Here is a 53,858-nt window from a genome sequence, read left to right as displayed (position 1 = left end):
CGCGATCCTCATTAAGTCGATCGCCTAGTCGAGCTGGACGACTTCACCGTCTTCCTTGGTGAAGCTGGCTGGTTTGTTATCGAGAAGGTCGAGAACGGCCTCCGAGGGACGCGCGAGCTTCACGCCCTTTGGTGTGATCACGATCGGCCGGTTCACAAGAATCGGATTGGCGACCATGGCGTCGAGGATGGCGTCGTCTTCGATGCCGGGGGCCAACAGGCCGAGGTCCGCGGCGGGAGTTCCTTTCTCGCGGAGGATATCCCTCGCGTTTTGGCCCATCTTGGCCAGCAGGTCCTGTAACTGCGTCTTGGTCCAGCCCGCCTGGAGATATTCGACGATCTTCGGCGCGTAACCGGCGGCCTCGACCATGGCGACGGTGTTGCGCGAGGTGCCACAGGCCGGGTTGTGGAAGATGGTGATGGGGAAGTCGTCGCTCATGGGGCGCGTTCCTTGAGAAGCCAGGTGAAGGTCGCCCAGCCCAGCAGGGCGCCGACGAATTGGGCGGCAATGAAGGCTGGGGCGGAGGAAGGGGCGATTCCGGCGAAGGTGTTGCTGAGCGCTCTCGCCAGTGTCACCGCCGGATTGGCGAAGGACGTTGAGGCGGTAAACCAGTAGGCGGCGGTGATGTAGAGGCCCACGGCCGCCGGCGTCGCCTCCGGCCGAAACCGGATCGAGCCCAGGATGGTGGCGACGAGGCCGAAGGTGGCGACCACTTCCGACCAGGCTTGCGCCGGACCGTCGCGTAACTTGGTCGAAATCTGCACGATTGGTTCGGCGAACATGGCGTGTGCGGCCCACACGCCAAGCACGCCGCCGATGACCTGCGCCAGGAAATAGGCTGCGGCCGTTGGCCAATTCAGGTCCCGGCGTAGGGCGAAGACAAGGGTGACGGCCGGATTGAAGTGCGCTCCGGAGATCGGGCCAAAGATCGTGATGAGGACGATCAGGCCGGCGCCGGTGGAAAGCGTATTGCCCAAAAGGGCTATGGCGTCGTTACCACCCGCCAGGCGGTCGCCCATGATCCCTGAGCCGATCACGATCATGAGCAGCAGCGCCGTGCCGAGCACTTCGGCGAACAGACGGCGGCTCGTTGAAAACGGGTGCAGAGGCGGCTCCAGGCTGGCGTTGGGCGAAGCCGTCATAGAGCCTGCGCCGCGTCGTCCGCCGTTTCATGGATTTCGCGCAGTCTCGCCTTCAGCGTCGGCCCTTCGATCGTTTCGATCGGCAGGCTCAGGAACAGCCTGATGCGATTGCCGAGCAGGCGGGCCGCCTCAGCGAACGCAGCGTCGATCTCGACGTCCGAACCCTGGACGGCTGCAGGGTCAGGAATGCCCCAGTGGCCACTGGTCGGGTGGCCAGGCCAGATCGGGCAGACCTCGCCAGCCGCGTTGTCGCAAACCGTGATGATGACATCGAAAGCCGGCGCGTCGGGCCGGGCGAACTCATCCCAGGATTTCGAGCGGAAATCCGAGAGCTGAAAGCCGCAGTTCTCCACCACAGTGCGGACGTGCGGGTTCACGCGGCCGGTCGGCGTCGAGCCGGCGGAATAGGCGCGGAAACGGCCTCGCCCTTCCTTGTTCAGGATCGCCTCGGCCAGGACGGAGCGCGCCGAGTTGCCCGTGCAAAGAAAGAGGACGTTGTAGATCTTGTCTGTCACGAGGTCCTCAGGTGCAGGCGCCTTCGGCCACGCAGCATTGGCTGGCGATGGCGGCGAGCGGGGCGCAGATTTCGGGGGATCCGCTGCAGCAATCCTCCATCAGGTAAGCGAGGAGGTCGCGCATGACGGCGTAGCAGGCGGTGTAGATGATGGACCGGCCGTCGCGGCGGGATGTCACCAAGCCGGCTTGCGCCAGAATGTGAAGGTTCGCCGTGGTGGTGCTTGGGGGGCTGGCGACATGGCGTGCAATGTCGCCCGCCGCGATCCCTTCCGGCCCGGCTGTGACGAGCAGTCGAAAAATGGACAGACGCCCCTCGTGGGCGAGCGCCGATAAGTTGACGACAGCGGTTTGAATTTCCATATTTCTAGAATAAACAAAATATATGACCGTTCAACGACGATCTTTGAGTGCCTGACGATGACTGAGTTTCCCGCACTGCAGCCGGCCTATCTGCCGGGGCCAGATATGTCCCAGCTTCCGCCACGTGAGCGCGCGAGCCACCCGCCACGCATCCTCATGCTCTATGGCTCGCTTCGGGAAAGGTCCTACAGCCGCCTGCTGACGGAGGAGGCGGGGAGGATTCTCGAGAGGTTGGGCTGCGAGGTGCGCATATTCGACCCGCGCGATCTTCCGCTGCCCGACGCGACGGCTGCTGAGCACCTGAAAGTGCAGGAATTGCGAGAGCTGTCGGCCTGGTCCGAAGGGCAGGTCTGGTGCAGTCCTGAGCGCCACGGTGCGATTTCGGGGGTCATGAAGGCTCAGATCGATTGGATTCCGCTAGAGGTGGGGAGCGTGCGCCCGACCCAAGGCCGCACCCTGGCTGTCATGCAGGTCAGCGGCGGCTCGCAATCGTTCAACGCCGTCAACACCTTGCGCTTGCTCGGCCGATGGATGCGGATGATCACAATCCCCAACCAGTCGTCGGTGGCGAAGGCTTTCCAAGAGTTCGAGCCTGACGGCCGCATGAAGCCGTCGAGCTACTACGACCGGGTCGTCGATGTGATGGAGGAACTGGTCAAGTTCACGGTCCTGACCCGCGATTGCGCAGACTACCTCGTTGATCGCTACAGCGAACGGAAAGCCAGCGGACGCATAACCGAGCATGTGGAGCTGGCCCGCTTAGCGATGTCGCACGAGGCGTTTTAGGCCTCCGCACCTCTGGCCAATTGTCGTGGAGATGCCGCGGGCAACGCCCACATCTCCAGGACGTTTCGTCAGCACGCTAGAGGACCGTGCTGATGGACCACGCCAAAAAAGACCCTGACATGGCTCGAAAGCACTATGGCCGCCTGGCCCTGATGATCGTGCTGTCGTTCATCTCGATGTACGTGCTGATGTACGCGATGGTGGACAAGTTCGCGGACGTCCATCCCAGCTTGAACCAAGCCTACATGGCCGGCCTGATGACCGCGCCGATGGTGGTGATCGAGCTCATCCTGATGAGCATGATGTATCCGCTGCGGGGCCTGAACGCTGCGATCCTCGCCACCAGTGTTGTCGTCGGTGTGCTGTGTTTCGCTGGCATCCGCCAGCAATGGCTGATTGGCGACGGTGAGTTCCTCCGCTCGATGATCCCGCACCACTCGGGCGCGATCCTCATGTGCGGAAAGGCGCCGATCCAGGACCCCGAACTGAAGCGGCTGTGCGCGACGATCATCCAGGGGCAGCAGGATGAGATCGACCAGATGAACGCCATGCTGAAGGCGTCACGCTAATCGGCTCAGGCCGCGCCCGGCCTCAAGTCCGGGTCCAGTTGATCGATCAGCAGCTTTCGGGCGCGATAGACACGGGTCTCGATCGTCTTGACCGACACCGCCAGCATATCGGCCGCCTCTTGCTGGCTGTATCCCTCGAAGGCCGTGAGGATCAGCGCCTCTTTCAAAGCGCCCGGCAGCCGGCTGACAGCATAGTCCAGCCGGCGGGCCTGTTCGTCCTGCAGAACAAGGTGCTCGGCGCCGGGCGCGGGGTCGGCCTTTTCCAGCGCCTCCGTCTCCTCGTCTAGCGGCTTCGAGCCGAAGATCGCCCGGCGGACCAGCATGCGGCGACCGCGGTCGCGGGCCTTGTTGATGGCGATGGTGCGAAGCCAGGCCCCGAAGGAACGGCTCGGGTCGTAGCGCTTCAGCGCGGACCAGGCCGCGATGAACGCCTCATGGGCGGCCTCATAGGCTTCGTCGCCGTCGCCGCTGTAGCGCCGCAGCAGCCGGTAGAGGGATTCCTTATGGCGACGGACGAGCACGGCGAAGGCCCGGTCGTCACCTTCGGCGGCCCGGCGAGCGAGAACGGCATCGGACGCCTCGGCGTCCGACATCACCGGGCGTCTTGGGTCAGCGACTGGACGACGGTTTCGTCGAACTTGGCCGTCTGTTGAGGCGTCAGGACCGATCGCATGGCCAAGGTGTGGACCATGGTCTCCTTCTGCAATTCGCCCATGGCATGGTGGAAGCGGTCAATCGCCGCCTGGACCTCGGGCGTGTAGGCGTGCTGCTGCTGGAAGGCGCGAGCCAGTTCGGCGTTGGCCGCTTTCATTTCGGCTTCAAGCGCCCGGCGCTTGACCTCATGGTCCCGCTCGATGCCTTCGAGCCTCGCCTTCTGGTCTGCCGTCAGGTTCAGCTTCTCGTGCACGAGTTCATGTAACGGCGTGGGCCGCTGCATCTGACGCTTCACATAGGCCGCGCCGCCCCAAACGCCGAGTGCGCCGAGTACCAGCGACAAAACCAGCGTCAGCGCCATGCCGCGCATCACGCTCATCGGCCGCCCTCAAGGAGGGTCGACGGCGCGAGGCTGGCCACCGATGAGAAGGTCGCATAGGGGTGCGGCGCCGCGATCTCGGAGGTGGCGATTGCGCCGCCGGCTGTCAGGCCCATCGCAAGCGCCAGACCCAAGGACGCCAACCGCACAGGGGTGAGTGCAGCCGAGGCGCGGGCTTCGCGACGACGCAGAGCGATGCTGTGACCAATCATGTCGTCCAGCCCGTCCAGCGAACGATCCGTCGGAACGGCGTTCAGCCGCGCGACGAGTTCATCCAAGCGTTCAGTCATATCCACATCCTCACGCCGTCCCCTGACCGGTATACGCCGCAGCCACGTTTGACCCCTGACAGGGATTGATCGCCAGGAGCTTGACCTTCCCATGATGGGAAGTCTTAGCAAAGCGGATCACTTGAGGGATCGGCATGAACATCGGGCAGGCGTCGGACGCCTCAGGCGTCTCCGCCAAGATGATCCGCTACTACGAACAGATCGGACTTATCCGGCCGGCGGGCCGCACCGACACGAACTATCGGAGCTTCAGCGAGCGGGACCTGAACGACCTGCGCTTCATCAAGCGGGGCCGCGCGCTGGGTTTCTCTATCGAAGAAATCACCAACCTGCTGTCGCTTTGGCGAGACCGCACCCGGCCTAGCCGCGAGGTCAAGGCTATCGCCGATGGCCATGTCGCGGACCTGAGGACCCGGATCGCCGAGATGCAGGCCATGGCCGACACCCTGAGCGCGCTTTCCGAGTGCTGTGCGGGGGATGAACGTCCCGACTGCCCGATCCTCAGCGACTTGGCGGCGGGTCCGCGACCGGTCGCGCCTACTTCGGCTGAATCGCGACGGCTTCGGGCGCCGCGCCGCCCGTCTTGACCGTGAACGCCACCTGCTGGCCGACCTTTACGGTTTTGAGCAGAGCAGGGTCGGCCTTGAACGCCATCGTCATCGCCGGCCAGTTCAGCGCGGCGATGGGCCCGTGTTGCAGGGTCACCGAGCCCGCCTTGGCGTCGATTTTCTTCACCACCCCGGCGCCTTGGACGCCGGCGGGAGCCGCCATGGCCATGCCGGGCATGCTGCTCATGTCGTGAGGGGCCTGGGCAAAGGCCGGAGCGCTAAGGGCCAGGGCGCCGAGGGCCGCGAGGACCAGCTTCATCGTCAATCTCCAGATTTGATCGGCCGGGCGCGGCAAAGCACGCGGCGTTTGTTTGGGTTACGCATCAGCCTTCCCTCGACCCTCAAAGGCGCACGGCGCGGAGGCGCAGGGCGTTGGCGATCACGCTGACGCTGGACAGAGCCATAGCTGCGGCCGCCAGGGCAGGGGACAGGAGCCAGCCGAAAGTCGGGTAGAGGACTCCCGCCGCGATCGGGACGCCGGCGACATTGTAAGCGAAGGCGAACACCAGGTTCTGGCGGATGTTCCGCATCACGGCGGCGGACAGCCGGCGCGCCCGGACCAAGCCCTGCAGGTCCCCATGAAGCAGGGTGACCCCGGCGCTCTCGATGGCGACGTCGGCGCCGGCGCCCATGGCGACGCCGACGTCCGCGGCCGCCAGGGCCGGCGCGTCGTTGACGCCATCACCGGCCATGCCGACCACGCGGCCTTCTCGGCGCAGGCGTTCGACAACGGCGGCCTTGTCCTGCGGCAGCACTTCCGCTTCCACCTCGTCGAGCCCAAGCTGATCGGCGACCGCCTTGGCCGTGACGTGATTGTCGCCGGTCATCATCACCAGCCTCACCCCCGCGGCTTTCAGCGCCCGGATCGCCTCAGCCGTGGTCGCCTTGATTGGGTCCGCGATCGCCAGGACCGCCGCCAGTTGGCCGTCCACCGCCATCAGCACCGTCGTGGCGCCGCCGCTCCGCAGGCGGGCGATGTCGGCATCCAGCGCCGCCGTCTCGACCCCGTGCTCCTGCAGCAGCCGCGAGCCGCCCAGCATGATCGCCCGGTTCTCGACGCGGCCGAGCACGCCCTTGCCGACCGGCGAGTCGAAGTCGGCCGCTTCCGAAAGGGGCAGGTTCTTGTCTTTCGCCGCGCGTAGGATGGCGTCGGCCAGGGGATGTTCGCTGCCGCGCTCCAGGCTGGCCGCCAGCCGCAGAACCTCGTCCTCGGTGAAGCCGGGCGCCGGCCGGACCTCGGTCACCGCGGGGCGGCCTTCCGTCAGGGTGCCGGTCTTGTCGACGACGAGGGTGTCGACTTTTTCAAAGCGCTCCAGCGCCTCGGCGTTCTTGATCAGCACGCCGGCTTGGGCGCCGCGTCCGACGCCGACCATGATCGAGATCGGCGTCGCCAGGCCGAGGGCGCATGGACAGGCGACGATCAACACCGACACCGCGGCGATCAGCGCGTATCCGAAGCGTGGTTCCGGACCGACCAGCGCCCAGACGGCCGCAGCGGCGAGGGCGACCGCGATGACGGTCGGCACAAACCAGCCCGACACACGGTCGGCGAGGCGCTGGATCGGCGCACGGCTACGCTGAGCCTGAGCGACCATCTGCACGATCTGGGAAAGCAGCGTGTCGGCGCCGACTTTTTCCGCGCGCAGGATGAAGGAGCCGGTCTTGTTAAGCGCGCCGGCAACCACCTTGGCGCCGGCTTCCTTTGTGACGGGCATGGACTCGCCGGTGACCATCGACTCGTCAACCGAGACCCGTCCCTCGACCACTTCGCCGTCGACCGGGATCTTTTCACCCGGCCGCACCCGTAGGCGGTCGCCAACCAGGATCGCCTCGACCGCGACTTCCTCATCATCGCCGGCGGCTGTGATGCGCCGCGCTGTCTTCGGCGCGAGGTTGAGCAGGGCCTTCAGCGCGCCGGAGGTTCTCTCGCGGGCGCGCAGTTCCAGAACCTGACCGAGCAGGACCAGGACCGTGATCACCGCGGCAGCTTCGAAATAGACCGGCACCGATCCGTCAGATCGACGGAATGCCGAGGGGAAAAGGCCTGGCGCCGCCACCGCGGCGACGCTGTAGAGCCAGGCGACGCCGACGCCCATGGCGATCAGCGTGAACATGTTGAGGCTGCGCGCCCGCAACGAAGCCCAGCCGCGGGCGAAGAACGGCGCGCCGGCCCACAGCACGACGGGACTGGCCAGGGCGAACTGAATCCAGTTCGACGTCGCGGGCGAGACCATGAGTCCGTGCCCGAGCAGGTGGGCGCCCATCTCCAGCCCGAAGACCGGAATCGTCAGCGCCAGGCCGATCCAGAACCGGCGGCTCATATCGGCGAGTTCGGGGTTCGGGCCGCTGTCGGCCGAAACCACTTCGGGCTCAAGCGCCATGCCGCAGATCGGACAAGAGCCTGGCCCGATCTGCCGGATCTGCGGGTGCATCGGGCAGGTGTAGATGGCGCCGCTGTCGTGGACGGCGTCTGGCTGGGGCTTCTTTTGCGTCAGGTAGCGCGCCGGATCGGCCTGGAACTTCGTCTCGCAGCCGGTCGAGCAGAAATAGAAGGTTTCGCCGCCATGTTCGGCCACGCCACGGGCCGTCTTCGGATCGACGGACATCCCGCACACCGGATCCTTGACCCGGCCCCCATCGGCGCCCGCATGGGCGTGTCCATGGTCATGGTGATGATGGTGTTCGGACATCGGTCCCTCCGAAGGGCGGCGCGAAGCCGTCTCTAGGTTTACGCCGCAGCGGCGACCTATCCCCTGCCGGGGAGCGACCACTGAAAGCGAACCCGCCAGGCTTCGTTGGCGCGCCTCTGGCCGCCCGAACCGCTCGCTTCGCCCGGACAGATAGGGCTTCCCATGATGGGAAGGTCAAGGGCTGGAGCCGCGAGTTCGACGTGACGTTGTGCAAGGGGCCGATCGAGCCTGGCGCGTATCCCGAAGAGAGCGCGGCCCGGTCGCGCCGGTTCGCGTTGGGAAGTCTGTTTCATGAAAGCTCTCAATCGGCGCCAGCTCTTGCGCGGCGCCTCGGCGGTCGGAAGCGGGTTTGCTCTGGCGAGCCTGTTGCCGGCTTGGGCGCAGAGCGCCACGGTCGGCGCCGACCCCAGTCTGCCGACCTTGAGCGGACCGAACATCGACCTTCGGATCGGCCATTCGAGTCTGTCGATTGACGGCCGCGCCGGTCACGCGGTGACGATCAACGGTACGGTGCCGGGCCCGTTGCTGCGCCTCAAGGAGGGCCAGAAGGTCCGTCTGTCGGTGACCAACGACCTGGACGAGGAAACCTCGATCCATTGGCACGGTATCCTCGTGCCCTTCCAGATGGACGGGGTCCCCGGCGTGAGCTTCCCGGGCATCAAGCCGGGCCAGACCTTCGTCTATGAGTTCCCGATCATCCAGTCGGGGACGTACTGGTATCACAGCCATTCCGGCCTGCAGGAGGCCGAGGGACACTATGGGCCGATCATCATCGACCCGGCCGAGTCCGACCCGGTCGCTTACGACCGCGAGCACGTGATCGTCCTATCCGACTTCAGCTTCATGCACCCGCACCTGATCTTTAAGCGGCTGAAGCAGCAGGGCGGGCTATTCAATTTCCAGAAGCAGACCGTAGGTGGTCTGCTGGCCGGCAAGGACCAGACGCTCGCAGAGCGGATGGAGTGGGCCAAGATGCGGATGGACCCCACCGACATCTCGGACGTCACGGGTTCTGTCCTGAAGTTCCTCGTCAACGGCCACGGCCCTGCGGACAACTGGACGGGCCTGTTCATCCCCGGCGAACGTGTCCGGCTGCGCGTGATCAACACGGCCGCGCAGATGGTGTTCAACGTCCGTATTCCCGGCCTCAAGATGACCGTCGTCGCCGCGGATGGTCAGGCCGTGCGGCCGATCGAAGTCGATGAGTTCCAGATCGGCAACGCCGAAACCTACGACGTCATCGTTCAGCCTACGGAAGACGAGGCCTACACCCTGGTCTCCGAGGCGGTGGACCGCTCGGGCATGGGCCGCGCGACCCTCGCCCCGCGCCCGGGCATGTCGGCTCCGGTTCCGCCGCTGCGCGAGCGCCCGCTCACGACCATGCGCGACATGGGGATGGACATGAGCGCCATGCAGGGCATGGGCGGGATGGCCGGCATGGACCACAGCGCCATGGGCCACGAGATGGGGGCCATGCCCGGAATGGCAGCGATGCCGGGCATGACGCCCCCGCCGGGGATGGCGCCGCCGAAGCCGCGTGGATCGGACGCCATGGGCCACAGCATGGCCGGCATGAAGATGTCTATGCGCGATCCGCAGAACGCGCCTGGGGTGAAGCTGGGGCCGGGGGTGCAGACCATCACGCCGATCCCCATCGACCGCACCGGCGAACCGGGACAGGGGTTGGCCAGCGTTGGCCACCGCGTCCTCGTCTACAAGGATCTCGTGGCCCTAAAGCCCAATCCGGACCGGCGCACGCCGACCCGAGCGCTCGACATCCACCTGACCGGCAACATGGAACGGTTCATGTGGGGGTTCGACGGACAAAAGTTCAGCGAGACCAGCCAGCCCTACAGCTTCGAGAAGGGCGAACGGGTGCGGGTGACGCTGATCAACGACACCATGATGGCCCACCCGATCCACCTGCATGGCCACTTCTTTGAATTGATCCACGCGCCGCCAGGCTTCGGCCCACGCAAACATACGGTGATCGTGGCTCCGGGGGGCAAGGTCGCCTGGGACTTCACGGCCGACCCGGGCGACTGGGCCTTCCACTGCCACATGCTCTACCACATGCACGCCGGGATGTTTCAGGTGTTCAGCGTGCGCCCGCTCGCGGGAGGCGCCGCATGAACCGTCTCCTGCTCGTGGGTTTCGCTCCCCTGTTGCTGGCCCAGCCCGCCGCCGCCCAGACCATGGACCACTCGGCGATGGACCACTCGGCGATGCCGGGGATGGCGATGCCGTCCGCTCCAGCGTCTCCAGCTCAACCGGCCGCGCCCCAGGCGGCGCCGGCAGCCGCCGATGCGCATGCAGGCCATGCCATGCCGGGAATGGCGCCGGGCGCTCCGTCGTCAGCCCAGACACCGTCGATGCCCGGCATGGCCATGCCTACGGGCGACATGGCCGGCCACGATATGACGGCGATGGCCCAGCCGGAGATTCCGAAATCACCGCCGCCGCCGGCGCCGGCCGATCACTTGGCAGACCGGTTTTACGACCCTTCCGCCATGGCCGCAGCGCGCAGCCTGCTGAGGCAGGAACACGGCGCTCAGCCGCTCTCGATGGTCATGGCCAATCTGCTCGAATACCAAACCCCACGGAGCGGCCAGGCCGGATACCGTTGGGAGGGCGAGGCCTGGTTCGGAAGCGACGTGAACCGGCTCGTGCTGAAGAGCGAAGGCCAAGGCAAGGAAGGCGAAGGCCTGGAGGACGCCGAACTGCAGGCGCTGTATTCCCGCGCCATCGGTCCCTATTTCGACCTGCAGGCGGGGGTTCGCCAGGATTTTGAGCCTCGGGGACGGACTTACGCCACGGTCGGCCTTGAAGGGCTCGCGCCCTACTGGTTCGACGTCCAGGGCGCGCTGTTCCTGTCGACCAAGGGTGAATTGCTGGCTCGCGCCGAGACCACTTACGATCTGAGGCTGACCCAGCGGCTCATCCTGCAGCCTCGCGCCGAACTGAACCTGTCCGCCCAGGACACGCCGGAGACCCGAACGGGGTCGGGCCTGGCGGACGCCGAACTCGGCTTGCGGCTTCGCTACGAGGTTCGTCGGGAGTTTGCGCCCTATGTCGGGGTGTCGTGGGACCGCAAATTCGGCAAGACCGCCGACTATGCCCGCGCCGCCGGCGAGGACCGTTCCGACGTGCGGTTCGTCGTCGGCATCCGCTCCTTCTTCTGATCGGATCGGCTGGGGCCGCTTGGCGGCGGCCCCAGCCCAGGCCGACTAGACGCGGGCTCGCGCGCCGCGTCGGCGCAGCAGCAGGTATCCGGCCGGGATCACCAGCATCGACAACAGCGGCGCCGTCAGCATGCCGCCGATCATCGGCGCGGCGATGCGGCTCATAACCTCCGACCCGGCCCCATGCCCGAAGAGGATCGGGGCCAGGCCGGCCAGGATCACGGCGACCGTCATCGCCTTTGGCCGCACGCGCAGCAGGGCGCCTTCCCGTACAGCGGCGTCGAGATCCTCGCCGGAGGGATGCGGCCCGCGCTCGGCCAGCGCCTGCTTCAGGTAGATCAGCATCACCACACCGAACTCGGCGGACACCCCGGCCAGGGCGATGAAGCCGACGCCCGTGGCCACCGATTGGTGGAAGCCCAGCAGGTAGAGCGCCCAGATTCCGCCGGTCAAGGCGAAGGGCAGGGTGGCCATGATCAGCGCTGCCTCATCAAAGCGGCCGAAGGTCAGGTAGAGCAGTACGAAGATGATCAGCAGCGTCGCCGGCACGACAACCTTGAGCCGGGCTGCGGCCCGCTGGAGATATTCGAACTGCCCCGAGTAGGCGATCGATACGCCCGGCGGCAATCGGACCTCGTGACCGACCGCCCGTTGCAGGTCGCCGACCACAGCGCTGAGGTCGCGGTCTCTGACATCGACATAGACCCAGGTCGAGGGACGGGCATTCTCGGTCTTCAGCATGGGCGGGCCATCGACGATGGAAATCCGCGCCAGGGTTCCCAGCGTGATCTGTTGCCCGGACGGTGTGAGGATCGGCAGCGCCCGCAGACCTTCCAGGCTGTCGCGCAATTCGCGCGGATAGCGCAGGTTGATCGGGTAGCGGGCGACGCCCTCGACGGTCTCGCCGATGTTCTCGCCGCCGACCGCGCCGGAGACGATCGACTGCACGTCGGCGATGTTGAGGCCAAAGCGGCCTGCGGCGACGCGGTCGATATCGACGTCGACGTAACGCCCGCCCGTGAGCCGTTCCGCCAGGGCCGAGCTGACGCCTGGGATGCGCTTGGCGACAGCCTCAACCTGACCGGCGACACGATCGAGATCCTGCAGGTTGGCGCCGGAGACCTTCACCCCGATGGGGCTCTTGATGCCGGTGGCCAGCATGTCGATGCGGTTGCGGATTGGCGGCACCCAGACGTTAGCCAGACCAGGGACTTTCACCGCCTGATCAAGCGCTTCGACCAGGCGGTCCGGGGTCATCCCCGGTCGCCACTGGTCGCGCGGTTTGAACTGGATGGTCGTCTCGAACATCTCGAGCGGCGCGGGATCGGTGGCGGTCTCGGCCCGGCCAGCCTTGCCGAACACGGTCTTGACCTCCGGCACCGTCATGATCAGCCGGTCGGTCTGCTGCAGCAATTCAGACGCTTTGGCCGCCGAAAGGCCGGGCAGGGCCGACGGCATGTAGAGCAGGTCGCCTTCATCCATCGGCGGGATGAATTCACCCCCCAGCCGGCTGAGCGGCCAAGCCGTCGTCGCGAACGCCAGCAGCGCCACGAGCAACGTCAACCGCGGGCGTCGCATCACCACCTCCAAGGCCGGCTCGTAGAGACGGGTCAGCAGGCGATTGAGCGAATTGGCGGACTCCGGAGGAATGCGACCGCGGATGAGATAACCCATCAGCACCGGCACCAGGGTCACCGACAGCACCGCCGCACCCGCCATGGCGTAGCTCTTGGTGAAGGCGAGCGGCGCGAACAGCCGTCCTTCCTGCGCCTGGAGCGCGAATACCGGCACGAAGGACAGGGTGATGATGACGAGGCTGAGAAACAGGGCTGGCCCGACCTCGGCGGCGGCTGTGGTGACCAACGTCCAGCGCCGTGGACCGTCCAAGGTTTCACCCGGATGATCATGGCTCCAGCGTTCCAGATGCTTGTGCGCGTTCTCGATCATCACCACCGCCGCATCGACCATGGCGCCGATCGCGATGGCGATGCCGCCTAGCGACATGATGTTGGCGTTCACCCCCTGCAGCCGCATCACGAGGAAGGCGATCAATACGCCCAGCGGCAGGGTGACGATCGCCACCAAGGCAGAGCGGACATGCCAGAGGAAGAGGGCGCAGACGATGGCGACCACCACAAATTCCTCGCCAAGCTTTCCGGTGAGGTTCTCAACCGCCCGGTCGATCAGTTGCGACCGGTCGTAGGTCGTCACCACCTCGACGCCGGGCGGCAGGCTGCGCTTCAGGTCCTCTAGCTTGCTCTTCACCGCCGCGATCGTTTCGCGGGCGTTCTTGCCGGACCGCAGGATCACGACACCGCCGGCGACTTCGCCCTGGCCGTTGAGTTCGGCCACGCCGCGCCGCATCTCCGGACCGACCTGGATCGTCGCCACCTCGCCAAGCGTGATGGGCACGCCACCAGCCCCCGCTCGAAGCGGAATGGCGCGGAAGTCGTCGAGCGTCTTCAGATAGCCGCTGGCCCGGACCATGTATTCGGCTTCGCCGAGTTCGAGCACCGAGCCGCCGGACTCCTGGTTGGCCTGCTGGATCGCTGTCACCGCCTGAGCGTGGGTCACGCCGTAGGCGGCCAGCCGGGTCGGATCGAGCACCACCTGATATTGGCGAACCATGCCGCCGATGCTGGCGACTTCGGCCACGTCCGGCAGGGTCTTCAGTTCATAGCGCAGGAACCAGTCCTGCAGGCCGCGCAACTGCGACAGGTCATGGCCGCCAGTCTTGTCGACCAGGGCGTATTCATAGACCCAGCCAACCCCCGTGGCGTCCGGCCCCAACGCCGGCTTGGCTGAGGCGGGGAGGCGGCTTTGGACCTGGTTGAGATACTCCAGCACCCGCGAGCGGGCCCAGTAGAGGTCGGTCCCGTCCTCGAACAGCACATAGGCGAAGCTGTCGCCGAAGAACGAGTACCCGCGCACCGTTTTGGCGCCAGGCACCGACAGCATGGTGGTCGTCAGCGGATAGGTGACCTGGTTTTCGACGATCTGTGGCGCCTGCCCCGGGTAGGTCGTGCGGATGATCACCTGGACGTCCGAGAGGTCGGGCAAGGCGTCCACCGGCGTGGAGCGGACCGCCCAGATCCCGGCGATCGCAAGACCGAGCGCCGCCAGCAGCACCAGGAAGCGCGCGCGCACTGCGGCGCGGATGACAGCGGCGATCATTGCGCGTCGCTCCGGGCGAGGCGGCGCACCGTCGGGCCGGCCGCCGGCTGGTCGAACGCGAAGCGCACGTTGTCGCCGACTTTCAGGCCACGGCCCATCGCGGGATCGGCGAGGCGAAATTGCATCGTCATCGCCGGCCACTGCAGGTCAGGGATCGGCTGGTGCGACAGGGTCACCGTGCCGCCGCCGATCTGTTCGATGCGCCCAGTGCTTTCATAAAGCGCAGGCTTGGCGGAGGGGCGAGCCGGCTGGGGCGCCGGCGAGGTTGGCGTCGGTCCGGGCATGGGCATGGGGGCAGCCGCCAATGGCCTTGGTTGCAGCCCCGACAAGCTGGCCTCCGAATCCAGCAGGAATTGACCCGAGGCGACGACCCGCTCGCCTTCCGAAAGCCCCGCGAGGATTTCAGTCTGGCCGGAGGCTTCCCTTCCGATCCGCACTTCGGCCGAGGCGTAGCGCCCGCCCGGCTGGGCGAGGATCACCAGACTGCGGCGACCGGTGCGGATCACCGCCTCAGACGGCACGAGGAGCGCCGGTTGGGCTGTTGCGCCCAACTGCACGGTGGCGAACTGGCCGGGCCGCAAGCGTCCAGCGGGGTTTGGCAGTTCTATGCGCACGGTGAGCGTCCGGGTGTCGGCGTTCGCCTGTGGCAGCAAGGCCGTCACGCGGCCGTTGAACGTCTCTCCTGGAAACGCCGCCAGGCTGGCCGTGGCCGTCTGGCCAAGGTGGACCTGTCCGCTCATGGCTTCCGGAACCGAGGCGTTCAGCCAAATGCGCGACAGGCCGTTGATCTCCGCCAGCGACTGGCCGGCCATCACTGTCATGCCGGGCCGCACGCTCAACGTCTTGATCAGTCCGCCCGTCGGCGTGGTGACGGTCGTCAGGGTCCGCGACTGACCGCTTTGCTCGACGGCGGCGATCATTGCGGGCGACATGCCGAGCAGCAACAGGCGCTGCCGGGCGGCGGCGATCAGCGCCGCGTCACCAGACCGGCGGGTTGCCAGAAACTCGGTCTGGGCTCCGGCCCACTCGGGAACCAGCAGATCGGCGAGCGGCGCTCCAGCGGCGACGACATCGCCAGGCGCTCGGCCATAGGTCCGTTGCACGAAGCCGCCCGTCCTGGCTTGCACAATGGCCACGTCGCGTTCGTTGAAGTCCAGGACGCCGGTGGCCGACACGGTGCTTTCGAGCTGGCCCCGTTGCGCCGTAGCGTAGCGCACGCCCAGGCTCTGGATGCGCGCGGGATCGACGCTCACGCCGGCCGACCCCGCGGCCGCCTCGTCGGCGTATTTCGGGATCATCTGCATGTCCATGAAGGGCGACTTGCCCGGCTTGTCGAAGTGCTGGGCGGGCACCATCGGGTCATACCAGTAGAGCACGCGCCGCTGAGGGGCGGGGCTGGAGACGGGTTTTGACTCTTGGCCGCGGCCGAGATGGGCGAGGCCGTAGCCGGCCGCTCCGGCGACAAGGGCAGTGGCGGTCAGGACCAGCAGGGTCGACCGGGACGAGGCGAAGGAGGTCATGGCTGGTCGCTCCCATAGGTCAGGACGAGATTGGCGGCGTCGACCGCCACGGCGGCCTCGCGGTCGAGGCGGGTGAGTTGGGCGTTGGCGAGGGCGGTGAAGGCCTGCAGGACAGCGGCGAGGTCGGCGCGGCCGGCGCCGTAGCTGGCCGTCTCCAGATCCGCGCGCTTCTGGGCCAGCGGGACGAGCACCGTCGCCGCGCGTCCCCATTGCTCATGGTGCATGTTGTGATCGGCCAGGGCGGCGTCCAATTGCGCGGCCAGTTCACGCCTCGTCGCCTCGCGTTCGGCGCGCGCCTGGCCGGCCGCGGCGACCTTGGCGGCGATGAGCGGATCCTGCCGGCGTCCGGCGAACAGCGGCAGGCTGATGGTGGCGCCCGCCGAAACCATGTCGCCAAACATCGGGTCGCGGCGCTGATAGGTCAGCTCCCAACTCCAGTCCGGCCGCTTCTCAGCACGCGCCATTCGCACGTCTGCCTCGGCCTGAGCCGTCGCAGCGTCTCCTTCCGCCAGGCGAGGGTGTTGGGCGACCGCGGCGCGAAGCCCCACGGGATCGACCTCGAAGGCCGGCGGAGTCCCCGCCACCTCGGCGGCGGGATCGCCGGTCCAGCGCGCCAGTTCAGCGCGCCCCCGCCCGACAGTCGCAAGTATCTCGCTGCGCCGATCCTGCAGGTCTGCCCGCATCTGCTCGGCCTCAAGAGACTGGCCGGGGCGCACCGCCCCTGACGCGACCGCCGATGGCGCCGAAGCCCACAAAGGCTCGAGTCGCGACAACACGGCGTCAACGGCGCTAAGCCGCTGCTCCGCGTAGTAAAGGTTGAGCCAGGAAACGGCGGCGGCGGTGCGCACATCCCGACGGCTCGCCAGTCGGGCGGCCCCGGCGGCCGTAATGTCGCTCTGAGCCCGCGCTCGCGCAGCGTCACGTTTCGCACCGTTGGGGATGTCCTGGGCGATCCCGATCCTCGCCATGGTCATGCTGTCGCCGTTGAATCGGCCGGCCGGCGGCCCGGAAACGGGGAAGTTGTCGATGCCGACCCCTAGTCTGGGATCGGGCAAGGCACCGGCCGCGCGGGCGGCGGCGCGAGCGCCGTCCACCTGCAGCGCCCTGGCTTGCAGGGTGGGAGAGGCGGTCTCGGCAAGGTCAAGCGCCGCCGCATAGGTGATCGGCGCCGCGTGGGCGCCGCTGGCCAGCAAGACGCCGGCCAAGGCAAGGGGAAGCCGCATGGCGATATCCACTCAGAATGTTCAGGGCCTGGGGATGCGCACGGAGGGGTCCAATGCCGCATCCAACGATCCGCCGCCCGCGGCGCGTTGAAGCGCGCCGTCGCGGGCGTTCGGAGCCGGTCCGCGCCAAGCGCGGCCGGCGTCAGGCGATGAGTCTGGGAGGTCGCTCGGCGCGCGGAGGCGGATGGGGTTTCAGCGCGGCGATCGGGGTCGCCTCGAGGGGTGTCTGAACAACCGGCGGCACGTAGACGACCGTCTCGGGCAGGGCGGCCACGACGCCGCACATGACGGCGCAGGCTTGGGCGCAGGCTTTGTCGTTCGTGGTCTTCGCGCCGTGGTCGCAGCAGGGATCAGCCGCCGCACCGCTGTGGTCGTCAGCCGAGGCGGCCATGACCATGCCGGGCATGTCGCCCATGGCCTCGGCGCAAGTCTGCTGAGCCGCGACCGCAGCGGCCGGACTGTAGAGCAGGCCCAACAGGGCGAAGAGGACGAGGAAGCGTCGCACGGTCAGACTATAGCCTTGGCCGTGGCGGCGGTCGATGACCCGCTGAGCCCAGTCATTGCGCCGACACCGGGGCCAGCATGCCAAACCAGGCGACGAGCGCCAGCACGGCGAAGCCCAAGCTGGTTTCGAGCAGAAGGCTGCGACGCAGAGCGCGCACGGCGGTCTCCGTTGGCCCGTCCGGGCTCAGCGGAGCGCCCAGGTCGGGCGTCCAGCGTCCGCGACTGAAATCAGCGTTGCTCAGGGCGAGGCCGAGGTCCGGCGTCAAGCGGAACCGGTTGGCGGCGGCAAGCCCCAGCATTGCGAGGAAAACGACGAGCTTCAGCGATAGAAGTTGCCCGTAGGGCGTCGTCCAGAGGCCGGAAAGGCGGGTGGGGCCGATCAGGAACCAACTGTTGATCAGTCCCGTCGCGACCAGGGTGGCGACCAGAACCGATCCGACTCCGGCAAACCCCTGCAGAGCCTTCTGCAGCGCCGCGTCCCGAACCGCATCTTGATGACGTCGCCAGCTGAGCAGCGCCAGGAAGGCCACGAGTGCGCCGACCCAGACTCCGGCGGCTAGGGCATGGAGGATGTCGGCAGTGAGATGCAGACCGCCGCCGGGGCCTTCCGTAGCGCCGCCGTGTCCCATCCACCCGAAGCTCCCGCAGGCCGCCCCGCCCGCCAAGGCGGTCACGATCAGCGCCGGACGGCGCATCGAGCTCATTAGCAGAACGGCTAGGGCGAGCGCCGCCGCCGCCCCGCGGACCACGGCGGCGCGGCCAAGGCCCATGGTGGTGACGACAGCGGACAGCGAGGCGGGTTGCAGCCCCTCGGCAACTGATCCGGCCAGAACGATGGTCTGGGCGACCAAACCGGCGAGGCTGGCGATCAGCAAGGTCGCGGCGCTCCAGACCAGGAGAGGTCGCAACCAGGGCAGACGAGGCGGCAAGCCAACGGGGAGGGCATAGAGGCAGAAGAGCGACGATCCGAACAGGATCGCCGCACCTCCGTACTGAGCCAGTCGCAGGGGAATGACGGCCGGCTCGACGACCACCTACTTCACCGTGAACGCGACATCGCCGTCCATCTTGTGGCCGTCAGTCGAAGCGGCGTGCCACTTGATCTTGTAGGCGCCGGGCATCAGGGCGGCCGCCGGGGCCCCCGTGATGGTCAGGCCGTCCTTCGACACGCTGGTCTTCACGGCGACGGCCATGTCGTTCATGCCGGGCATGGTCAGTTCGAACTTCGAGAACGCCGGGGTCAGTTTCTCGCTGAAGGTCAAGCTGATGGCCTTGGGGGCCGCCACGGTGGCGTTGGCGGCCGGGGTCGACTTGACAAGGTGGGCATGGGCCGAAGCCGTACCGGCGATGAAGAGAGCCGCAGTCGCGGCGAGTGCGGCGGCGGCGAATTGGGAGTGGCGCATGCGGTTTCCTTAGCTGGACGTTGTCCCTACCGGGGTTACGCACGGCTTCGCATTCGCCCCTCAAAGACGCTTGGAGCGCCCACATCGCGCCGAGGCGACCGTGTCCCGAGAAGACACCTTCAGGTTGATTTAACCCGGACGCCGATACATGGATGGTGGAATAAAATGAAGGCAGTGAGGCAGCGATTCTCATGCCGCTTGAGTTGGTGAGGATCGCCTGTGCCTGACCCGGCCGACTTGCGTCTAAGCCCTCGTCAAATCGAATGCTTGCGCCTCGCAGCTGAAGGGAAGACGTCGATAGAAATTGCGGCCAAGCTTGGCCTGTCTTCGCGCACCGTCGATCAGTATGTGGGTGAAGCCTGCGAACGCTTGAAGGTTCGCAATCGCGTTCAGGCCGTCGCGAAGGCCTTTGAACTGGGGCTCTTCTCTGATCCACCTCCGTAGAATCGCGGACCGCAAATCTGCGGAATTGACCGCTCTCAGGGTTGTCGGGAATCAATCAGTAGTGGTGTCACTGGCGTTGCTTACGAGCCCTTGCGGCTCAGCTAGTTGACGGTCCGCCTCAATGCGCCTCGGTGCGCTCAACCGGTCTTAGTTAGGGGGGCAGACCTTGACTAGGAGGTCGGTCAATTGGCCAGCCAAAGCTACTCCCCGTACCGGGGTGAGTCCCGGTCGTTTCTCCCGCAGCCTGACGCCGAAGCTTACCCTGGGTCAGCGCGCCTGATCACGCCCAGGCAGCTTCAATGCCTGGCCTGGGTTCAGGAAGGCAAAAGCGCGACCGATATCGGCGGCATCCTGGGATTATCGGGGCGAACCGTCGAAGGCCATCTCATCAAGCTTTGCGCCCATCTTGGAGTGAAGACCCGCGTCCAGGCGGTGGTGCGCGCCCGGGAGTTGGGGCTGATCGGGCAGTCGCAGCCGTAAGCCTACCCGCTCATGGCGCGTAGGCTTACGCCTCGCGCCCGACGCCCCCGAACGCGAACATCGCCGTGGAGGCCGCGAGGAGGCCTCGGTGCTGAAGCCCTCATCGTCAGGCGATCCCCATGGCCCTAACCCTCGCCGCCGCTCTTTTCCTGGCCGCCCAGTGCGCGCCGACCGTGGCCCCCGAGACGCTTCTGTCCGTGGTGCAGGTCGAAAGCCGGTTCGAGCCCTTGGCGATTGGGGTCAACGGCTCGCCACGCGTCACGCTGGCGCCAGCGACGGTCGATGAGGCGGTCGCCAAGGCAGGGGAATTGATCGCCGCCGGCCGCAGCATCGACCTCGGTCTGGCGCAGATCAACAGCAAGAACCTGAGTTGGCTTGGCCTGAGCCTTCGCGAGGTCTTCGAGCCGTGTGTCAACCTCAAGGCCGCCGCCCGGGTTCTGCAAGACGGCTATGGCCGCAGCGATCCCGGCCGGGTGGGCGAGCAGGCCGCGCTGAGGACAACGCTCTCCTACTACAACACCGGTCATCCTCGCCGCGGGGTCAGCAACGGCTACGTCGGCAAGGTGGAAGCTGCGGCTGGCCGGATCGTGCCGGCGCTGGGGGGCGGAAGCTCAGGCGCACCCGCGCCGTTCGATCCCGTGGCGGTCGCCGAACAGCCATCGGCCGCGTGGGACGTCTTCGGCGACGTCCAGCGCACGCACGGAAGTTTCGTCACCACCGTCGCAATCGCATCGTCCGGAGGTCCCCAGTGAGCGCGAGCAGGAAGACTCTACTCATCGGCCGCGTCGCCCTGGTCGGGGTGATCGCCCTGGCCAGCGCCAGCCCCGCCTTTGCCCAGTCGGCCGGGGTCGGCGGCAACATCGGCACCTTCATCCAGAACATCATCGACCTGCTGAACAGCAACGTCATCCGCGGCCTGGCGGTGATCGCCATCATCATCACCGGCATTGCCTGGATGTTTGGCCATCTGGATATGCGCCGCGCCGGCACGGTGGTCGTCGGCATCATCGTCATCTTCAGCGCAGCGGCGATTGTCGATCTGATCACCGGCGGCAGCGGCGGAGCATGACATGATGTCCGCCGAGGCCGATGAACGCCTGACTGAAGACACTCTGTTCCTGGCCTGCACCCGGCCGGCCATGGTGGCAGGCGTGCCCATGGAGGCCATGGGCCTCAACCTTATGCTGACGGCGACGGTCTTCCTTGCCGCGCATTCGCCCGCTTACCTGCTCATCGCGCCGGCCGTCCACGTGGTCTTCCGGGCGATCTGCAAGCACGACCACAACGCCTTCCGTGTCCTGTGGATGTTCGTCGACACCAAAGGGCGGTCTCGCAACGGCGCGACCTGGGGCGGAAGCTCCTCGACGCCGCTTCCGTTGAAGCGCCGCTATGTCGCCGCCGAGGTGGCCCGTGGCTAGCCTGATGCTCCAGCCTCGGGCGGCGGCGTCCTCGCTGGGCCGGGACCTCGATCCGCGCGGCGCGCTCCCGTACGCGCGCCACGTCACCGGGGAGATCATCGGCCTCGACACCCAGGCGCTGATGGTGACCTTCCAACTCGACGGGGCGAGTTTCGAGACCGCCGACGTCCGCGATCTCAACGACTGGCATGCCAAGCTCAATAGCGCCTGGCGCAATCTGGCCAACGACCACCTGGCGGTCTGGCATCACCTCGTGCGCCGGCGGCACGAGGGCTATCCGGCGGGTGTTTTCCGCTCCGACTTCGCGGCCGATCTCGACGCGCGCTATCGCGAGCGCCTCGGCGCAACCCAGATGTTCGTCAACGAGCTCTACGTCACCCTCGTGCTGCATCCGGGTCGGGACGCCACCGAGCGCGCAGGGGCCTGGATCGCCAGGCGCCGCCGGTCAGAGGCCGACGAGGATGAAGCGGTCAAACGGCTACAGGACGCCGGCCGCGACCTGGCCCAATACCTCAGCCGCTATGGCGTCCGGACACTCGGGCTCTACGAGCGCGACGGCGGCTGGTTCTCCGAGCCTCTGGAAATCCTGCGCCTGGTTCTGACGGGACGCCGCGAGCGCGTGCCGCTGATCCGCGGTCACCTCGGTTCGGCGATCTATTCGGCTCGGGTGATCTTCGGCCGCGAGGCCCTGGAAATCCGGGACGCCGCCGAGGCGTGCTTCGCCGGCATGTTCGGCGTGAAGGAATATCCAGCCGTCACCCGGCCTGGCCTCTGGAATGGGCTGCTATCGGCCCGCTTCGCCTTTGTCGCCAGCCAATCCTTCACCTTCCTCTCCAAGAGCGCCGCCCGCGCCGTGATGGAGCGCAAGCAGAACCAGATGCTCTCGGCCCGCGACCGAGCGGCCTCGCAGATCACCGGCCTGGTGGACGCCCTGGACGATCTGATGTCGAACCGCTTCGCGATGGGCGACCACCAGGCGTCGGTGCTGGTCTATGGCGAGGACCCCCGGCAACTCAGCGACAATCTCTCCAACGCCCGGGCGCTGCTCGCGGACTCCGGCTTGGTCACGGCCCGCGAAGACCTGGCGCTCGAGGCGGCCTTCTGGGCGCAGTTCCCCGGCAATTTCAGCCGGCGGGTTAGACCGGCGGCGATTACCTCACGCAATTTCGCGGCGTTGGCGCCCTTCCACACCCACCCCGCCAGCCGCGCCGATGGCAATCATTGGGGCTCGTCCGTGGCGCTGCTGCGGACCTCCGCCGGCTCGCCCTTCCACTTCAATTTCCACGTCGGCGACCTTGGCCACACCTTCATCTGCGGGCCGTCGGGGTCGGGCAAGACGGTGGTCCAGAACTTCATGCTGGCCGCGCTGGAGAAGTTCGGGGCTCAGCAGGTGTTCATCGACAAGGATCGCGGCGCGGAGGTTTTCGTCCGGGCCTGCGGCGGAACCTACCTGACGCTGCGCAACGGCGAGCCGACCGGGTTCGCGCCGCTCAAGGCCCTGGATTTCACGCCGGGCAACGCGGCGTTCCTAGGGCAGTTGATCCGGCAGTTGGTGGGCGCAAGCGAGAAGCCGCTGTCGGTTCAGGAGGAACAGGCGATCGATGCCGCCGTAGCGGCCTTGGGCCCGCTGCCGCCTGCCCAGCGGTCTCTGTCGGCCCTGCGCGCGCTGCTTGGCCAGCGCGACGCGGGCGGCGTCGGCTCGCGGCTGGAGAAGTGGTGCAGGGGCGGCGCCCTGGGCTGGGTTCTCGACAACGAAGCGGACGCACTGGGTCTCGACGCCCGGTTCCTCGGCTTCGACATGACCCATGTGCTGGACAACGCCGAGGTCCGCACGCCGATGATGATGTATCTGTTCCACCGGCTTGCCGCCCTGGTGGACGGCCGCCGCCTGGTCATCGACATCGACGAGTTCTGGAAGGCGCTTGGCGACGAGGCCTTCCGCGGCCTCGCCCAGGACGGACTGAAGACTTACCGCAAGCAGAACGCCTTCATGGTGTTCGGCACCCAGTCGCCGGCCGATGTCCTGCGCTCGCCCATCGCCCACACCATCCTGGAGCAGTGCGCGACCAAGATCTTCCTGCCCAACGCCCACGCCGCCGAGCGCGACTACATTGAAGGCTTCGGGCTGACCCGGCGCGAGTTCGCGCTGGTCCGCGAGGAATTGGCGCCGGAGTCGCGGCAGTTCCTGATCAAGCAAGGCCTCAACTCTGTGGTCGCCGAGCTGCGGCTCGACGGGCTCGACGACCAGCTTGCGGTGCTCTCAGGGCGGACCGAGACGGTCGATCTGCTCGACCGCATCCGGGCCCGCGTCGGCGACGATCCCAAGGATTGGCTCGACCCCTTCCACCGCGAACGCAGGATGATCTCATGAAGCGGCGCTTGATCCCTATCGCCCTGGCGGGCGCGGTTTGCATGGGCGGCTCATCCGCCCACGCTCAACTCGCGGTCTATGACGCGGCCAGCTACGCCAAGCTGATCCAGCAAGCGACGACGGCGGTGAACCAGCTCAACGAGATGAAGACCCAGGTCAGTCAGGGTCAGCAGCTGCTTTCGAGCCTCAACGACGCCTCCGGTGTCAGCAAGATCGCCAGCGCGCTCGGTGTGCCGTCCCTGCGATCCTTCCTCCCCGACACCTCGGCGTTCAGTGCGGCCGCGAAGGGCGATTTCTCGGCGCTGGGCGCTATCGGGGCGAAGGCGGACGCGATCCGTTCGGCCAATCGCCTCTGGACGGCTCCGGCCGACGATCCGCTTGGCGCGGATCTGGAGGCGGCGGGCCAGCGTGCGGCCCGCGACCTGGCATTGGGTCAGAGCGTGACAGACGCGGGCGCCCAACGGCTGGAAGGCCTGAAGGACCTCCAGGCGGCCATCGACACCGCGCCCAACGCCCGGGCGGTGATGGACCTCCAGGCCCGCGCCACGACCGAGCAAGCGATGATCGCCAACGACCAGATGCGGCTGCAAGGTATCGCCATGGCGCAGGCCGCCGAGGATCGTTTGCGCGTCCAGCGCGATCAAGAACGAGCCAAGGCCGAAAGCGCCTCTCGCATGGCCATTTACCGGAGCAGCTTTCAATGACTCGCTTGCCGTTACTCCTAATCACCATTGCAGGCTTGGCGGCTTGCTCACCGGAGCCGCGAAGCTCGGAATACTTCGTGGCTCATCCCGATGAAGCCAAGCGGGTCGTGGCGGATTGCACGGCCGGCTCACATCGAGGTCAGGAGTGCGTCAACGCCACGGCTGGCGTCGCAGCGGCCGAAAGCGCTGAGCGAATGAAGCTTTACAAGAAGAACTTCTGAGGGTGTCGTGGCCGAGCCCTTCCAAATTTTCCAGCCGGCCTACAGCTTCGTCGACAGCAAGCTCGACGTCTTCCTGAACGACCGCGCCAGTTCGGTCATGGCACAGGTCTCAGGCCCGCTGCGGGCCGCCCTGGTGCTCTACGTCCTGCTCTATGGGTTCGCGATCCTGCGCGGCACGATCCAGGAGCCGTTCATGGATTTTGTGGTGCGCAGCCTCAAGCTGGCGTTCGTCTACATGCTGGCGACCACGGTCGCCTATTCGACCTACGTCACCCAGCCGCTGTTCCACGTCCTGCCCGATACCCTGACGCAGGCGATCAGCGGGGCAGGGGTCCCGGATGTCGGGTCGGCCTTCGACCAATTCTTCGCGCGCGCGGCCTACCTCGCAGAGAAGATTTGGAACAAGGCCACCCCGGTGAACTTCGCGCCGCTCATTTTGAGCGCGGTTGTCTACATCGTCGGCGCGCTCGCGGCCGCCATCGGCTTCGGGGTGGTCTTGATCGCCAAGGTCGCCTTGGCCTTGCTGGTGGCGCTCGGCCCGATCTTCGTCGCTTGCGCGCTCTTTGATGCGACCCGGCGGTTCTTTTTCGGCTGGCTCAGCCAGGCCGTGAACTACCTGGTCCTGTTCGCCCTGATCATCACGATCTTCCAACTCATCCTGTCGCTGGTCGCCCAGCAGTGGGCCAGCATCGACGGCTCCGATCCGATGGCCGGCGGCTTGCTGTTCGTCGCCCTGTGCCTGCTCGGCGCGATCTTCTTCCTGCAGACGCCGGCCATCGCGGCCGGCATCGCCGGAGGCGCGAGCGCCGGCCTGGCGGACTTCGCCAACGCCGCCTCGCTCAGCGGCGTGCCTCGCGCGGGCGCGCCGCAGGGACCGCAGGAAGCCAGCCGCAGCGCACCAAGGGGCGGGGGCTCCATTCGTCCTGCCGGAGGTCGCGCCTGATGCGCATCGCCATCCTGACAACCCTGGCCGCTTTGGCCCTCACCGCCTGCGCCTCGACCGGCGGCGGCAAGCTGGCCGTTTGCGACGGCAAACACCTGCGTCCCGCCAATCCCTATGGCTCGGTGTTGGCCGTTCCGGCGGAGGGCGTCCCGCCCGCGCCGCCGGCGGCGCCTGAGGCGGCCAAGCCGAAGACCCTGTCGTCCAACACCTCGCCGACGTCGTTCGGGAGCTGTCTCGCATGAACGCCGAAACCGATCTCAAGGGCTATTTCGCCGAAGCGAAGGGCTGGAACGCCGACCAGCTCCGCAGCGCCGAACGCTCGCGTCGTCTGGCCTGGGGCGTGGCGGCCTTCGCCTCCATTGTCGCGACGGTGGCCGTGGGCGCGGTGGCGGCGCTCGCGCCGCTGAAGAGCGTCGAACCCTTCGTGGTTCGCGTGGACCACAGCACCGGCGCCGTCGATGTCATGACGGCGCTGAAGTCCGAGAAGCCGCTGACTTACGATGAGGCGGTCACCAAGCACTTCCTGGCCCAGTACGTCCGCGCGCGGGAAGGTTGGCTGGCCCCGGCCGCCGAAGCCAACTTCCGCCAGGTCTCGATCATGTCGACGCCCGCCGAGCAGCAGCGCTGGGGCGACGCCTTCCGGCCCGCCAATCCGCAGAGCCCTCAGGTGGTCTACGGCCCGGCCGGCGAGGCTCAGGTCGATATCCGTGCGGTGAGCTTCGTCTCCGAAGGCGTCGCCAACGTCCGCTTCCACCGGATCGTGCGCCAGAGCCAACAGGTCACCGAGAGCGATTGGATCGCGACCATCGCCTTCGCCTACACCAAGGCGCCGATGGGCGAGGCCGACCGGTTGCGCAATCCGCTCGGCTTCCAGGTCACCAGCTACAGGGCGGACCCGGAGGTGGTGCGATGAGAGCGCCCGTCGCCCTTCTGGCGGTGGCGGCCTTGGTCGTCGCCTCGCCGGCCTTTGCACTCGACACGCCCAAATCGGGACCGTCCGACCCCCGCATCAAGGTGGTGGACTATGACCCTTGGGCGGTCGTGAAGATCACCGGCGTGTTCCGCACGGCGACCCAGATCCTGCTCGGCGCCGACGAAACCATCCTGCATGTCGCCGTGGGCGACGCCACCGGCTGGGATGTGGCGGCTGAGAAGAACATCCTGTTCGTGAAGCCCAAGGCGGCGCGGCCGCCGACCAATCTGATCGTCACGACCAGCCGGGGCGGCGAGACCCGCAACTACACTTTCGAGCTGTCGACGCGCGCCGGCTCCTCGGCGCGCAACACGCCGGACACCGTCTTTGGGCTGCGCTTTCGCTATCCCGAGGACGAAAAGGCCGCGGCCGCTGCGGCCCTGACCGGTCAGGCGGCGGCTCTTGAGCGGCGTATTGTCGAGCTGAAGCTCGACCGCGCAGTGGTCGAGGGTAGTCGCAACCTCAACTACGCCGTCCAGGGCGCGACCGCCCTTCAGCCGTCTGAGGTGTCGGACAACGGCCGCTTCACCGTCCTGCGCTTCCCCGGCAACCAGCAGGTCCCGGCCATCTATCAGGTGGAGGCGAGCGGAACCGAAAGCCTGATCCCGTTCGACGTGCGCGGTGAATTCGTCGTGGTCCATGCCGTGGTTGGCAAACTGCGCCTGCGCCGAGGGCGCGATGTGCTCTGCATCTACAACCAGGCTTATCAGCCCTACGGCGTCAATCCTGGGACCGGCACGGCCGCCGCCGACGTCCAGCGCACCGACCAGGGAGCGTCCAAGCCATGACCGATGCCGCCGATCTCCACGACGCAGGCCCCGCACCCCGGGAAGAGCGCGTCCCACCGCCCGCGTTTGAGCGCTCGATCTCGCCGATCGCGGGGCGATTGGGTTATGGCCTGGCCGGCAAGGGCGTCGTGCTGGCCGCCCTCGTGGCCGGGTGCGGCGTGTTCGTGGCCGCCACCTGGGGTCACGAGAAGCCGAAAGCCGAGCTCAAGCACGACGAGCCGGCCCGCCAGGTCGTTCCGTTCGAGCCGGCGATGAAGACGCCGTCGCCGACCTTGGCGGTGCCGGGCGGTGCCGCGCCCAGCCTTGGGCCGACCGGCGCAGCCGGCCAGGTTCCGGCCATCCAGCCGGCGAGCGCGAGTTCGGCGGCAGCGGCGGACGCTGTCAGCCGTCGCCAGGCGGAGGTCAGCGCCATCCGCGGCGCGCCGATCCTGGCTTATAGCCGGGGCGGCGACGGCGGTCCTGGGCCGGCGCTGCCCGCGATCCTGGCCGCCCAGGGCGGACCGGTGCGCGAAGCGACCGAACTGGATCAATTGCGGCGCGGATCGTCGATCGGGCAGTCTCGGGCGGCCCGGTTGCCGGACCGAAACTTCCTGATCGTCGCCGGGGCCAACATCCCCTGCATCCTGCAGACGGCGATGGACACCACGACGCCGGGCTACGTCACCTGTCTGATCCCGCGCGATGTCCTGTCGGACAATGGCGCAGTCGTGCTGATGGAAAAGGGGACGAAGGTGCTTGGCGAGTACCGGTCGAGCTTGCGCCAGGGCCAGCGGCGCCTCTTCGTGCTCTGGACGCGCGCCGTCACCCCGGCCGGCGTCGCCATCGCCCTGGGGTCTCCCGCCGCCGACCCGGTCGGGCGCGCCGGGTTCGACGGCGAGATCGACACCCACTTCTGGGACCGCTTCGGCGGCGCGCTGCTGCTGAGCATCGTCGACGATGCCGCCTATGCCGCCGCTGGGCCCAACAATGGGTCCAACATCACGCGGCTGCCCTCCGACGCCGCCGGCATCGCGGTGCAGAACTCGATCAATATCCCGCCCAGCCTGCGCAAAGCGCAGGGGGCGGAGGTGTCGATCTTCGTGGCCCAGGACTTCGACTTCTCGGGCGTCTACGGCTTGAGGGCGCGGTGAGGCGATGGCCCACGACACCGCCGTCCTGGAGCACTACCTGAAGCCGCTTCAGGCCTGCCTGGCGCCGGCCGGCGTGACGGAGGTCGTCGTCAATCGTTCCGGTGAACTGGGCATCGAACGCGAGGGCGGCTGGGAATGGCGCGCCGCGCCGGACCTGACCGAGACCTGGCTCTCGACCCTGGCCAAGGCGGCCGCCGCCTTCACCGCCCAGGACGTCACCCCGGAAACCCCGATCTGCTCGACGGTGCTGCCGGGCGGCGAGCGCTGCCAGATCGTCATCCCGCCGGCGGCCGAGCGGCTATCGCTGACCCTGCGCAAGCCTTCCGAAACGACCTTCGATCTCGACGCCTTCGCCCGCAATGGCCTCTTCGACGACGTGACCCTGGCGACCAACGACCTCGCCGCCGAGGAGACGCGACTCCTGGCGTTGCGGGACGCGGGCGACTGGCCGGCCTTCTTCCGGCTGGCCGTGCAGAGCCGGCGCAATGTCCTGATCTCCGGCGCCACGGGTTCGGGCAAGACCACCTTCGCCAAGGGTCTGGTGCGGCTGATCCCGGACGGCGAGCGGCTGCTCACCATCGAGGACGCGCGCGAACTGACCGTTCCGCACCGCAACGCCGTCCATCTGCTCTACGCCAAGGACGGGCAGGGGCTCGCCAAGGTCGGCGCTAAGCAGCTTCTGGAAAGCGCGCTGCGCATGCGGCCCGACCGCATCCTGCTGCAGGAACTGCGCGACGGGACGGCCTTCTTCTACCTGCGCAACGTCAACACCGGCCATCCCGGCTCGATCACCACCATTCACGCCGACAGCGCCACCCTGGCCTTCGAGCAACTCACCCTTCTGGTGAAGGAGTCCGAAGGCGGGCGGGATCTGGCGCGCGACGACATCCGCTCGCTGCTGCACATGCTGGTCGACGTCGTGGTGCAGCTGCGCCGGGTCGATGGCCGCTTTCGCATGACGGAGGTCTGGTATGACCCGCTTCGCAAGCGCGCCCTGGCCGCTTAAAGCCGCCTACGTCGGCACGCTGGCCATAGCCGGCGTCGCCCTGCTGGGCGGGCTCACGGCCATCATCGCCCTGGCAGGGTTGAGGCGCCTGTCGTCCGATATCGACCCGGCTCAGGTCCCGGCTTGGTTCTGGTACTTCCGCGACGATCCGCAGGTCCGCAAATGGCTTGGCATTGGGCTCCTCTCCGTCCTCGGCGGCGCCGGTGTCGTCACCATCGGCGTCCTGCGCAACCTGCGGCCGCCGCTGCACGGCGCCGCCCGGTGGGCCGATGAGCGCGAACTGCTGTCCGCCGGCCTGCGGGCGCGCCAGGGCATCGTGCTGGGCCGCAAGGGCGGCCGGCTGCTGGTGTTCGGCGGCTCCGAACACGTCATGATGCATGCGCCGACCCGCAGCGGCAAGGGCGTCGGGGTCGTCATCCCGAACCTGCTGACCTGGCCGGATTCGGTCGTGGTGCTCGACGTCAAGCGCGAGAACTGGGAGGCCAGCGCCGGCTTTCGCGCGGCCCATGGGCAGGAGGTCGTGCTGTTCGATCCGCTCGACCCGGAGGGCCGGACGGCGCGGTTCAACCCGCTCGGCCACATCGACCGCGCCGATCCCATCGCCGTGCTCGACGAGTTGCAGAAGCTCGCGGTCATGCTGTTCCCGCCGCCGCAGCACGGCGATCCGTTCTGGGCCGAGGCGGCCAGGACGGGCCTGATCGGCGTCGGCGCCTATGTCGCCGAGACGCCGGAGCTGCCGTTCAGCCTGGGCGCCATCTATCGTGAACTGACCCACGGCGAGCCGCGCGGCCGCTTGCCCGAGGCGGTGAGGGCGCGAGCCGACGCCGGCCGGCCGCTGTCCTACGGCTGCGTCAGCGCCATCTCCGATTTCTGCTCGGCCTCGGAAAACACCTTCGCCTCGATCAAGCAGACCATCACGGCCCGGATGAACCTCTGGCTCAACCCGCGCGTCTGCGCGGCGACCAACGCCAGCGACTTCGACCTGCGTGACCTGCGGGAGCGGCGGATGTCGCTTTATCTCGGCGTGTCGCCGGACAACCTCGCCCGCGTGGCGCCGCTCTATAACCTGCTGCTGCAGCAGCTCGTGGACCTCAACACCCGGGAGCGTCCAACCGCTGAGCGGCATGCCGTCCAGGTGCTCATGGTGATGGACGAGTTCGCGCGGCTCGGCCACGCCGCCGTCATCGCCCACGGCTTCTCCTACGTCGCCGGCTACGGCCTGCGCCTGCTGCCGGTCCTGCAGAGCCCGGCGCAGCTGCGCGCCGAGTACGGGCCGGACCTGGCCGAGGAGATCATGGCCAACTGCGGCCTGGAGATCGCCTTCGCGCCGAAGGAGCTGAAGGTGGCCCAGGACCTCTCCGAACGGTTGGGCTTCTGGACATATTCCAGCCGTTCCCGCAGCCGGCCAACCCTGCTGTCCGGCGGCCGGCGCAGCACCACGGAGTCAGACCAGCGGCGGGCGCTGATGATGCCGCAGGAGCTGATCCAGATGGATCCCAGCCAGCTCATTTTGCTGCGCGCCGGCATGCCGCCGGTGCGCGGCCGCAAGATCCAATACTGGCGCGAGAAGGCGTTCCTGAAGCGGGTTCTCCCGCCCCCGACCGTCGCCGCCCACCCCGCCATTGGCGCAGCCCCGCCAGCGCCGACGGCGCCGCTGACTTTAGCCCGTCCGCACCCGGACGACCTCACCCTCGACCTCCTGGCGCCGGCGCTGGAGGCGGCTGGGCTTGAGGCCCTGCCGGCCGAGGGCGCGACGGACGCAGAGGTCGAAGGCTGGATGGAACGCTTCATCGACGCCACCGCGACACGTGAGGAGGCCGACTATGCCCGATGAGATTGATCGCAATCAGATCGACAGCGAGGGCCGGGGACGCTCGACCAACAAGGGCGATGCGCCGGTCCCCGTGCTGCGCCGGTACTACCTCGACGAGCGGGGCGGCCCAGGGCTCGGCTTCTACGCCGACGCCCAGATCAAGACGGCCACGTTCCGCGACCTGGGGGCTCGGCTGGTGACCCCGAGGTCCGACCCCAACGCCATCCGCGACATGGCGGCGGTCGCCCAGCATCGTGGCTGGACCGTCGTCGTGGTCCATGGCGAGAAAGACTTCCGACGCGAGGCGTGGCTTACGGCCAGCGCCCTTGGCCTGGAGGTGCGCGGCTATCAGCCGACCGAGCGGGACCGCCAGGACCTGGAGAGGCGGCAAGCGGCGCTGGCGCGAAGAGCCGCCCGCACCGCTGACGAGCGACCGGAGCGGGGAGATCGAGAGACACGGGCCAACGCGGCGGCGGGTCGTAGCAATATGCGCATCGTCGAGGCGGTGGTGCGGGCGCGGGTCGGCGACCGGCCGGCCCAGGACCGAATCCTGTCGGCGGCCCGCGCGCGGTTGGCGTCTTTGCTGGAGCAGGGTGTTCGGGTTCGCCCCGTGGATGTCGCCCGGGCTCAGGCCGTGCAGGAATCCCAGCGGCCGCGGGACCGGCAACGGACCCGCTAGATCGCGGCCGCCACAATAGTATTGGCTCCGGCTTGAGTAGGAGCCCGCGTCTCGTAATATGTAGTCTGGAGACCGTGGTTTCATCGGCCACAGAAGTGTCCCGCTCTTCCCATGAAGGGAAGGGCGCTTCTGGCTTGGAATCTGCGGGCGTTACGCACCGCCAAGTCGCTCTCGCAAGAGCGGCTGGCGATCGACGCTGGCGTCGACCGAGCCTGGGTAAGCGAACTTGAGCGAGAGCAGGGCAACACTTCCGTCGATCTGCTCGACCGCCTGGCCGAGGCCCTCGACGTGCCGATCGCGGCGCTGTTCGCAGAGCCGGACCCCGACGCCGACAAGCCACAACCCCTACGCAGCGGCCGACGCCCCCGCGATTGATGGCCGGGCGGGGTAGGGCCGATGGACCGGGCCCTCGTCTGCGCGCACGGCAAGATGGTCGCCATGGTCGCCAGCGTGCTGCAGGCCTCCGGCGTGACCACGACTGAGGAGTTCGCGCGCCTGCTGAAGGTGTTCGCCGATACGGTCGGTGAAGCCGATGAGGAGCAGGCGGAGATTCTGGCGCTGTGGTCGGAGACGGTGGCGGCCATGCTGCCGGCGCCGCCAAAGCATTAGGCTGGCGATGAAGATCGTTCACGATTGAGGGGGAAAGCCTTCCCCTGCGCCCGAGCCCCTTGGTCTCGGTCGACCCCTTCCAGCGGGGAGAGCCCCGCAACGCCCCCGCGCTAAGAGGGTCCCCGATCCGCATAGAGCGATTGGATCAGCGGGCAGCCTGGGTCCTCTCCAGCGTCGCAGGCCTGAACGGAGTCCGCCAGGACGCGCTCCATGCGCTTCAGGTCGGCGATCCGGGCTCGGACATCGGTTAGATGCGACGCGGCGAGGGTGCGCACTTCGGCGCAGGAGGCCGGCCCGCCACCGGCCAGACCCAGCAGGGCGCGCACCTCGTCCAGCGTGAACCCTAACTCGCGCGCCCGGCGCACAAAGCCCAGCCGGCCCACATCCTGGCTGCCGTAGCTGCGGTAGCGACCGCGCCGAGGCGGCGCCGGCATCAAGCCGATGCGCTCGTAGTAGCGGATCGTCTCGATATTGCAGCCGGTGCGACGGGACAGTTCGCCGATCTGGATCGCTGGGTCGGCCATCGGGCGGATCTTTCGATTAGGGCTTGAGTCTGTAGCCGCTACAGATGGCATACCTCGCTGGGGTGGCGCCAGGAGACGATGGAATGACAGCGAGCAGCGGTCTTCGGGCCCGACAGCACGACCGAGGCGGCAAGCCTGCGGAAGCCGCCTTGAGCTGGGCGGCGGTCGCCGCCGCCGCCGGTGCGGTGTTCGCCTGGGCCGCCTGTTGCGTCCTGCCCATGTCGCTGGCCCTGGCGGGTCTGGGCCTGGGCGGCATCAGTTGGATCGCCGGGCAGCGCACCTGGATCACGCTCGCGGCGCTGGCCGTGATTGGCGTTGGCTGGATTGTCACCTGGCGGCGGGCGCGGATGTGCCGGCTGGACGGGACGTGCGCCGCGCCATCGCGGCTCGGCATCGGCCTGCTCGGCGCGGCGACGGTTCTGGTTCTGGTTGCCCTGATCTGGCAGCCGATCATCGAGCCCTGGGCCTTGACGCTGATCCGGAACGCCCGTTGATGAGCGACGTGCAAATCCAGCTTCGCTCCACGCTGACCTGCCCAAACTGCGGCCACCAGGCGACGGAGACCATGCCAACCGACGCCTGCCAGTATTTCTACGACTGCCAGGGCTGCGGCGCCGTCCTCAAGCCCAAGCCGGGCGATTGCTGCGTCTACTGCTCCTACGGCGACGTGCCTTGTCCGCCGATCCAGGAGGGCGGCGGCAAGGCTTGCTGCGGCTGACACGACAGGCTCATGCGTCAGCCGCCGGCAAGGTCGCCGTTTTTGCGAGGCTGACGCCCCACGCATGAATGTTGCCGCGATGCTGCCGGCCCGCGCGAACCTTAGGGTTCGATGGCGGAGAAGGCCTTGCCCTGCAGCCGAGCCGACGCCGTTTCCGCCGACCCCTCTGAACGGGGAGGCCCCCGCAACGCCCCCGTCAGGCGATCTCCGGTTATCTCGTATCCCTTTTGTTCCGACGCGTGCTAACGTCATTGGCCATGTTGGAAGGGCCAAATCGCATCTCCCTCGGAACGATATACCTCGGGGGGCCAATCGAGCTCGCGTCGGAACGCGCCGTGGTGGCTGCTGTGGCGGAGCGTCTCCAACAGACGCGCACGCCTTTTGTGATCATCGCCAACGCGCAGATTGGTGGCCGACAGATCGATTGCGTCGTCGCCATCGCCTCTTCCGCGACACTCATTGAGGTCAAGGCGTCGCGCACACCTGTCCGCGGTGGCCTGAACGGTGCATGGGCGCGGAGGGATGCGGGTGGGTCATGGCGGCCGTATGGAAACGCCTATCAGCAGGCGGTTGGCGCCAAGAACGCCCTAAGGGACGCGATGGCGGTGATGGCTCCTATCGGTAGCTATTACCCCGACGCTTGCGTGGTTTTCACCGGTGCGCTGCCTGCCGGCTCAGATGTCACTGTTGGGGACTTTAAGGCCCGTGTCGTGACCCTCACGGATTTCCTGGACGACTTTGCCGCGGGCACAGCAAGACAGCCGCCTTGGGGCCTAGACCAATGGCGCGCCTTTGCGACCTCCCTATCGTTGACCGCCGTCAGCGTGGACGAAGCGGTCGGAGGCGACCAGGTCCGACGCGACATTGAGCGCCTGCGCCTCTACAACGCCGCCGTCGCGGAAGAATACGGCCGCTCTGGTGATCGCTGGCTATACGAAGAGGGTGTTCCGGACGCCCTTGAGCGTGCCGCCTCGGACGGCGGGGGATGTGTGATCGTCGGGCCGTCCGGTTGCGGCAAAACCCTGATGGGCAAGGCGCTTGCGAGCCGGTTGGCAGGCGCCGGGTCCCCCGTCTTGTTCTTCTCCGCCAAGGACTTCACCGGCGAATGGGCCAAGGCCGTGCGTCGTGAGATCGGCCTTCTGACCGATGATGCACCGACGGAACTGCTGCGTGCGGTCGCCCACAGCGAGCGCCCCGCGTTTCTGATCGTCGATGGGGTTAATGAACTCGCGGGATCTGGCAGCCTTGCTCTCCGGGGTCTGCGTGCGCTCGCCCGGCGGCTCGACGCAAAGGTCATCTTGACCTCCCAGAAGCCGGTTGTCGGCTTCGACGGCCTTTCGACCTTCGAGGTCTCGCGACCGAGCGCCGGTCTCAAGCAGCGGATCGCCGACCGCGATGGTAGACGCGTCATCGGCAGTGTCGCCGATCTGCTCAAAGCTGTGACCAGCGGCTTCGAGGCTGAGATGGTCGGCGACGTCGGATCAAGTCTGGCTGGAGAGGCGACCCGCCTCGCCCTGATCGACCAGTACGTTCGGGCGCGCCTTGGCGGTCATGCCCGCGCCGGAGCCCACGGTTTACGGCGCTTCGCCGTCGCCCTGCATACCGACGTCGCCTTCTCCATGGCCGAGGCACGCTTCGATGAATTCATGCGCCAGGAGACTGTCGGTTTCGACGCCTGCGATGCGATGTTCGCAGCTGGTCTGCTGGTCCGACGTGTCGGTCGAGTATCCTTCTCCCATGAGATGATCCTGAATGGGTGCGCGGCCTTCGGCCTAGCGAACGCTGCAGCTCATGATCCGGACACGTTCGGGGCACGTCTCTCAACGCCGCTGCTGGCGCCCTTGGCCAGCGAGATCGTCACCGCGATCGAGGACCCCGACGCATCCCTGCGCGTACTCGAGTCGGCGACCAGTTCCGATCTAGTCGCCGCTGCGGCGGCCGGGACCCTGGGAAGCGTCGCTTCGTCCAACGCTCGCAAACTCATCCAAGCGGCCAAGCAAGCCTGCATCGACGAAATCGCTGCCGTCACCCTCGAGTTCGATTCCGACAACAAAGCCTACGTGACGCGCTGGAGTGAAGCTGGTCGTCGTGACTGGACGCCGCCAGAAAAGGCGCGCCTCGGCGCTATCGGAAAGTTGGCGACGTCCCTCCTGGGCTTCCAGGACTATCAGGACCTGTGCGCCGTCATGGATGCCCGCCTGCTTGAAGAACGTCGGCGGCTTGCGCCGGCGGTGAAAGCCGCCGGTATCGGCATCAGAAGCCCCAGTTTCGCGCTCGCCTACTACAGTATGGGCGACAGGATCGGGTTCAGCCGCATCGACCATCAGGGCTCTCGGCGAAGCTTCGGCGACGCGCCCGAGCCGCTGCCGTCACTCGACGTGGCAACTCTCACTTCAGGGCAGCTGCATTTCTACCTGGAGAACCGCCACGCCTTCTTCGGTGCCGACGAGCGCGGCGAGTTCGCAGAGGAGCTGATCTTTGTCCTGCGCGAGCGCTTTTCCCACGAGCCCTACCATGTGCAGCAGGCGGCTCTGGCGGCAGTCGGGTTCGCCCGCGAAGCGCCGGACGAGGTTGTGGCCGAACTGGTTGACGCCATCAACGGCCTCGACGTGCCGCAGCACAACTGGGCGATCAACTCCAGCATCATCGACGCCTTGGGCTTCCTGGGAGCGCTCGACGACGATGCCGAGAATGCCCGCGAGGGCATTCGCGCCGAGGTCGCCGAAGCCTTGCTGGATGGCGCCGACGGCAATGACGCTCTGTCGATCTATGTCCGGATGTTCGATCACCCGTTCAGCACCGTCTACTACGAGGAGATCCACGCACTTTCGGAGGACCAGCGCCATATGCTCTATCGGCGCGCGCTGGCCTCCGTCGAGATCAAGCGCAGCCTGAGCCTCAGCTGGATCACGGGGGAAGTCGCGCGGCTCGAGAACCCTGCCGACGCGCCGCTTTTCGTCAGGTTTGTGGGCCTGCCGGACCGCAGCAACCCCTTTCCGCAGGAAGAGTGGGGCGCCTTCACCCTCAGCCTCCGCTTCCTCGGCCGTCACGGGGCGCCGCTGCCCCCGAGTGAGGGCGAGACGGCGGAGGAGCTCTGTCTCAACGATATCCGGATCTTGGTCCACGCAGCGGAGTCGCGGCGCCCCGAACACTTGGCCGCCGCGCATCTCGCCTGGGTACGTCTCGATGGCCAGTCCCCCGGCCTGGTCGTGGGATGTCTCTCCGAGATCAACGCGGCGCTGATGGAGCGGCATTGGGCGGACGAAAATCGTCCATATCCGCCGATCGACCTGCGCGACACGTACCCGGCCGAGTGCCTCAGGCTCGCGCGCCGCTTCGTGGCTGCCGCCGTCGATCCCCAGTATTTCCACGCCGTGCCGATGCGCGAGCGCGGGCCCGAGCTGGCCTTCAGCACGCTCGGACGCTTTGGCGACAGGATCGACGTTGACGTCCTACGTCGCCTAGGCCGCGGGCATCGCTACTCGTCGTATGCGCTCGACGCCCTGAAGATTCTCGATTCAGCGGCGGCCACGCAATGAGCCTGGCTAACGCTGCATGATGCGGAAGCGGGCAGGAGGCCGATAGGACATGTCCCTCGAACGCCGCGACCGCTTGGTTGAGCAGATCGTCGACACTCAGCCGCTGCTGACGACCTTCGTGCGGCCGCTGCCCAGCGATATGATCGCCGGGTCTTGGGACCTGCTGTCGTATAGCTTTCAGCAGGGCTTCGAGCTGATGTGGGACCAGGCGTGCGCCGAGTCCTCCGGACTGCTTACGCGGCCCCTGCTTTCCCTCTGGCGCCAGAGCGTCGAACTGGCCCTGAAGGCTTCCATCCTCGAAATCGCCGGGAGCATTCCTGCTAAACTGAGCCACGATTTGCGCGGCCTGTTTGAGCGGTTGCTTGCAGAGCGGGCCGCGCTCGGCCACGACGATGACGACGACCTGACGCGCGACGTGGCGCGCATGATCGATCTCGTCCAAGCTTTCGACCCGTTCGCCGACCGCTTCCGCTACCCTACGACGAAAGACGGGACACCCTTTGCAGGGATCCAAGTCGACCTAGATGAGCTCTTCCAGGCGCATTGGATCATCGTGACCTGGTGCGAGGGCGCCGCAATCGAGGTTCGAGAGGGCGGGGTTTCCGCCTAGATCGCTGCGTCGTCATGCTTCACCCTGGGGCGCGAAGGTGATGAAGGTGCTGAGCCGAACTGTTCGCCCGCCAAATGTAGCCGATCATGTCGGAACGCCAGGCTCCGACATCTGGGATCCGCTTCTTCTCGATCAGGCGCCTCATTGCCCGGGCTTCACTATTGACGTTCGTTCCGCCTGAGGCGCGCTCAAGCTCGGCTACCGCAGCGTCCCAAGAGCCGCCCTTGTCGTAGATGGCCTCCAGCTTCTTGCAGATTGTGGTGATCTGCTCACCGCGCGAGGGCGGCCTGTCGCTCAAGTCTGCGCCGCCGCCCTTCTGGAGAGTCTCATCGGCCAATACGGCATTCAGACCGTTATGCAGATTCTTCGCAATTTGGGCCCAGGTCGCCTGGCGCCAGGCATCGCTCGGCTTGAAGTAGTCGCCGACATAGGGGTCGACACGAAAATGGCGACGGGCGGCCGCCGGCAGCATTTCCAGGCTGTCGATCGTCGCGAGTATATGGATTTCAAATAGGCGAACGTCGCCGCCGTCGGCGTCATTTCGCGAGAGATGGCCGAGGCGGCGCAGGTTGAAGTCCGTCACAGCGTCGCCCGTTTCAAAGCACCGGTCTGTCATCAATCAACCCTGCCTCCCTCGACAACTCTGGCGGGACCATACGTCAGAACCGGACATGGCAAAGGGCGCCTTGACAAACTCCCACTAACTGGAAGATAAGAAACTTCCACAAAATGGAAGTTATATGGGCCGCCCTTCAAAGAACTCAGGGTCAATCTTCACGTCCAGGGAACTCGCGCTCGCCGGCGGCCTGACGCTGCGCAACTTTACCCTCCTCCACGAGGAGGGCGTGGCGCCGCCGGCGATGGGAACCGGCAGGGGGAGGGGAAGCCATCGTACCTATGACAGCCCCGCCCTGGCCCAGGCAGCGCTCATTGGCGCGCTGCAGATGGCTGGCTTCGAGTTGCTGGTCGCGGCGCGGCTCGCTGAGGCGTTCGCCGAGGAGGCCCGCCTCACGCACGGCAGGTTGTTCTCCAATATCCAAACTTACCTGCAGTCGCCTTACAATCCGAGGCCGGGATATCGGCCGTGGACCTTCTCGCCCGACGACCAAGTCGATGATGATTTCTGGGTCCATAACCGGCTGATCGACAGCGTGGTCGAGTACCGAAGCGGGGTGGCGATGCGGGGCGACATGGTCATTGATATCGCCGACCATAAGTACGTGCTGACCGAGTACCACGATGTGAAGGTCAAGATTCACTCGCCCGTATCCGGAGGCCTGCCGGCTAGTCCTGACTACCGCATCGTGGGTCGAGGGTCCGGCGTACAGATCGTTCCGATCACCGACGAGGTGGACAGTCTCGACTTCGCGGAAGATTCCGTCAGCGCTGCACGCTTTAAGGCCCTGGAGCAGGACTACTTGGCAGCGCGCGAGAACGCGGTGACGCGGGTCCGAGTCAATGTTTCGTTGGCTATCCGAAGTGCTTTCGACCGCGTCGCCGATGACCGCAGCCGGTCGGTCGCGTAGCGAAGGGGTGCTTGAGCCGCGTTGTCGGTCCCGTCGATCATGCAGCGCCTTCGGGCGCTGATGTTCGGGCGGTCGCCAGCAGTTCCGCCAACTGTTCAAGATACGATGCGACCGCGTCGTGAATGCGGTCGGCTTCGGCGAGCGTGTAGGTCCGGTTCGGATGCATGACGTCGTTCCGCCAAGCCTGTTTCACGTGATAGAGTAGGCTGTGGTTCTCGGACCATGCGTTACGGGCCTTGCCCTTCGGCATCACCTCAATCTCACGTTTCATGTCACTTAGCAGCTTGCCCCATTCGCGGGTAACGCCTTCGATTCCCAGCTGCGCGGCCAGAGCCTGAACTGCGGCTTCCATCGCTCGCATGAGGTGAAACACGCTGGCTGTTGGACGCTCAAGGGCGCGGCAGGCTGCAGCCTCCGAGAGATCCTCCTGGATGTCTGGGAACGCAGCTGCCACCCGGTGTCCTAGCGGCGGCCCGTCGGCCAGCAAGAGCGCCCCGCGGACCGCGTCCATACCGACGATGTGTTGTCCGCCCAGTTCATCGACGAAGCTGGTCAGCATCTGCGTCAGTGCGCTGATCAAGGGGCCGAGGCTTTCCGCGTCGTAGCGGCCAATGCCCCGGAACCCAGCCTGCAACGCGCTTTGAGCGCGGCGTGCGGCCACAATAGTGGAGGACATTTTTAGCTGCTGGCCAGCGGCTTCGATCAGCTGTGCAGCATTCAAGATGCGGGCATAGTCATTCGTGTCGATCGTTTGGAACGCTACCTGACCCTTCAGGATGTGGGTTCGGTTGATTTCCATCATCTTCAACGAGCCGCCGACGTAACTCATCGATGCGGCTAGGTTCTGCAAATCTAAGCGTTGCAAAAGAATCGGCTCCCGCGAGTGCCCGAAGAATAGGACGGGCAAGACAGTCCGGAAACGGCCTCCTGTAAGGAGAGCGGCCGGCGGGCGTGCTCGGTCCCGCCGCGTGCCGCGGCTCCTACGGGTCCGCCCCTTCGGGCGCCGATGGCGCCGCCGGCCGCTCGACGGCGCTTCCTGCCGTGCAGCGCCTGACGGCGCGCAGGCTCCTTGCAGCCTTCTCTTTGACGCCGCGCTGACGCGCGGCCGTGGCTTGGGGCTCCGCCCCCGGCGCACTTCGGAGCGGCTTCCGCCCAGCTTCGGGCTGGGCAGGTCCGGCAGGTTCGCAGGGCTTGAAGCCCTGCAGCCGGTTCCCCGCGAAGCCGCCCCTCCGTTTGCACCCCCGGTCTCGCCGACGGGCAAGGGTTCAGGCGCGCCTTGCGCCTGCAACCCATGCCCCAAGGAGCTTAGCCATGACCGAACAAGCCAACATCGTTCATCAGGACGGCGACGTCATCGACGTGCCGCTCAACAAGCTGAAGAAGTCGCCGCGCAACGCCCGGCGGACCCCTCATGCCGAGGCCGACATCGAAACCTTGGCCGCCAGCATCGCGGCGAAGGGCGTCTTGCAGGCGCCGGTGGTGGAGCCTGAGACGGATGAGGCCGGGGCGGCGACCGGCTTTTATCTGGTGACCATCGGCGAGGGGCGCCGCTTGGCGCTGGTCCTGCTCGCCAAGCGCAAGACGATCAAAAAGGCCGAGCCGGTGCGCTGCGTGGTGGACCTGAGCCACGACGCCCACGAGATCAGCCTGGACGAGAACGTCACTCGCTTCCGCATGCACCCAGCGGACGAGTTCGAGGCGTTCCGGGAACAAGCCGAGCGCCGGGGCTTTGGCGCCGAGGAGATTGGCGCGCGGTTCGGCGTGTCTGCCCAAGTGGTGCGCCAGCGGCTTCGGCTGGGCGCGGTCAGCCCGATGCTGATGGAGCGCTACCGCGCGGGCGACCTGACCCTCGACCAGATGATGGCCTATGCCGTCAGCGAGGACCATGCCCGGCAGGAACAGGTGTTCGACCAACTGGGGCCGGATCGCCCGCCCTATCTGATCCGCCGCGCCATGACCGAGGCCAAGGTCACGGCCACGGATCGGCGGGCGGTCTTCGTCGGCGCCGAAGCCTATAGCGAGGCGGGCGGGACCATCCTGCGCGACCTCTTCACCGAGGACGGCGGCGGCTGGTTCGAAGACGCAGGCCTGCTGGACCGGCTGGCCGCCGAGAAGCTGGCAGGGATCGCGCAGGCGGTGCAGGACGCGGAGGGTTGGAAGTGGGCCGAGGCCCATATCGACTATCCCCGGGCGCTCGGCCTCGCACGCGTCTATCCGCATCCAGTGGAGCGCCCGGACGAGGAGAGGGCGCGCATGGCGGCCTTGTCCGACGAATACGACGCGCTGGTCAGCGAGTGGGACGCGGTCGAGGAGCTTCCGCCCGAGATCGAGGCGCGGTTCGCCGAGATCGACGCGGCTCTTGCAGCCTTTGGCGACGGGACCGCTTTCGCCCCCGATGAGATCGCGCGGGGCGGGGTGTTCGTCATCCTCGGCCAGGACGGCGTGGCCCGTGTGGAGCGGGGCTTGATCCGCCCCGAGGACGTTCCGGCGCCGGGGCCCAAACCGGAAAGCGAAGGCGAAGAGGCTGGCGGGCCGGAGAGCGGCGAGGAAGGAGCAGCCCCCGAGGTCGAGGAGGCCGATGAGGATGCGGGCGCCCCTTTGTCGGAGCGTCTGGTCTTGGACCTCACCGCCCAACGGACCCTGGCGCTGCGCGACGCCTTGGGCGCCAGTCCCACGGTCGCGCTGTCGGCGGTGGTTCACAGCTTGGCGCTGTTTGCCTTCTACCCGCCCTACGACCGCGCCTCCTGCTTGGAGATCAAAGGCGTCTCGACCTATCTCGACGGCCACGCGCCGGGCATCGACGAGAGCCGCGCCGGACGCAGCATCGCCGAGCGCCATGAGCGGTGGGCGGTGCGCTTGCCGAAGGAGGCGGCGGACCTCTGGACTTTCGTGCAGGGGCTGGCGGCGACGGACCTTCTGGACCTGCTGGCGCATAGTGCGAGCCTGACGGTCAACGCGGTGCGCACGCCGTTCGACCGTAAGCCGGGGGCGTGGGCGCACGCTGATCGTCTGGCGCAGGCCGTGAACCTCGACATGACCGGATATTGGTCGGCCACCGTGGCGAGCTACCTGGGCCGCGTCACCAAGGCCAGGATCGGCGAGGCCGTGCGGGAAGCTGTGTCGGATGAAGCAGCCGAGCGGATCGGCGGCATGAAGAAGCCCGAGATGGCGTCCGAGGCCGAAGCGCTGCTGACCGGAAAGGGCTGGTTGCCGAGCCTGCTTCGAGCGCCGGTCTCGGTGGAGTCCGAGGTTCATGCGGAGCCGTCTGTGCTGACCGAAGAAGCCGCCTAGCGGCGGGCCGCAGTTCGCGGCCTTCTTTCCAGCTTGGGGCCGTTCGCCGACAAGGCGGGCGGCCCTTCTTCTTCTTTGCGAGCGTGACCGGCGTCGTTGTGATGTGGTTCCGGTCGCCAGGGCGAACACCTCACCTTCGCAACCGACCCATGCCGCCTCTCTGGCCTGATAGGGCCGAGGGGTTCGGGCCGTTCCGGCCCCGCTGATCGCCGCAACGCCGGCTCTTCGACTTCTTTCCCCTTCGGCTGCGCCGAATTCCTCGCGCGACAAACAAGTCGTCGCCGGCGTCCTCCGCTGCGCTGCGGGCCTGCGGCTGCGGCGCTCAGCGCCCCTCGTCCTGGAAATCGCCATCGAGGCCGCGATGGGCGCGGTCCGAGGAACAAGGAGACTTCATCATGGCGACCATCGGCACCTTCACCAAGGACGACGCCGGCAACTACAACGGCGCGATCAAGACCCTGACCCTCAACGTCAAGTCGGCAGTCCTGCGCAAGGCCGAAAAGGCCAACGACAACGCCCCAGACTTCCGCATCTTCTCCGGCGCCACCGAGTTCGGCGCCGCCTGGAAGAAGACCTCCAAGGAGGACCGGGCCTACCTCTCGGTCAAGCTGGACGACCCGAGCTTCCCGGCTCCGATCTACGCCAGCCTGGTCGACGCCGACGAGGGCTACAGCCTGATCTGGTCGCGCAGTCGCCAGACCGACTGACCTCCTCGCAGAGCGCCCCGCCGACCCCGGCGGGGCGCCGCTCCCCCCAGAAATCCAAACCACAGGAGGCCGCCATGATGCGCGCGTCCGAGACCTCACGCCCCGATTCCAAGCAAGACCTCTATAGCCGGGTCACCAACGCCATCATCGCCGACCTGGAGAACGGCGTTCGTCCCTGGACCAAGCCCTGGTCCGCCGAGCATCTGGCCGGGAAGATCAGCCGCCCGCTTCGCTCTACTGGCGAGCCTTACAGCGGCATCAACGTCATCCTGCTCTGGGCCGAAGCGGTGGCCCGCGGCTACACGGCGCCGATCTGGATCACTTTTCGACAGGCGCTGGCGCTCGGAGGCCACGTCCGCAAGGGCGAGCACGGTTCGACTGTCGTCTACGCCAACCGCATCACCCGCACGGAAGCGGGCGAAGGCGGCGAGGACGTTGAACGCTCGATCCCGTTCCTCAAGGCCTACACCGTCTTCAACGTCGATCAGGTGGAGGGACTGCCCGCCCACTTCCACGCCGTGCCTGAGCCCAAGCTCGACGTCGCCCAACGGATCGACCACGCCGACGCCTTCTTTGCGGCGACCGGCGCCGACATCCGTCATGGCGGCAATCAGGCCTACTACGCCCTGCAGCCCGACCACATTCAGATGCCGCCGTTCGAGTGCTTCCAAGACCCGGAGGCGTACTACGCGACCCTCGCCCACGAATGCACCCACTGGACCCGTCACCCGACCCGGCTCGACCGGGACTTCGGTCGCAAACGCTGGGGCGACGACGGCTACGCTCGCGAAGAGCTGGTTGCCGAGCTGGGCGCGGCGTTCCTCTGCGCCGACCTTGGGCTTGAGCTTGAGCCCCGGCCCGACCACGCCAGCTACATCGACAACTGGCTGAAGGTGCTGAAGGACGACCGGCGGTTCATCTTCACCGCCGCCGCCCACGCTCAGCGGGCGGCTGACTTGCTGCATCAGCAGCAGACGGCGGTCGCTGCCTAGCCCAAACAATGGCGGGCGCCTCGGCGTCCGCCATTTTCCGCTATTTTAAGGAGATGGCGGGAGGGGCGGTCCGGGGACCCGAACCCCCCTTTGGGAATTCCCCAATACCGCGACACGTCCGATACCCCGACACGTCGATATCCCGAAACCGTGAGACCGTGCTCGAGCCGAATTGCGGTAATCTTTCAGTCGCTTGTGCCCAGTGGTTCGCGTAGAAAAGCCGTTTGGACATCGTAGTCTGACGGATATAAGCGAACTCACCATCCGAGTTTGCCGGATTTCACGTAAACTCCGGCGCAGTTTCCGAAACTACGCATTCGACTCGTCGGCCGGCAATAAGCACAATGACGCCATCGTGAAGGTCATGGAACTAGCTGGCGTCCAAACCCAGCCGAATTCCAAAAAACCCTCGGTCGTCACGGTTCCTGGGGCAGATCGATAGCGAAGGGCCCGGCGTCCAAACCCGGGCCCGCCTTAACTTCAGGAGGTAGGCGTCCATGGCGCGAGGCAAGGCACGATCAATCCAGAGGCGGCAGCTCGACGCCCGCAAGAAGCTGTGGCCCGACCTGTCGAAGGACGAGCTGTGGGCCATGGGCAATGACGGGTGGGTAGCGCTGCCTCGTCTGATGCCGTTGATGATGAGCATCATGGACGACCTGTCCGGCAAAGGCTTTCCGGTCAGTCGCACCTACCTAGAGCTCTGGACGAGGGTCCGGATCGAAGAGAACTTCATCCCCCTTAATCGCCCGGAGGAAATGGCCTTCCACGCCGGCTTCGAGGGTCAACGCGCTCTGCGGACCTGGAAGGACCGCATGCAACGCTTGGCCGAACTGGGCTTCATCGGCTTGAAGGGTGGACCGCTGGGCGACCTATCCTACGCGGTGATCTACAATCCCTACTACGTCATCAAGCGCGCTTACCTCGCCAAGCTGGTCCACGACAATAAGTGGCAGGCCCTGGCGATCCGGGCCAATGAGGTGGGTGCCTTCGACCTCGACGACCTCAATGACGAGGGCAAACTCATCGTCGACGATGATGACGATGATGATGATGATGATGCATCTGCGGCGTCGGCGGTGAAGCCGACGCCGGCGGCCAAGCCAGCCTCAAGGCCTGCCGCCGGCACTCCGCTCAAACCTGGCTCCAGAATTCGCCGTCACGCCAAACCAGCGTCCAAGTGACTCGGCGATTGGCGCACACCGTCGAGGCGAGCGGTCGATGAACATCGCGCCCCTCGATGAGCGTAGGTTCAACGCGTTGGCGGGCTACATCCGCCAGCCGCACATTCTCATGGCGGTGCAGGAGTACGACTGGCTCGCCACCGACACGGAGCGGGTGCTTGGCATCCTGACCTGGGACCGGATCGACTATGACTTTGGCTGGATCGCTTTAGCTCGTGACGAGACGCTCAGCTATCGGGCGGTCGCGGTCCAGGCCTCGCTGCCGAGCACGGAAGCCGCCCGAGCAGATCTGATCGCGGCTATGCGGCGACTCGAGAACGAGGCCGACGAAACCTTCCACCAAGGCGATGCCGGTGCGGCGCCGGTCGACTTTTTCGCGCCGGTCGCTCCGCGCGAGCGATGGCACCCGAGCTTCCGCCTGCTGGTCGAGCACGCTCGGTACTCCCCGGCCCGCGAGATGATCGCGGCCATGATGCGATATTTCGAGGACGCCGACGGCAATTTCATTGAGCAGTTTCAGACAACGGGTTTCGACGCGCGGGTCTGGGAGCTCTATCTCTACGCCACCTTCACCGAGCTCGGCTTCGCTCTGGAGCCCGGACTGCAGGCGCCGGATTTCATTCTCAACGGACTAACAGGCTCGCTTGGCGTCGAGGCCACCTCGGCAAACCCAGCCCAGGGCGCCGCGCCCGAGCAGCCGCGCACACTGGAGGAGATGCGCGCCTACTTGGAGAACTACGTCCCGATCAAGCTCGCGGTGGCGCTGAAGAAGAAGCTGAACAAGCGAAAGCCGTACTGGGAAATCCCTGAAATGGCGGGCCTGCCCTTCGTCATCGCGCTGCAGGACTTCCACGCCTCTGGATGGATGCGCAGCATCGTGCCGGCGGCGACGGAGTATGTCTTCGGCGTGCGGCACTGGGTTGAGCAGGGCCACCGGAAGATTGCCTGGATCGACAAGCATCGCTTCGGCAAGCGCGTGGAGCGCTCGGGCTTTTTCCGGCTCCCCAAAAGCGAGCACATCAGCGCCGTCCTCGTGAACCCACAAGGGACGCTGGTGAAGTTCAACCGGCTTGGCTATCTCGCCGGGTTTGGCGACCGCCGCATCCGGATGGTCCGGACCGGCGTTCGTCGGTACGACAACGATCCTGTTGATCCCCGTCCGCGCCCATTCGCTGAAGAGGTCCACGGGCCTGACTACCGCGAGAGCTGGATCGAGGGCGCCGTGGTTCTACACAATCCTCACGCTGTCATTCCGCTTGACCCTAGCCTGCTGCCGGGTGCGACGCATGAGTTCCTTGAGGCGGACGGCCGGATCATGAGCCTGCTGCCATTCGAGCCGCCGCCATACATGGCGCAGACCGCCATCGAGTTGGCTGACGATCCAGCGAGCGTTCCAGAACGCACCTAGCCCCAACTATCGAATCTGGCCCGGCTGGGGCGCCCCGAAGGGGCGGCGGGCGAGCGTTGGCGGGGCGTAGGCTTACGCATCGCCAGCGCCGAGGGGAGGGGCCAGTCTGAGTTCGCCGCTGTCTAGGGCAGGATAGCCTTCGCGGCGGCGGATCACTACGTGGAGCGGCCCAGTGGCCAATCTCAGCCTTCGGGTGTCCGACGATTTGCTGGCCCGGTTCGACGCCGCTGCGGGCGGGCAGGGCGGTCGAGCGCCGACCTTGCGGCGCCTGATGGATCAGGCCGCTGCCGGGTCGCCAGCGCCTGGCGGGCGGCTTCCGGCACGTCCCCTGAAGCTGACGGTGCGTCTCTCCGCCGACGACGGCGAGGGCTTGGCGCACGAGGCTGCCAGCATGGCGCTGACCCCGAACGGGTGGGTAGCCGCGCTCATCCGTCACCGCCTTCACGGCAGGCCGACCTTTCGGCCCGGCGACGCTATCGCCCTCCTCGCCATACAGGGCGAGGTGAGGCGGATCGGCGTGAACGTGAACCAGATCGCCCGGGCGCTGAACACCGCGGTCATGGAGGGTAAGGTGCTCGACCTGGAGGTGGCCTACCTCGACGCCCTGCGGACAGAGCTACGTGCGCACATGTTCACACTGCGCGAGGCGTTCGAGGGCAATCTCGCCTATTGGGCCGTCGAGCCATGACCGACTTCCACACGGTCCCAGGGTTCGAAGACGTCTGGCGTGCCCCGGTGCTGCCGCGGATCGTGCGGCCGCACACAGTCCTGCGACCGGCGTCGGCTTCCCCTGGCGGCGCGCGGGCACGGCTGGAGCGTCTTGTTGCTCGCGCTCCCGAGGTGATGGTCAAGGTGACCGGCCGCACGCGAGACGGTGCGCATCTGCGTGCGCACCTGGAATACATCTCGCGCAACGGCCAGCTGGAACTTGAGGGCGCCGACGGCGCACTGCTCGTCAGCCGCCACGACGTCGCGGACCTGGCGGACGAATGGGCCGGGGCGGCGCGCGCCGACAAAACCGGCCGCAAGGACTCGCCGATCAGCCATTCTGTCATCCTGTCGATGCCGGCCGGCACGAACGAGATCGCGGTGCGCGACGCCGCGCGGTCCTTCGCGGCGGACATGTTCGCAGGTCGGCACGACTACGTGTTCACGCTGCACACCGATACGCCACGTCCACATGTTCACCTGTCCATCTGTTCGCGTGGCCACGCAGGCGAGCGGCTGAACCCCAAGAAAGCCGACTTGGAGCTCTGGCGGCAAACCTTCGCCCAGGCGCTGCGTGACCGCGGCGTTGAGGCTGAAGCGACGCCGAGGCGCGCCAGGGGTGTCACGCGAAAGGCCGAGCGGACGCCGCTGCGGAAGATCCGGGATCGGCATGAGTCCGGAGCCGGCGCGATGGCTCATGTGCGGCAGACCGCTTATCGCGAGGCGGCCGGCGCCGCCTTTCAGGGCCAGACGGGGCGAACGCCTTGGGAGCAGAGGATCGTGGAGCGGCAGCGGACTGTTCGCGGGCTGTACCTGGCCCAAGCCCGGTTGCTCGGCCAATCAGGCGATGCTGCCGACAGGGCGTTGGGCGCCAAGGTTGAAGCGTTCGTGCGCGACATGCCTCGGTCGGATACGCAGCGCCTGGCTCTGGCTCGGGAACTTCGGGCGGCGAACGAGGCGATGCGCCGACGTGGCGATGATCGCGAGCGTTCCCGCTGAGGTGTGAACGGGTGAACCTGTGAACGGCCTGACATGCGAACACGGCCCCGGTGGCAAACGACGGGCTTGTATGCGCGATAGCCTATAGGTGATTGGAGTGTGGAAAAAATATAATCTATGGATTATCGTGCAGTGGAAAGTTAATCATCTATGGGTTATAGCGTGAAGCCGATTTGATAATGCAGAGGCTATCATGCCTGCCACCGACAGGGCCGCCCGCGCCCTCGACCTGAGACTTACGCTGGTCCGGAACTGGTCCGTCGCGCGGCCGCCGCGTGGTTGGCTGCGAGCGATCCGTGATGCGCTCGGCCTGACCACCAAGCAATTCGCCAGGCGGCTGGGTGTCAGCCAGCCGCGGGTGGTCGCGCTGGAGCAGGGTGAGGTGGACGAGACCGTCACCCTGGCCAGCCTGCGCCGCGCCGCCGAGGCGATGGACTGCCAGTTGGTCTACGCCATGGTCCCGAACCGTCCGCTCGTTGACATGCTTCGCGAGCGTGCGGAGGCCAAGGCCGACGAGCAGATCGCGAGCGTGAACCACACCATGCGCCTTGAGAACCAGGCGCTCACGGCTGGCGACCAGCGGCGGCAGCGCGAACTCCTGATAGACCAGCTGCTTCGCGGGAACCTCAGTCGCCTGTGGGATGAGCCGGCGTGACCGACCCACTCTTCGAGACGGATGACGAGGCCAACACGCCGCTCACCCCCGAGGGGCGGCAGGGCCTGATCCCGACCTACATCACCACGCGGGCGGAGTTGAACGAGGCCGAGCAGGAGAACATCGCCGAGGCCGACCGCTGGGCGTTTTCGCGCAAGCGCGCCGATGTCGTCGACGTCGACTTCTTGATGGCGCTGCATCGCCGGATGCTGCGGAAGGTCTGGCGTTGGGCCGGCGTTCAGCGGACGACCGAGCTGAACATCGGCGTCGCGCCGCATGCCATCGCGGTGGACCTCCACACCCTGGTGGGCGACGTCCGCTACTGGATCGACCACCAGACCTTTCCGCCCGACGAGATCGCCGTGCGGTTCCACCACCGGCTTGTCGCCATTCATCCGTTCCCGAACGGCAACGGGCGCCACGCCCGCTTGGCCGCGGATCTGCTGATCGTGCAACTCGGCGGCCACCGTTTCAGCTGGGGCCGGGCCAATCTGGTCGAGGCCGCCAAGACCCGGAACGACTACGTCCGGGCGCTGCAGGCCGCCGACGCCCACGACATAGCGCCGCTCCTGGCTTTCGCCCGCAGCTAGCGCCGCCGGCCCCGGCGGCGGGTAGACTTACGCCTTTCCCGCCGGGCCTTCGCCTGGATAGGTGAGTCGCATGCCGTCCTTCGCTTCGCACGGTTGCGGACACCCCCGGATGGCGCGGAGGACTTGCGATGTTTGAAGGCGCCCCAATGCCGCCCCGCCTGCTCCGGACCTCGGAAGCCGGGCGCTTCCTCGGCCTCTCAGGGCGAACGCTCGAGAAGCATCGCACCTATGGAACCGGGCCGACCTACCGAAAGATCGGCGGTCGTGTGGTCTATGCGATCGACGACTTGCAGACCTGGGCCGATCGCGGGGCCAAGTCCTCGACCTCCGATCCGGGCCAAGGCCGCGTCCTGCCGGCTCGCCCTCAGGAGTCCCGCTCGTTCGGCTGAACGGCCTCAGCCCGCGACGGCTGGACCTCAGCGTTCCCCGAAGGGGTGCTTTCCATACTTGCGCATGAGGTCGTCGAACGCCTCGCCCATGAGGGCTTGAAGGCTCGACCCTTGCTCCAGGGCCAACAGATGCAATCCGCGGCTGACGTCGGGACTGAAGTAGCCGCTGACCGCCTTCTTTCCCATCCTGGCGAGCGGTTTCGCCGCGGTCGGACTCTCCTGATCCGGGGCGGCCCCAGCCGGGGCGGGAGCGGGCTTAGCCTTCTCCGACTTGATCGCAGCGAACCGGCTCATCCGACGGCCGCCGGCATACGAACAGGTTCACGCGTGGACATGTTCAACTGCTCTCGTGTCCAGCACCAAAGCGCCGTGATCTCGGCCGCGGCCTTTCCGTCATGGTCGAACTCGTCGGCGGTCCGGCCTTGCGCGGTGCTGTGATGAAAGGCGGCACGCTCCGGCAAGGTAACGGGCGCGAGCTGCAGGCCGAAGGAGCCCTCGATCACCTCGGCGGCCTCCTTGTAGATTAGCGGCGCCCGAGGCGGCCCCGCCATCAGCACGACGAATGCCGGCTTCTGGCTGGCCTTCACCAGTTCAGCGGTCGCTTCGATGGCGGCCAGATCGAACGCCTTGGGGCGGCACGGCACCAGGATGAGGTCGGCGAGGCGCGCCGCCTGCCGCGACATCGCGTCGGCGTGGGGCGGCGTGTCGATCACCGCCAATTCGGCGCCGAGTTCGGCGGCCTTGCTCAACTTGCCCGCCAGCAGGGTTGGCGCGCCGCAGTCGATGATTTCTGGATCGGCGCCCTTGCGCCACTCGCCCCAACGGCTCGCGGTCGCCTGGGGATCGGTGTCCACGATGAGGCTGACGAACTCGGGCGCGGCGGCCGAGGCCAAATGGACGGCGAGGGTGGTTTTCCCGGCTCCGCCCTTCTGGCTGATGATGGCGATTGTCTTCATGTGAACCTCCACACAGGCCGCCATGTGAACAGGCTCACGTGTGGTCGCCAGAGGGCCGCCGCGATCAGCGTGCTCTGGCGTAGAACTGGATAGGAATCGGACGGTTAGGCGACGCGGTTGAGGTGATCGTGCAGGGACTCTGGGCGGATGTGCGTGTAGCGACGCAGCATCTTCCAGTCCTTGTGGCCGGTGACCAGGGCGACCTGTTCGATCCGGAAGCCAGCCTCGAACAGCCGGCTCGTTCCCTCATGCCGCATGTCGTGGAAATGCAGGTCCTCGATCTCAAGGTCCTGGCAAGCCCGGGTGAAGGCCGCGCTGACGGATTTGTGGTTGTAGGGGAAGATGCGGTCATCCTCGTTGGCGCGAATGGCCCGTTGCTCCTCAATCAGCTCGATAGCGTCGTATCCCGACACCTTCAGCAGGGGGATGCGCTGGTCGTTGCCCTTCTTTTGGCGGGGATCCTTGCGGTCTCTGATCAGGAGCATCTTTGTCCGCGCGTTCAGGTCCTCCCAGGTCACACGGCTGATCTCCTCCTGCCGCATGGCCGTGGCGATCGCGAACTTCACGATGCGCGACATGGGGATCAGCTGCCTGTCGTTCTCATCCCAGAGCTTGAAGAGCTTCTCCAACTCCTCCTCGGTCGGCCGGCGGTCCCGCTCGTTGGACTTGCCGGTGAGGCCGAGCCGCTTCAACGCGACCCGGCCAAGATCGACCGGCTCGACATTGACGGGAAGCCCGTGGACCGCCGCGGCATGTTGGATGACCAGCTTGATCACGCCGACATCCATGCTCACCGTCACCGGGCCCGCGCCTTCCTTGGCCCGCTCGCGCCCGAACTTCACGATCCGCTCGCGGTCGATCTCTACCATGCTTAGCGATCCCAACCGGCGCTTCAGCATGGCGAGTGTGGCTTCCTTCGATCGGCCAGGCGCCTTGCCGACTTCCTCCATGTCGCTGATATGGAGGTCGATCAGGTCGCCGAATGTCTTGAGCTTGCCGATGCGCGACATCGTTGGGCTCACGCCCCGGTCGATCTGGCGCTCGGCGTCGACGGACCAGCGCTTGGCGTCTTCGTAGCGGATGAACGTCTCGCTTACGGAGCGGCCCTTGCGACGAACCTGGACGCGCCAAGCGCCGGATTCCTGTTTGCGGATCGAAGCCATTTTCGGTGCAAATCCGGTGCGGAGAGATTGAGAAAACCTGCGAACGACGTCGTAATTTGGCGTAGTTTTTCGTAGCCGACGGACCGGCTAGTGACTTGAGTTGTAACGAGAAAATGCCAGAAAATCAACACCATAGATTTTCTATTGCCCCTATGATGGACTGGACGGACCGGCATTGCCGGGTCCTGCATCGGGCGCTGTCGGCGCGGGCGCTGCTCTATACGGAGATGCTGACGACGGGGGCGGTGCTGCACGGGGACCGTGCGCGGTTGCTCGCGTTCTCGCCGCAGGAGCATCCGGTGGCGCTGCAACTGGGCGGATCGGAGCCGGCGGACCTGGCCGAGGCGGCGCGGATCGGCGAGGCCGAGGGCTACGACGAGATCAACCTCAACGTCGGCTGCCCGTCCGACCGGGTGCAGTCGGGCCGGTTCGGCGCCTGCCTGATGCGCGAGCCGCAGCTGGTGGCCGAGTGCATGGCGGCCATGGGGGCGGCGGTGAAGGTCCCGGTGACGGTGAAGTGCCGGATCGGCGTGGACGAGCAGGATCCCGAGGAGAGCCTGTTCCGCCTGGTGGAGCTCTGCGCGCAGGCCGGCGTCGGCCTCTTCGTCGTGCATGCCCGCAAGGCGCTGCTGAAGGGGCTGTCGCCGAAGGAGAACCGCGACGTGCCGCCGCTGAACTATCCGCTGGTGTGGCGGCTGAAGCGGGAGCGGCCGGACCTGACGATCGTCATCAACGGCGGCGTGGGCTCGCTGGACGAGGCGCAGGCGCACCTGCAGCACGTCGACGGCGTGATGCTGGGCCGCGCCGCCTATCACACGCCGGCCATCCTGGCGGAGGTCGACAGCCGCATCTTCGGCGAGGGCGGCGCGGGCGACCCGTTCGCGGCCGTCGAGGCCTACCGCGGCTACGTGGCCTCGGAGCTGGCCCGCGGCACGCACCTCGCCGCGATGACCCGGCACATGCTGGGGCTGTTCCACGGCCGCCCGGGGGCGCGGACCTGGCGCCGCATCCTCACGGTGGAGGGCGTGAAGGCGGGGGCGGGCCTGGAGGTGATCGACGAGGCGCTGGCGGTCGTCCGCGAGGGCGACAGCCGCAAGCGGACGCCGGTGCCGGCGACCGCCCTTTCGGTCTGAAGAGGCGAGCGGCTGGGCCCGGAACTCGTGGAGCCCGCCTCTGAGTCATGCCGTCCGGGTCCCGGCGTTCGCCGGGACGAGCGGGAATCTGGCGCGGACCTCAGGGCTCGAAGCGCAGCGTGTCGCGCGTGGCCTCGAAGCGGGTGAGGCGGCCCAGGTAGCTCATCCCCAGCAGCGAGACGTCCAGCCC

General features: G+C 66.9%; 61 protein-coding genes (1 of these 61 running past the window's edge). 39 read left to right on the top strand and 22 right to left on the bottom strand.

Annotated elements, in window-relative coordinates:
- Positions 1–24 precede the first annotated feature (24 nt).
- Genes arsC through JNL41_RS01290 form a run of 4 tightly spaced genes read right to left on the bottom strand, consistent with a single transcriptional unit; the run spans position 25 to position 2,018 of the window.
- Entirely contained in the window at positions 25–438 is a 414-nt protein-coding gene (arsC, locus tag JNL41_RS01305) for an arsenate reductase (glutaredoxin) (protein WP_293472429.1), read from the bottom strand.
- A complete protein-coding gene (locus JNL41_RS01300) occupies positions 435–1,106 on the bottom strand; it encodes an MIP/aquaporin family protein (RefSeq protein ID WP_293472464.1) in 672 nt (223 codons plus the stop codon). The genes arsC and JNL41_RS01300 overlap by 4 nt, the downstream gene beginning before the upstream one ends.
- Before the next feature lie 32 nt (positions 1,107–1,138).
- Positions 1,139–1,657, bottom strand: a complete 519-nt coding sequence (locus tag JNL41_RS01295; RefSeq protein WP_293472428.1) for an arsenate reductase ArsC — start codon at positions 1,655–1,657, stop codon at positions 1,139–1,141.
- Positions 1,658–1,664: 7 nt separating this feature from the next.
- The gene (locus JNL41_RS01290; protein ID WP_293472427.1) at positions 1,665–2,018 is read right to left on the bottom strand and encodes a helix-turn-helix transcriptional regulator; all 354 of its coding nucleotides are present in this window, start codon (positions 2,016–2,018) and stop codon (positions 1,665–1,667) included.
- Positions 2,019–2,075: 57 nt separating this feature from the next.
- Here JNL41_RS01290 and arsH point away from each other — a divergent pair, with 57 nt between their 5' ends.
- Together arsH and JNL41_RS01280 are read left to right on the top strand one after the other, a co-directional pair.
- Positions 2,076–2,804, top strand: coding sequence for an arsenical resistance protein ArsH (gene arsH / locus JNL41_RS01285; RefSeq protein WP_293472425.1), 729 nt, complete (start codon positions 2,076–2,078; stop codon positions 2,802–2,804).
- A gap of 92 nt (positions 2,805–2,896) precedes the next feature.
- The gene (locus JNL41_RS01280; protein WP_293472423.1) at positions 2,897–3,373 is read left to right on the top strand and encodes a DUF305 domain-containing protein; all 477 of its coding nucleotides are present in this window, start codon (positions 2,897–2,899) and stop codon (positions 3,371–3,373) included.
- Between the two features lie 5 nt (positions 3,374–3,378).
- Here the strand turns inward: JNL41_RS01280 and JNL41_RS01275 are convergent, their stop codons facing one another.
- The 3 genes from JNL41_RS01275 to JNL41_RS01265 are packed head-to-tail and all read right to left on the bottom strand — an operon-like array spanning position 3,379 to position 4,696.
- A complete protein-coding gene (locus JNL41_RS01275; protein WP_293472421.1) occupies positions 3,379–3,966 on the bottom strand; it encodes an RNA polymerase sigma factor in 588 nt (195 codons plus the stop codon).
- Complete coding sequence (locus JNL41_RS01270) at positions 3,966–4,406, bottom strand: periplasmic heavy metal sensor (protein WP_293472419.1); 441 nt, start codon at positions 4,404–4,406, stop codon at positions 3,966–3,968. Before JNL41_RS01270 ends, JNL41_RS01275 begins: the two co-directional genes overlap by 1 nt.
- Entirely contained in the window at positions 4,403–4,696 is a 294-nt protein-coding gene (locus JNL41_RS01265) for a hypothetical protein (RefSeq protein WP_293472417.1), read from the bottom strand. The genes JNL41_RS01270 and JNL41_RS01265 overlap by 4 nt, the downstream gene beginning before the upstream one ends.
- A 134-nt stretch (positions 4,697–4,830) precedes the next feature.
- On the opposite strand from JNL41_RS01265, the gene cueR reads away from it, so the two are divergent.
- Positions 4,831–5,283 (top strand): Cu(I)-responsive transcriptional regulator, encoded by a 453-nt coding sequence (cueR, locus tag JNL41_RS01260; RefSeq protein ID WP_293472415.1) that lies wholly within the window; start codon positions 4,831–4,833, stop codon positions 5,281–5,283.
- On the opposite strand, the gene JNL41_RS01255 is transcribed toward cueR, so the two are convergent.
- Both JNL41_RS01255 and JNL41_RS01250 read right to left on the bottom strand, forming a co-directional pair.
- Positions 5,234–5,563 carry a copper-binding protein gene (locus JNL41_RS01255; RefSeq protein WP_293472414.1) on the bottom strand — a complete coding sequence of 110 codons (330 nt, stop codon included), beginning with the start codon at positions 5,561–5,563 and terminating at the stop codon, positions 5,234–5,236. The genes cueR and JNL41_RS01255 overlap by 50 nt on opposite strands.
- Before the next feature lie 82 nt (positions 5,564–5,645).
- On the bottom strand, positions 5,646–7,994 hold the full coding sequence (locus tag JNL41_RS01250; protein ID WP_293472412.1) for a heavy metal translocating P-type ATPase: 2,349 nt from the start codon (positions 7,992–7,994) through the stop codon (positions 5,646–5,648).
- A gap of 291 nt (positions 7,995–8,285) precedes the next feature.
- Between JNL41_RS01250 and JNL41_RS01245 the strand changes: the two genes are divergently transcribed.
- Positions 8,286–10,127, top strand: a complete 1,842-nt coding sequence (locus JNL41_RS01245) for a copper resistance system multicopper oxidase (protein ID WP_293472410.1) — start codon at positions 8,286–8,288, stop codon at positions 10,125–10,127.
- On the top strand, positions 10,124–11,176 hold the full coding sequence (locus JNL41_RS01240) for a copper resistance protein B (RefSeq protein WP_293472408.1): 1,053 nt from the start codon (positions 10,124–10,126) through the stop codon (positions 11,174–11,176). The genes JNL41_RS01245 and JNL41_RS01240 overlap by 4 nt, the downstream gene beginning before the upstream one ends.
- Positions 11,177–11,221: 45 nt before the next feature.
- On the opposite strand, the gene JNL41_RS01235 is transcribed toward JNL41_RS01240, so the two are convergent.
- The 6 genes from JNL41_RS01235 to copC all read right to left on the bottom strand — a co-directional run bounded on the left by JNL41_RS01235 (position 11,222) and on the right by copC (position 19,000).
- The gene (locus JNL41_RS01235) at positions 11,222–14,350 is read right to left on the bottom strand and encodes an efflux RND transporter permease subunit (protein WP_293472406.1); all 3,129 of its coding nucleotides are present in this window, start codon (positions 14,348–14,350) and stop codon (positions 11,222–11,224) included.
- Positions 14,347–15,870 (bottom strand): efflux RND transporter periplasmic adaptor subunit, encoded by a 1,524-nt coding sequence (locus JNL41_RS01230; protein WP_293472404.1) that lies wholly within the window; start codon positions 15,868–15,870, stop codon positions 14,347–14,349. Before JNL41_RS01230 ends, JNL41_RS01235 begins: the two co-directional genes overlap by 4 nt.
- Positions 15,867–17,105, bottom strand: a complete 1,239-nt coding sequence (locus tag JNL41_RS01225; RefSeq protein ID WP_293472403.1) for a TolC family protein — start codon at positions 17,103–17,105, stop codon at positions 15,867–15,869. The genes JNL41_RS01230 and JNL41_RS01225 overlap by 4 nt, the downstream gene beginning before the upstream one ends.
- A gap of 130 nt (positions 17,106–17,235) precedes the next feature.
- Entirely contained in the window at positions 17,236–17,598 is a 363-nt protein-coding gene (locus JNL41_RS01220; protein WP_293472401.1) for a hypothetical protein, read from the bottom strand.
- 52 nt (positions 17,599–17,650) lie between these two features.
- The gene (gene copD / locus JNL41_RS01215; protein ID WP_293472399.1) at positions 17,651–18,631 is read right to left on the bottom strand and encodes a copper homeostasis membrane protein CopD; all 981 of its coding nucleotides are present in this window, start codon (positions 18,629–18,631) and stop codon (positions 17,651–17,653) included.
- On the bottom strand, positions 18,632–19,000 hold the full coding sequence (gene copC / locus JNL41_RS01210; RefSeq protein WP_293472397.1) for a copper homeostasis periplasmic binding protein CopC: 369 nt from the start codon (positions 18,998–19,000) through the stop codon (positions 18,632–18,634).
- A 219-nt stretch (positions 19,001–19,219) separates the two neighbouring features.
- Here copC and JNL41_RS01205 point away from each other — a divergent pair, with 219 nt between their 5' ends.
- The 18 genes from JNL41_RS01205 to JNL41_RS01125 all read left to right on the top strand — a co-directional run bounded on the left by JNL41_RS01205 (position 19,220) and on the right by JNL41_RS01125 (position 32,579).
- Positions 19,220–19,444: a helix-turn-helix transcriptional regulator gene (locus JNL41_RS01205; RefSeq protein WP_293472395.1), complete on the top strand. Its 225-nt coding sequence runs from the start codon at positions 19,220–19,222 to the stop codon at positions 19,442–19,444.
- Positions 19,445–19,630: 186 nt separating this feature from the next.
- Entirely contained in the window at positions 19,631–19,924 is a 294-nt protein-coding gene (locus JNL41_RS01200) for a helix-turn-helix transcriptional regulator (protein ID WP_293472393.1), read from the top strand.
- A 119-nt stretch (positions 19,925–20,043) separates the two neighbouring features.
- Complete coding sequence (locus JNL41_RS01195; protein ID WP_293472391.1) at positions 20,044–20,676, top strand: lytic transglycosylase domain-containing protein; 633 nt, start codon at positions 20,044–20,046, stop codon at positions 20,674–20,676.
- Positions 20,673–20,993 (top strand): TrbC/VirB2 family protein, encoded by a 321-nt coding sequence (locus JNL41_RS01190; RefSeq protein WP_293472389.1) that lies wholly within the window; start codon positions 20,673–20,675, stop codon positions 20,991–20,993. Before JNL41_RS01195 ends, JNL41_RS01190 begins: the two co-directional genes overlap by 4 nt.
- Before the next feature lies 1 nt (position 20,994).
- Positions 20,995–21,342, top strand: a complete 348-nt coding sequence (locus JNL41_RS01185) for a type IV secretion system protein VirB3 (protein ID WP_293472387.1) — start codon at positions 20,995–20,997, stop codon at positions 21,340–21,342.
- 4 nt (positions 21,343–21,346) lie between these two features.
- Positions 21,347–23,713, top strand: a complete 2,367-nt coding sequence (locus JNL41_RS01180) for a VirB4 family type IV secretion/conjugal transfer ATPase (RefSeq protein WP_293472386.1) — start codon at positions 21,347–21,349, stop codon at positions 23,711–23,713.
- Positions 23,710–24,417 carry a type IV secretion system protein gene (locus JNL41_RS01175; protein ID WP_293472385.1) on the top strand — a complete coding sequence of 236 codons (708 nt, stop codon included), beginning with the start codon at positions 23,710–23,712 and terminating at the stop codon, positions 24,415–24,417. The genes JNL41_RS01180 and JNL41_RS01175 overlap by 4 nt, the downstream gene beginning before the upstream one ends.
- Positions 24,414–24,638: an EexN family lipoprotein gene (locus tag JNL41_RS22525; RefSeq protein ID WP_365697700.1), complete on the top strand. Its 225-nt coding sequence runs from the start codon at positions 24,414–24,416 to the stop codon at positions 24,636–24,638. Before JNL41_RS01175 ends, JNL41_RS22525 begins: the two co-directional genes overlap by 4 nt.
- A 7-nt stretch (positions 24,639–24,645) precedes the next feature.
- A complete protein-coding gene (locus JNL41_RS01170) occupies positions 24,646–25,581 on the top strand; it encodes a type IV secretion system protein (protein WP_293472384.1) in 936 nt (311 codons plus the stop codon).
- Complete coding sequence (locus tag JNL41_RS01165) at positions 25,581–25,823, top strand: hypothetical protein (protein ID WP_293472383.1); 243 nt, start codon at positions 25,581–25,583, stop codon at positions 25,821–25,823. Before JNL41_RS01170 ends, JNL41_RS01165 begins: the two co-directional genes overlap by 1 nt.
- Positions 25,820–26,494: a VirB8/TrbF family protein gene (locus tag JNL41_RS01160; protein WP_293472381.1), complete on the top strand. Its 675-nt coding sequence runs from the start codon at positions 25,820–25,822 to the stop codon at positions 26,492–26,494. Before JNL41_RS01165 ends, JNL41_RS01160 begins: the two co-directional genes overlap by 4 nt.
- On the top strand, positions 26,491–27,342 hold the full coding sequence (gene virB9 / locus JNL41_RS01155; protein WP_293472379.1) for a P-type conjugative transfer protein VirB9: 852 nt from the start codon (positions 26,491–26,493) through the stop codon (positions 27,340–27,342). The genes JNL41_RS01160 and virB9 overlap by 4 nt, the downstream gene beginning before the upstream one ends.
- A complete protein-coding gene (gene virB10, locus JNL41_RS01150; RefSeq protein ID WP_293472377.1) occupies positions 27,339–28,472 on the top strand; it encodes a type IV secretion system protein VirB10 in 1,134 nt (377 codons plus the stop codon). Before virB9 ends, virB10 begins: the two co-directional genes overlap by 4 nt.
- A 4-nt stretch (positions 28,473–28,476) precedes the next feature.
- Positions 28,477–29,478 (top strand): P-type DNA transfer ATPase VirB11, encoded by a 1,002-nt coding sequence (gene virB11, locus JNL41_RS01145; RefSeq protein WP_293472375.1) that lies wholly within the window; start codon positions 28,477–28,479, stop codon positions 29,476–29,478.
- A complete protein-coding gene (locus tag JNL41_RS01140; protein WP_293472374.1) occupies positions 29,444–31,312 on the top strand; it encodes a type IV secretory system conjugative DNA transfer family protein in 1,869 nt (622 codons plus the stop codon). Before virB11 ends, JNL41_RS01140 begins: the two co-directional genes overlap by 35 nt.
- Positions 31,302–31,970: an LPD7 domain-containing protein gene (locus JNL41_RS01135; protein WP_293472373.1), complete on the top strand. Its 669-nt coding sequence runs from the start codon at positions 31,302–31,304 to the stop codon at positions 31,968–31,970. Before JNL41_RS01140 ends, JNL41_RS01135 begins: the two co-directional genes overlap by 11 nt.
- Before the next feature lie 111 nt (positions 31,971–32,081).
- Positions 32,082–32,345: a helix-turn-helix transcriptional regulator gene (locus JNL41_RS01130; RefSeq protein ID WP_293472371.1), complete on the top strand. Its 264-nt coding sequence runs from the start codon at positions 32,082–32,084 to the stop codon at positions 32,343–32,345.
- A gap of 21 nt (positions 32,346–32,366) precedes the next feature.
- Positions 32,367–32,579, top strand: coding sequence for a hypothetical protein (locus JNL41_RS01125; protein WP_293472370.1), 213 nt, complete (start codon positions 32,367–32,369; stop codon positions 32,577–32,579).
- A 110-nt stretch (positions 32,580–32,689) separates the two neighbouring features.
- On the opposite strand, the gene JNL41_RS01120 is transcribed toward JNL41_RS01125, so the two are convergent.
- Entirely contained in the window at positions 32,690–33,103 is a 414-nt protein-coding gene (locus JNL41_RS01120) for a helix-turn-helix domain-containing protein (RefSeq protein WP_293472369.1), read from the bottom strand.
- An 83-nt stretch (positions 33,104–33,186) separates the two neighbouring features.
- Here JNL41_RS01120 and JNL41_RS01115 point away from each other — a divergent pair, with 83 nt between their 5' ends.
- The 4 genes from JNL41_RS01115 to JNL41_RS01100 all read left to right on the top strand — a co-directional run bounded on the left by JNL41_RS01115 (position 33,187) and on the right by JNL41_RS01100 (position 37,970).
- Positions 33,187–33,597, top strand: coding sequence for an MFS transporter permease (locus JNL41_RS01115; RefSeq protein WP_293472367.1), 411 nt, complete (start codon positions 33,187–33,189; stop codon positions 33,595–33,597).
- Complete coding sequence (locus JNL41_RS01110) at positions 33,597–33,821, top strand: GDCCVxC domain-containing (seleno)protein (RefSeq protein WP_293472365.1); 225 nt, start codon at positions 33,597–33,599, stop codon at positions 33,819–33,821. The genes JNL41_RS01115 and JNL41_RS01110 overlap by 1 nt, the downstream gene beginning before the upstream one ends.
- A 335-nt stretch (positions 33,822–34,156) precedes the next feature.
- The gene (locus tag JNL41_RS01105) at positions 34,157–37,360 is read left to right on the top strand and encodes an AAA family ATPase (protein ID WP_293472363.1); all 3,204 of its coding nucleotides are present in this window, start codon (positions 34,157–34,159) and stop codon (positions 37,358–37,360) included.
- A gap of 49 nt (positions 37,361–37,409) precedes the next feature.
- A complete protein-coding gene (locus JNL41_RS01100) occupies positions 37,410–37,970 on the top strand; it encodes a hypothetical protein (RefSeq protein ID WP_293472361.1) in 561 nt (186 codons plus the stop codon).
- A gap of 19 nt (positions 37,971–37,989) precedes the next feature.
- Here JNL41_RS01100 and JNL41_RS01095 read toward each other — a convergent pair whose 3' ends face one another.
- Positions 37,990–38,586, bottom strand: coding sequence for a hypothetical protein (locus JNL41_RS01095; RefSeq protein WP_293472359.1), 597 nt, complete (start codon positions 38,584–38,586; stop codon positions 37,990–37,992).
- Positions 38,587–38,710: 124 nt separating this feature from the next.
- On the opposite strand from JNL41_RS01095, the gene JNL41_RS01090 reads away from it, so the two are divergent.
- Positions 38,711–39,496 (top strand): hypothetical protein, encoded by a 786-nt coding sequence (locus JNL41_RS01090; RefSeq protein WP_293472357.1) that lies wholly within the window; start codon positions 38,711–38,713, stop codon positions 39,494–39,496.
- Positions 39,497–39,533: 37 nt separating this feature from the next.
- Here the strand turns inward: JNL41_RS01090 and JNL41_RS01085 are convergent, their stop codons facing one another.
- Positions 39,534–40,325: a hypothetical protein gene (locus JNL41_RS01085; protein ID WP_293472355.1), complete on the bottom strand. Its 792-nt coding sequence runs from the start codon at positions 40,323–40,325 to the stop codon at positions 39,534–39,536.
- 482 nt (positions 40,326–40,807) lie between these two features.
- Between JNL41_RS01085 and JNL41_RS01080 the strand changes: the two genes are divergently transcribed.
- The 10 genes from JNL41_RS01080 to JNL41_RS01035 all read left to right on the top strand — a co-directional run bounded on the left by JNL41_RS01080 (position 40,808) and on the right by JNL41_RS01035 (position 50,416).
- Positions 40,808–42,787: a ParB/RepB/Spo0J family partition protein gene (locus JNL41_RS01080; RefSeq protein WP_293472354.1), complete on the top strand. Its 1,980-nt coding sequence runs from the start codon at positions 40,808–40,810 to the stop codon at positions 42,785–42,787.
- A 395-nt stretch (positions 42,788–43,182) separates the two neighbouring features.
- Positions 43,183–43,494 carry a DUF736 domain-containing protein gene (locus JNL41_RS01075; protein WP_293472353.1) on the top strand — a complete coding sequence of 104 codons (312 nt, stop codon included), beginning with the start codon at positions 43,183–43,185 and terminating at the stop codon, positions 43,492–43,494.
- 74 nt (positions 43,495–43,568) lie between these two features.
- The gene (locus tag JNL41_RS01070; RefSeq protein ID WP_293472352.1) at positions 43,569–44,486 is read left to right on the top strand and encodes a zincin-like metallopeptidase domain-containing protein; all 918 of its coding nucleotides are present in this window, start codon (positions 43,569–43,571) and stop codon (positions 44,484–44,486) included.
- Positions 44,487–44,983: 497 nt separating this feature from the next.
- Positions 44,984–45,667: a hypothetical protein gene (locus JNL41_RS01065; protein ID WP_293472351.1), complete on the top strand. Its 684-nt coding sequence runs from the start codon at positions 44,984–44,986 to the stop codon at positions 45,665–45,667.
- 37 nt (positions 45,668–45,704) lie between these two features.
- Positions 45,705–47,075, top strand: a complete 1,371-nt coding sequence (locus JNL41_RS01060) for a hypothetical protein (protein ID WP_293472349.1) — start codon at positions 45,705–45,707, stop codon at positions 47,073–47,075.
- A gap of 172 nt (positions 47,076–47,247) precedes the next feature.
- The gene (mobC, locus tag JNL41_RS01055; protein ID WP_293472347.1) at positions 47,248–47,763 is read left to right on the top strand and encodes a plasmid mobilization relaxosome protein MobC; all 516 of its coding nucleotides are present in this window, start codon (positions 47,248–47,250) and stop codon (positions 47,761–47,763) included.
- A complete protein-coding gene (locus JNL41_RS01050; RefSeq protein ID WP_293472345.1) occupies positions 47,760–48,782 on the top strand; it encodes a relaxase/mobilization nuclease domain-containing protein in 1,023 nt (340 codons plus the stop codon). The genes mobC and JNL41_RS01050 overlap by 4 nt, the downstream gene beginning before the upstream one ends.
- 193 nt (positions 48,783–48,975) lie before the next feature.
- Complete coding sequence (locus JNL41_RS01045; protein ID WP_293472343.1) at positions 48,976–49,437, top strand: mobile mystery protein A; 462 nt, start codon at positions 48,976–48,978, stop codon at positions 49,435–49,437.
- Positions 49,434–50,027, top strand: coding sequence for a mobile mystery protein B (locus JNL41_RS01040; protein WP_293472341.1), 594 nt, complete (start codon positions 49,434–49,436; stop codon positions 50,025–50,027). The genes JNL41_RS01045 and JNL41_RS01040 overlap by 4 nt, the downstream gene beginning before the upstream one ends.
- Positions 50,028–50,173: 146 nt before the next feature.
- Positions 50,174–50,416 (top strand): DNA-binding protein, encoded by a 243-nt coding sequence (locus JNL41_RS01035; protein ID WP_293472339.1) that lies wholly within the window; start codon positions 50,174–50,176, stop codon positions 50,414–50,416.
- A gap of 27 nt (positions 50,417–50,443) precedes the next feature.
- Here JNL41_RS01035 and JNL41_RS01030 read toward each other — a convergent pair whose 3' ends face one another.
- The 3 genes from JNL41_RS01030 to JNL41_RS01020 all read right to left on the bottom strand — a co-directional run bounded on the left by JNL41_RS01030 (position 50,444) and on the right by JNL41_RS01020 (position 52,535).
- On the bottom strand, positions 50,444–50,710 hold the full coding sequence (locus JNL41_RS01030; RefSeq protein ID WP_293472337.1) for a ribbon-helix-helix domain-containing protein: 267 nt from the start codon (positions 50,708–50,710) through the stop codon (positions 50,444–50,446).
- Positions 50,707–51,372: a ParA family protein gene (locus JNL41_RS01025; RefSeq protein WP_293472335.1), complete on the bottom strand. Its 666-nt coding sequence runs from the start codon at positions 51,370–51,372 to the stop codon at positions 50,707–50,709. Before JNL41_RS01025 ends, JNL41_RS01030 begins: the two co-directional genes overlap by 4 nt.
- Positions 51,373–51,476: 104 nt before the next feature.
- Entirely contained in the window at positions 51,477–52,535 is a 1,059-nt protein-coding gene (locus JNL41_RS01020; protein ID WP_293472333.1) for a site-specific integrase, read from the bottom strand.
- Between the two features lie 113 nt (positions 52,536–52,648).
- Between JNL41_RS01020 and dusA the strand changes: the two genes are divergently transcribed.
- Positions 52,649–53,668 carry a tRNA dihydrouridine(20/20a) synthase DusA gene (gene dusA / locus JNL41_RS01015; protein WP_293472331.1) on the top strand — a complete coding sequence of 340 codons (1,020 nt, stop codon included), beginning with the start codon at positions 52,649–52,651 and terminating at the stop codon, positions 53,666–53,668.
- 100 nt (positions 53,669–53,768) lie between these two features.
- Here dusA and JNL41_RS01010 read toward each other — a convergent pair whose 3' ends face one another.
- Positions 53,769–53,858, bottom strand: the 3' end of a protein-coding gene (locus tag JNL41_RS01010; protein WP_293472329.1) for a TIGR02281 family clan AA aspartic protease. 417 nt of this gene lie beyond the right edge of the window; 90 of the gene's 507 nt are visible here — the last part of the coding sequence; the start codon falls outside the window, past its right edge — the gene reads right to left on this strand; the stop codon is at positions 53,769–53,771.

Origin of the sequence: Phenylobacterium sp. (assembly GCF_016793285.1) — a bacterium.
GTDB lineage: Bacteria > Pseudomonadota > Alphaproteobacteria > Caulobacterales > Caulobacteraceae > Phenylobacterium.
This window is presented reverse-complemented; position numbering and strand designations above follow the sequence as displayed.

What these genes read in the sequence shown, in the direction of transcription:
- JNL41_RS01050 (WP_293472345.1), top strand. Translation starts at nt 47,760, where the DNA reads ATGACCGACTTCCACACGGTCCCAGGGTTCGAAGACGTCTGGCGTGCC.
- JNL41_RS01255 (WP_293472414.1), bottom strand. Translation starts at nt 5,563, where the DNA reads ATGAAGCTGGTCCTCGCGGCCCTCGGCGCCCTGGCCCTTAGCGCTCCG.
- JNL41_RS22525 (WP_365697700.1), top strand. Translation starts at nt 24,414, where the DNA reads ATGACTCGCTTGCCGTTACTCCTAATCACCATTGCAGGCTTGGCGGCT.
- JNL41_RS01175 (WP_293472385.1), top strand. Translation starts at nt 23,710, where the DNA reads ATGAAGCGGCGCTTGATCCCTATCGCCCTGGCGGGCGCGGTTTGCATG.
- virB10 (WP_293472377.1), top strand. Translation starts at nt 27,339, where the DNA reads ATGACCGATGCCGCCGATCTCCACGACGCAGGCCCCGCACCCCGGGAA.
- JNL41_RS01185 (WP_293472387.1), top strand. Translation starts at nt 20,995, where the DNA reads ATGATGTCCGCCGAGGCCGATGAACGCCTGACTGAAGACACTCTGTTC.
- JNL41_RS01025 (WP_293472335.1), bottom strand. Translation starts at nt 51,372, where the DNA reads ATGAAGACAATCGCCATCATCAGCCAGAAGGGCGGAGCCGGGAAAACC.
- copC (WP_293472397.1), bottom strand. Translation starts at nt 19,000, where the DNA reads ATGCGCCACTCCCAATTCGCCGCCGCCGCACTCGCCGCGACTGCGGCT.
- JNL41_RS01270 (WP_293472419.1), bottom strand. Translation starts at nt 4,406, where the DNA reads ATGAGCGTGATGCGCGGCATGGCGCTGACGCTGGTTTTGTCGCTGGTA.
- arsH (WP_293472425.1), top strand. Translation starts at nt 2,076, where the DNA reads ATGACTGAGTTTCCCGCACTGCAGCCGGCCTATCTGCCGGGGCCAGAT.
- JNL41_RS01265 (WP_293472417.1), bottom strand. Translation starts at nt 4,696, where the DNA reads ATGACTGAACGCTTGGATGAACTCGTCGCGCGGCTGAACGCCGTTCCG.
- arsC (WP_293472429.1), bottom strand. Translation starts at nt 438, where the DNA reads ATGAGCGACGACTTCCCCATCACCATCTTCCACAACCCGGCCTGTGGC.
- JNL41_RS01065 (WP_293472351.1), top strand. Translation starts at nt 44,984, where the DNA reads ATGGCGCGAGGCAAGGCACGATCAATCCAGAGGCGGCAGCTCGACGCC.
- JNL41_RS01115 (WP_293472367.1), top strand. Translation starts at nt 33,187, where the DNA reads ATGACAGCGAGCAGCGGTCTTCGGGCCCGACAGCACGACCGAGGCGGC.
- JNL41_RS01245 (WP_293472410.1), top strand. Translation starts at nt 8,286, where the DNA reads ATGAAAGCTCTCAATCGGCGCCAGCTCTTGCGCGGCGCCTCGGCGGTC.
- JNL41_RS01195 (WP_293472391.1), top strand. Translation starts at nt 20,044, where the DNA reads ATGGCCCTAACCCTCGCCGCCGCTCTTTTCCTGGCCGCCCAGTGCGCG.
- JNL41_RS01020 (WP_293472333.1), bottom strand. Translation starts at nt 52,535, where the DNA reads ATGGCTTCGATCCGCAAACAGGAATCCGGCGCTTGGCGCGTCCAGGTT.
- cueR (WP_293472415.1), top strand. Translation starts at nt 4,831, where the DNA reads ATGAACATCGGGCAGGCGTCGGACGCCTCAGGCGTCTCCGCCAAGATG.
- JNL41_RS01250 (WP_293472412.1), bottom strand. Translation starts at nt 7,994, where the DNA reads ATGTCCGAACACCATCATCACCATGACCATGGACACGCCCATGCGGGC.
- JNL41_RS01290 (WP_293472427.1), bottom strand. Translation starts at nt 2,018, where the DNA reads ATGGAAATTCAAACCGCTGTCGTCAACTTATCGGCGCTCGCCCACGAG.
- JNL41_RS01100 (WP_293472361.1), top strand. Translation starts at nt 37,410, where the DNA reads ATGTCCCTCGAACGCCGCGACCGCTTGGTTGAGCAGATCGTCGACACT.
- virB9 (WP_293472379.1), top strand. Translation starts at nt 26,491, where the DNA reads ATGAGAGCGCCCGTCGCCCTTCTGGCGGTGGCGGCCTTGGTCGTCGCC.
- JNL41_RS01070 (WP_293472352.1), top strand. Translation starts at nt 43,569, where the DNA reads ATGATGCGCGCGTCCGAGACCTCACGCCCCGATTCCAAGCAAGACCTC.
- JNL41_RS01095 (WP_293472359.1), bottom strand. Translation starts at nt 38,586, where the DNA reads ATGACAGACCGGTGCTTTGAAACGGGCGACGCTGTGACGGACTTCAAC.
- JNL41_RS01120 (WP_293472369.1), bottom strand. Translation starts at nt 33,103, where the DNA reads ATGGCCGACCCAGCGATCCAGATCGGCGAACTGTCCCGTCGCACCGGC.
- JNL41_RS01075 (WP_293472353.1), top strand. Translation starts at nt 43,183, where the DNA reads ATGGCGACCATCGGCACCTTCACCAAGGACGACGCCGGCAACTACAAC.
- JNL41_RS01030 (WP_293472337.1), bottom strand. Translation starts at nt 50,710, where the DNA reads ATGAGCCGGTTCGCTGCGATCAAGTCGGAGAAGGCTAAGCCCGCTCCC.
- JNL41_RS01035 (WP_293472339.1), top strand. Translation starts at nt 50,174, where the DNA reads ATGCCGCCCCGCCTGCTCCGGACCTCGGAAGCCGGGCGCTTCCTCGGC.
- JNL41_RS01160 (WP_293472381.1), top strand. Translation starts at nt 25,820, where the DNA reads ATGAACGCCGAAACCGATCTCAAGGGCTATTTCGCCGAAGCGAAGGGC.
- virB11 (WP_293472375.1), top strand. Translation starts at nt 28,477, where the DNA reads ATGGCCCACGACACCGCCGTCCTGGAGCACTACCTGAAGCCGCTTCAG.
- JNL41_RS01110 (WP_293472365.1), top strand. Translation starts at nt 33,597, where the DNA reads ATGAGCGACGTGCAAATCCAGCTTCGCTCCACGCTGACCTGCCCAAAC.
- JNL41_RS01135 (WP_293472373.1), top strand. Translation starts at nt 31,302, where the DNA reads ATGCCCGATGAGATTGATCGCAATCAGATCGACAGCGAGGGCCGGGGA.
- JNL41_RS01045 (WP_293472343.1), top strand. Translation starts at nt 48,976, where the DNA reads ATGCCTGCCACCGACAGGGCCGCCCGCGCCCTCGACCTGAGACTTACG.
- JNL41_RS01060 (WP_293472349.1), top strand. Translation starts at nt 45,705, where the DNA reads ATGAACATCGCGCCCCTCGATGAGCGTAGGTTCAACGCGTTGGCGGGC.
- JNL41_RS01235 (WP_293472406.1), bottom strand. Translation starts at nt 14,350, where the DNA reads ATGATCGCCGCTGTCATCCGCGCCGCAGTGCGCGCGCGCTTCCTGGTG.
- JNL41_RS01125 (WP_293472370.1), top strand. Translation starts at nt 32,367, where the DNA reads ATGGACCGGGCCCTCGTCTGCGCGCACGGCAAGATGGTCGCCATGGTC.
- JNL41_RS01085 (WP_293472355.1), bottom strand. Translation starts at nt 40,325, where the DNA reads ATGAGTTACGTCGGCGGCTCGTTGAAGATGATGGAAATCAACCGAACC.
- JNL41_RS01275 (WP_293472421.1), bottom strand. Translation starts at nt 3,966, where the DNA reads ATGTCGGACGCCGAGGCGTCCGATGCCGTTCTCGCTCGCCGGGCCGCC.
- JNL41_RS01240 (WP_293472408.1), top strand. Translation starts at nt 10,124, where the DNA reads ATGAACCGTCTCCTGCTCGTGGGTTTCGCTCCCCTGTTGCTGGCCCAG.
- JNL41_RS01230 (WP_293472404.1), bottom strand. Translation starts at nt 15,870, where the DNA reads ATGACCTCCTTCGCCTCGTCCCGGTCGACCCTGCTGGTCCTGACCGCC.
- JNL41_RS01090 (WP_293472357.1), top strand. Translation starts at nt 38,711, where the DNA reads ATGGGCCGCCCTTCAAAGAACTCAGGGTCAATCTTCACGTCCAGGGAA.
- JNL41_RS01180 (WP_293472386.1), top strand. Translation starts at nt 21,347, where the DNA reads ATGCTCCAGCCTCGGGCGGCGGCGTCCTCGCTGGGCCGGGACCTCGAT.
- JNL41_RS01165 (WP_293472383.1), top strand. Translation starts at nt 25,581, where the DNA reads ATGCGCATCGCCATCCTGACAACCCTGGCCGCTTTGGCCCTCACCGCC.
- dusA (WP_293472331.1), top strand. Translation starts at nt 52,649, where the DNA reads ATGCCAGAAAATCAACACCATAGATTTTCTATTGCCCCTATGATGGAC.
- JNL41_RS01080 (WP_293472354.1), top strand. Translation starts at nt 40,808, where the DNA reads ATGACCGAACAAGCCAACATCGTTCATCAGGACGGCGACGTCATCGAC.
- JNL41_RS01130 (WP_293472371.1), top strand. Translation starts at nt 32,082, where the DNA reads ATGAAGGGAAGGGCGCTTCTGGCTTGGAATCTGCGGGCGTTACGCACC.
- JNL41_RS01140 (WP_293472374.1), top strand. Translation starts at nt 29,444, where the DNA reads ATGACCCGCTTCGCAAGCGCGCCCTGGCCGCTTAAAGCCGCCTACGTC.
- JNL41_RS01280 (WP_293472423.1), top strand. Translation starts at nt 2,897, where the DNA reads ATGGACCACGCCAAAAAAGACCCTGACATGGCTCGAAAGCACTATGGC.